Consider the following 57,671-nt stretch of genomic DNA (forward strand, 5'->3'; position numbering starts at 1 on the left):
GGACCTCCATTATTTGGAAAACTTCATGACTTGGATATTTCCTGGAACAGCTCATTTTATTTGTTAAGTTTCGCGGTAATGCTGATGTTGTATTTTGGACTGAAGGCTGCAAGAAATAAATGTGTAGAGGATTAAAAGTGATTATTCATACAATAAAAAGGATAGAATTCTGATTCTATCCTTTTTATATTTTGAGTGTCTTTAATTTTTACAGTATCAAAGTAAAAGACCTGTATATAAGTTAAAAATGAAGCTCCACTTCTTCTCCATTATCAGGAACAAAACATCTTTTGTCTAATCCATTTTCATTGATCTTTTCCCGGATGAATTTCCGGTCTTCTTTACAATGGCTTACTGCTTCCAGGTGAGTAACCCAAACAGTGGATTCCGGAGCGTATTCACAGACTTTCATAATATCTTCACTAGTCATAATAATAGAATCTCCCACTGAAAAAGTGGCTGCTCCTCCTGCAACAATAATATGTTGTGGCTGATGCTTATCAATTTCCTGTGCAATTTCGTCATACCAGATGCTGTCACCTGTAATATAAACGGATTTATTTTCTGTTTTAAAAACAAAACCATTCACGAGTCCCATTTTTTCTCCAATTTCTCCGGTTCCATGCTGGCCTTTGGTCGTAGATATTTCAATATTTTTCCATTGAATCCTGTCATTAACAGCAATAATTTTTGTAAAACCCTGTTCTGTAATCTGTTCCGAAATAACATCTGAACAGATGATCGGAATATTTTTGTCAAGAAGTTCGATAGCTGCGGTGTCCCAATGATCGGGATGAAGATGGGTAACCACTACAGCATCTACTGTTTCCAGTTTTAGCTTTAATTCTTCCTTGCTAAAAGGCAGGTCTACCAGAGGATTCAGTAATTCGTTGTCTACCATTGGGAATTTTCCAAGAGACCCTTTTTCGCCAAGCATTGGATCTACGAGGATGGAAAATCCATCAATATTCAATAGCAATGTTGCATTGCGCCATAATTGTAATTTCATTTTGACTAAGTTTGTACAGCAAAGCTATTGCCGGATTGAAGTAAAACAATCGAAGGTTACCAAAAGGTTAACCATAAATATTCATTGACTTATGAATTTTGAAGAATTTAAAAACTGTGGATTGAGACGGAGTCTGAATATCCTTTCAGGGAAATGGAAACCGTTGATTCTGCACAATCTTTTTGAAGAAGATAAAGTACGTTTTGTGGAACTTTGGCGAAGCATGCCCCGGGTTTCCAAAAAAGTACTCGCAGAGCAATTGAAACAGCTTGAAGATGACCTTATTATTGAACGGATTGAAGTCTACAATTTTCCGCCCGAAGTATACTACAAGTTAACCGGAAAAGGAAAAAAACTTGGTCCTATTCTTTCTGAGTTACATTTATGGGGAAATGGACTTGGGTAAAGATATGTCTTGTAAAGCAAAAATCTGAGCATCTTTTTACTTTTATAAAATTTTATCATACATTTGAAAACACAACCTAAAAATTATAAACTTACAGGTTACATTATAACCTCAAAAATTTTTATTAAAAAAACCAAACAATGAAAAAACAATTATTATTTGTGTTTACTCTCGTGGCACAAGCTTCCTTTGCACAAATTATTTCTAAAGATCCTACGTTTGCTTCAAACGGAATTCATACTCTTCCAGCAGGAAGCTCATATTTAGGAACGGGAAGCACTTATGCAGGAGAATTAACTGCAGCAACAACTTCAGTATTTTATAAATCCTACAATAACAGCACCAACCAATTAATTATTTCTAAAGCGACAACTTACAGTGGCCCTTTAGATTTGACTTTTGGCACGAATGGTAAAATTGCCTTGAACTACAATGACGGTTCTCTTGTTGGATTTCTAAGACATACCGATGATAAATTAACTTTACTACTCAAGCGATATGACTCTACAAACAGTACATATTATTTGGATGTAGTTCAATTACTTTCCAATGGGCAATTAGACCCTTCATTTGGAAATGGAGGAATAAAGGCATTGGCCAATTTATCCGTTTCTTTTGAATTAACTAATCTTATACAGCAGGGAAATAAAATTCTTGTTTCAGGAATTAGTATGGATTCTTTTGGACAGACTGATTCGAAAACTCATACATTGAGATTAAATTCTGATGGTACATTAGACAATAGCTTTGGGAATAACGGAGAAATACTGACTTATCAACAAAATCCTTTTCAAAGCTCTTATCTTCCTCGTATCATTTTAGATAATCAGTTTAATCTTCTTTTTTTCGGAAATGGCACAATAAAAAAATACACCGTTGACGGACAGCCTATGACTGGTTTTGGTAGCAATGGAGAAGTTTTGTTTAGTGGAGAAGCCAGTATTGTAAAAGTAGATTCTGCTGATAAAATTGTATATGCAAAAAATGACTTATCGTGGCAGACACCACCTGTTTTAGGAAGACTTAATGCCGATGGTACACCAGATACTACATTCAATTATAATGGTATTGTTGGTCTTGAATTTCGGGATATCTATGAAAAAAACGGTTCTTATTATATTGCGGGCTATGCTGAACTCAATAACAGCGGATACACTTATTACTATATTTCTAAGCTTAATCAAAATGGAGCTATTGATCCTGTATTTGGAGAATATATAGAAAATGATCCTAATTTAATTTATCACAGCATTAATTCAATAAAGGTTTTTGATGATAATATCATGGTGAGCACCGATGGAGAAACATTTAATATTGTTAAATATCTTATAAATGGTACTGCCACATTAGCAACAAAAGGAATTATAAAAAATAATCCTGAAATTACTTTTGAAAGTCCTGTAGAACATCATTTAAAGTTTAAATCAAAAGAAAAAATTGATAAAATAGAGATCTATTCTGCTGGTGGAAAATTAATAAAAACCGTAATAGAAAATAAGTCTGATGTTTCTGAACTGTCTGAAGGGGTTTATTTTGCAAAAGCTATTTTTGAAAATGGAAGATTTTCTACAAAAAAACTAATTAAGAAGTAGAAAATATATATATTTAAAAAACTAATAACAATTCTATTAATGAAAAGAATCATCATTGTGATTTCCTTTGTATCAAGTGCATGGGCAGCTGCTCAAATCACACCTCCTCCTATTCAAAGATCTACACTAACATCTCGCGGGCTTACCATCAATTCAAGGAAAGGGACATTAATTGAGAAGAAAATTATTAATGTAGGTAAGTTTAAAAACCTAAATATTCAAAAAATTGTATCGAAAGATACTTCGGATAATTCATCAGAAACTTTTCTGGGGATGATGTATGAATATGAAACTTTTGATGAAATATCGAAAAGGACTCTTAGGATAGATAAGAATGAACTAGGAAAGCTCATTCAGGCTCTTCAGACTGTAGAACAGAAAGAAAATGAAAAATCAAATCAGGAAACCAAATATAAGTTTGTCACCATGAGCGCTATTGAATTCGGAAGTGTTTATCGGGAGAAACTTTCATCCTGGGTCAACTATATAAAAATTCCGTCAAGCCATTATAATCAGAATTTACTTGAATTCAGTAAAGAAGAATTGAAGGAATTGATTGGTATTTTAAAGAAAGCGGAGCAAGAGCTTTAAATGTTTGGTTTAAGACAAGCTGATTAAGCGCTTTAATATTGGGTACATTAAAAAAACCTTATAGATTTTAGAAATCTATAAGGTTTAAAAAATTAAAAAAAATTATTACCTGAAGGGATCTGTTTAATCTCTAAACTGATCCAGAACTTCCATAATATTCTGATATACAAAATCCAATTCTTCGGATGTAATACAATATGGCGGAACCAGATAGATTACATTTCCCAACGGCCTCATAATAATTCCTCTCTGCAAGAATTCATTGTATAACTTCTTCCCTATTTCATTGAAATAAGAAGTACCATTCCCGGTTTTAAAATCGAAAGCGAGGATAGTTCCGATCTGACGAACCTTTTCTACATGAGGATGAAAAGCAAGTGCTTTTGCAAACTCTGAATGTTGATGAGTGATGCGGTTGATATTCATTTGAGTTTCATTTGTCAATAGTATTTCCATACTGGCCAAAGCCGCTGTACAGGCTAAAGGATTGGCTGTAAACGAATGCCCATGAAATAATGTTTTATGACGGTCATCTGAAAGAAAAGCATTGTAAATTTCATCAGAACAGGTGGTGATTCCCATTGGCATGGTTCCTCCTGTTAACCCTTTTGAAAAACACATAATGTCCGGCTTTTCTGTAAGATAATCAGCGGCAAAAAGTTTACCCGTTCTTCCGAATCCTGTAAAAACTTCGTCCTGTACCATAATAACACCTTCTTCTCTGCAGAATTTCATCAGTTGGCTAAGATCTTCTGCTTTGTACATCAGCATTCCAGCTGCACCCTGAACCAATGGTTCATAGATAAAACACGCTGTTTCATCAGCCAGTTCTTTAATTTGTGACTGAAGGCTTTCCATGTTTTCAGCATTGGGTGTATCAATGAAAACGACTTCAAACAGCATGCTTTCAAAAGGTCTTGTCCAAAAGCTTTTTTCACTTACAGACATCGCCCCGAAAGTATCTCCGTGATATGCATTTTTAAAAGCCAGAATTTTCGTTTTCTTCTTTTCCTGATTGTATGCATATTGAATACACATTTTTAAAGCTACTTCAACTGCCGTGGAACCATTATCAGAATAAAAAACCTTCTTCTGGTTGGTTGGCAGAAGCTGTAATAAGTTTTCCGAAAGCTGTACAGCCGGTTCGTGAGTAAATCCTGCGAAAATAACCTGTTCCAGTGTATTTAACTGCTCAAAAACACGTTGTGCAATGTAAGGGTGAGAATGTCCATGCAAAGTAACCCACCATGAAGAAACGACATCCATGTATTTTTTTCCTTCGCTATCATAAAGATAAATTCCTTTTCCTTTTACAATAGGAATAGCATCGTCTGCCGTTTTCATCTGCGTATAGGGATGCCAGTTGACCTTTTTATCTCTTTGCTGGAGGCTGGTTTCTTTTGTTATTGTATTCATGTAATGATGTAAAATGGGGTAATGAGTAATAAGATAATTTGGTTTAATGTTGGATAATTAGGGCGCAAAGTTTTATCATGATTATGATGAATTAAGGCGCAAGAAAATCGAAGATTTTCAGCAAGTGTATGAAGATCGTTTTGGTGTTTCATATAGACCCGTATTCAATTTTATCGGAGATAAAATCTTTGCGTCTTAAAACATTACTTATTACATTTTTTTGCGTCTTTGCGTTTTCCAACCTATATCAGATTAATACAGGTTATAAAAATTCAAAAACCAATTTTGCAATAAACCCTATAATACCTGTAATCCAACTCATCACTCATTATTTATAATTAGCAGCATGTTTCTTTTTTCATCATAGGTTTCAGCCCTAAAGTCTGCAGCATCTGCATATCTTCGGAAACTCCCGGATTAGGCGTCACCAATAATGTTTCTCTTTCTCCTGTGAAAATGGAATTGGCACCTGCCATAAAGCACCATGCCTGCTCTGTTTCTGACATTTCTATACGTCCGGCACTTAGTCTTACCATAGATGAAGGCATTACAATTCTTGCAGTAGCGATCATTCTCACCATTTCCCAGGTATCTACTTTTTCATTATCTTCTAATGGAGTTCCTGCTACTCTTGCTAATGCATTGATGGGAACAGATTCCGGATGTTTTGGCATTGTTGCCAACGTCAGAATCATTGAAATTCTGTCTCTGTGCGTTTCACCAAGCCCGATAATTCCTCCGGAACATACGGTGATTCCTGCCTTTCTTACATTGTTGATGGTATTGATTCTATTGTCAAATGTTCTGGTAGAAATGATTTCTTCATAATACTGCTCAGAAGTGTCAAGATTGTGATTGTAAGCATATAATCCCGCTTCCTGCAGTCTTAAAGCCTGTTCTTCTGTAAGCATTCCTAAAGTACAGCAAACTTCCAGTCCAAGTTCATTTACTCCTTTTACCATATCAATCACCCTGTCAAAATCACGGTTATTACGAACTTCACGCCATGCTGCAGCCATACAGAATCTTGATGATCCGGAATCTTTTGCTTTCTGAGCGTGTGCAATTACTGTTTCTGTAGGTAATAAAGCCTGTACTTTGATATTGGTGTGGTAACGGGCAGCCTGTCCGCAGTAGGAGCAGTCTTCCGGACAGCCTCCCGTTTTGATGGATAGTAAAGTAGAAATCTGTACTTCGGAAGGATCATGCCATTCACGGTGCACAGTCGCAGCTTTATAGATAAGTTCCATTAGAGGTAAATGATAAATTTCTTCAATTTCCTCTTTGGTCCATGTGTTTCTCAATGTTGTTTTAGTATCCATTATCATATTTTTGTTATTGTTAATTGCTTTGCAGCATTTTGTAATGATTCCTTGTCGGTATGATCGATCTCTGGAATCCTTATAATTTTTGTTTCTTTTTCAATAAAATTGCAGATTACTCTTTCTGTATCAGCAGGAAAATCTCCGTTAAGGATCAGGTATTCCAGTTTTATTTTCCTTTGTTGTAAAGCCATGATCGAAAGCAAACTGTGATTGATGCAGCCTAGATAGTTTCTTACAACCAATGCTGTGGGAAGGTTTAATTTTTCTATCAGATCAATCATAAAAGTAGTATCCGAAATGGGGACCATCAGGCCGCCTGCACCTTCTACAATTAGTGGGTTTTCTGTTTCAGGTAATTGAAAATCATTCAGATCTATTGTTATATTTTCTTCTCTTGCAGACTGATGTGGTGATGCGGCCAGCTGTAAACGATGAGTTTCCGGATGACAGGTTGTATGATCTGTCCATGCTTCAATCTTATGACTGTCTGTATGATGCAGATCACCGGATTGTATGGGTTTCCAGTATTCTGCCTTAAAATATTGAACCAAAACGGCTGAACAAACTGTTTTTCCTATTTCGGTTCCTATTCCTGTTATAAATAATTTCATGGGTTTGGGTTCGGGATTCGTGTTGCGTGGTTTGAAAAATTATACTTTAAATAGATTCTTTAATAATCCCTGTCATTTTAATAATTTCTTCTTCTGTATTAAAGCTGTGGAGGCATATTCTAAGGCGTTCACTTCCTGGCTTTACCGTCGGACTGTATATGGCATAGGTTAAAAATCCTTCCTCAGATAAAGTATTCTGTAATGCTTTCAATTTTTGGTTATCCGGGATTAAAATGGCTTGAATCGGGCTTATTTCTGATGACGGGGACTGTAAATTTCTACTTCGGAAAATTTTGATATTATCCTGAAGCTTTTTTGCCAGTTCCTGATGCTGATCCAGAAATTCATACCCTGTTTTTATACTCACCCACTGGAAATCCTGCGCTGAAGTGGTATAAATAAAAGGACTTGCAAAATTCACCAGATAAGATTTCACCGTTTCATTGCAAAGTATTGCTGCTCCATGAGCTCCAAGGGCTTTTCCATAAGTTACAACGGTTGCTAAAACTTTCTTCTGCAATTCATATTTTTCAATCAATCCATATCCAAAAACTCCAAAAGCATGGGCTTCATCAACAATCAAAGAAGCTTTATACTGATCGGCAATCGCCGCAATTTCCTGAACGGGAGCAAAGTCGCCTTCCATCGAATAAAGACTTTCTATGGCGATATAACAATGTCCTCGCTGTCTTTTTAAAATATTCTCAAGATCTTCAAGATCATTATGTTTGAACTTCAGCTTTTTAGCATTTGACAGCTGGCTGGCATCATGCACAGACCGATGAATCTGTTCGTCCACAATAACGGTATCGTGACGACTAGGAAGCGTAGAAAACAAAGCCAGATTAGCATTATATCCAGACGGAAAAAGTAATGCTGATTCAAACTGATGTTTTTGAGCAATAAGACGTTCCACCGAATTGGCAACATCGCTGTTTCCACTGATCAGTCTGGAACCAGTACTTCCTGAAAGCAGTTGAGGATTCTCTGTAATCTTCTGTAACAATATATTTTGAAGCTCTTTACTTTTGGCAAGCCCCAGATAATCATTGGAATAAAAATCAATTCCATCAGATTGAAACCGCAAACACCTTAATGTTCCTTCCTCTTCCCTTTTATCAAGGGACTCCTGAAAACGACAGCTATTGTTAAGCATAGTGAAGCTGAGTAACGTCTTCAGTTATCGCATTGATCCATTCTTCGTGAAGTTCTTTTTCTATGGCCAGGATATGATCTGCATGGTGTTTCCAATCTGGAGCAAATTCATTAAGCTGATTGATCATTTCTTCCAAATGTCCTTCTTCTTCAAGGATAATAGATTTTACCATAATTTTAGAAGAAGCTTCGGTAAGAGCCTCCTGATATACAGGATAAAGCTCATCAGCACGAACTTCAATTGCATATGTTACGAAAAGATAAGCGGCATATCTCAGGTCTACTTTATTGAGTTTGAAAGCCTCCTGAAGATATCTGCAGGCTTTAATATCCAACGAATGAAGATACTGGCTTGTTGCGATAGGAGCCAGAAGCTCGGTGCTTTCATAAGTTTTGCATAATTCAGGATCTATTTTTCCAATCTGTTTTTTAAGGTAGTAAGCATGGCGATGCTCTTCAGCAGCGTGTTTCAACTGGATCTGAGAAACCAAAGTGGGATGTTCACATTTTGATATTTTTCTTGCCCCGGCATTTTCCATAAAAGAAAGGGTGTTCAGCCATTTGGCGTGGATACTTCCTTGCTGCACAATTTTTTTTAACAGATTCTGAAATTCCATAGATTTTTATTTTGATGTCAAAAGTAGTATATTGCCGGATGGTTACATGGTGCCAGTTTTTATATTATGGATAGTCCGGTTAAGATTCCTTATGAAAGTTTTATAAAGATTGATAGAAAATCAGAGACTTCTATTTATCTGCAGATCGCCAATCAGCTGATCAACGCTATTCAGCGAGGTTTTCTACCTTTCGGAACAAAGCTTCCGGGGACAAGAACCTTCAGTGAAATGCTGGAAATCCATAGAAATACAGCGGTTGCGGTGTACGATGAACTGTCGGCTCAGGGCTGGACAGAGAGTTTTCCGAATAAAGGAACATTTGTCATCGGAAAAGATCAGGAAAAACCTGTAAAAGTGAACGATTTTGAGCATAATAACCTTCAAAATTATCCAATAACGACTGGTTTTTCATTCAAAACATCCAATATATTAGATAATCCTTTTGAACATTCTGACTGTGAGTATGTCTTTAATGATGGGGTGCCGGATATCCGTTTAACACAAATCGGGCAGCATTCCCGGTTTTACAGTTCTATTCTGAAACGTAAATCCAACCAAAAAGCTTTAGGACATTATAATCATGACGGAAGTGAATTTTTTAAGGAACATTTATCTCAATACCTGAATCTTTCCCGAGGACTTCCTATTTCTAAGAATAACCTCTTGATCACCCGAAGTACGGAAATGAGTATCTATATTGTTTCCGAAATTCTTCTTTCTGCTGGTGACACTGTATTGGTGGGTGCTTTGAGCTATTTCTCTGTCAATATGATCTTTATGAAAGCCGGGGTTGATATTGCTTCTATTCCCATTGATGAGGAAGGAATTATAGTGGAAAGTGTAAGGGAAGCCTGCAAAAAACAGAAAATACGGATGCTTTATCTTACTCCGCATCACCACTATCCTACCACCGTTGCATTGAGCGCTCAGAGAAGATTTGAATTACTGGAATTGGCCAATGAGTACGGATTTATTATCCTGGAAGACGACTATGATTATGAATTTCATTATGATAAAAGTCCTATTCTTCCTTTAGCTAGTGCTGATACGAACGGAATGGTAATATATATTGGATCTTTCGGGAAATCTTTGGCTCCCGGATTCAGGACAGGGTTTATTGTGGCTCCGGAAAATCTGATGACAGAAATGCGTAAATATCTGGGAATTATTGACCGTCAGGGCGATATTCTGATGGAAAGAGCACTTGGAGAAATGATCGCCGAAGGAGAAATCAACCGTTATCTGAAGAAATCTTTAAAAGTATATCAGGAAAGGCGTGATCATTTTTCCGGACTGCTGGAAGAAAATCTGGGTGAGCTTATTACCTTTCAAAAACCCTCCGGAGGGTTGGCGGTTTGGATGGAATGGAATATTCCACTAAATCTGATGCAGCTTAGCCGAAATTGTGCGAAAGACAATCTTTTCATTCCTAAAACATTATTGTACCAGAATAAAGGGCTTACTGCAATGCGTTTGGGTTTTGGAGATCTTAATTTTGAAGAAATGAATAAAGGGATTGAAGTCTTTTCAAAAAACGTGAAGGGATTAGTTGGTTGATGAATAGTTTGCTTATTTTTTAGTTTTAGAACGCAAAGGTGCAAAAGAGATGAAGAGAACTTGTTTTAAGGCGCGAGGATTTTATCTCCGATAAAATTGATTGAGGATATTTAAAAATAGAAATTGTACAATCTTTTACATTAATTATTTTTAACCACAACAGGCACAAAAGTCTTGAACAGGTAAGTTTTAAGAGCCTGATTTACGTTAAACAAGTACACATGAGTTTATAGAAAATATTTGATTTTCATCTTATGCGAACTTTTCTGCGCACCTTTTTAAACTTATTTAAACGGTTAAAATAAAATCTTTTGTGACTTTTGTGGTTAAAAAAAAGCCCCTTTCCAGAGGCTTTTATTAATGATGAGAAGGAAAAACTACTTTGTTTTTCTTATGTTTTGGTTTCTTCTTTTTCTTATTTAAATAAATAATAAAACCGGTAATCGGGAGTGATGCTGCAATGATAGCAGCGAGAAAATAAATAATTCTGCTGGCCAATCCTAAGATACTTCCGGTGTGAAGATCATAATTTCTTTCTCTTAATGCGGTTCCATATCCGATATTTTTGTTTTTATAAGACTGAGATTTTAAAACGTCTCCTGAATATTGATCAAAATTAAATTGTTCGTTGCGATATTGTCTGCCGTCATAAGTCAGCTCTGCATAATAAGTCCCTTCTTCTGATCTCGGGAAATTGATAAGCGCTGATTTTTTACCAGGAAGACCTTTTTCCATAGTATTTCCAATCAGATTGAGGATATTTCCCTGGTTGGAAAATTCTTCGGAAGGAACAGTACTTTTGGCTTTCTTTTCTATAGGAGTATTTCCGTTTAATGTATTCTTTACCCATTTGTCTACATCTTCAAAGCTCCATATCAATGCGGAATAAGAGATTAAGAGTAAAGGAATTACGGCATAGAATCCCAATACATTATGAGCGTCATAGTTGATTCTCTTCCAATTGGCGGATGTTTTAATGAAAAACATTCCTTTCAGCATGGCTTTACTCATTTTGCGGGGATACCATATCACAAGCCCCGATAAAAGGATTACAGCTAATATCAATGTGGAATATCCTGTAATGGTTTTTCCTATTTTTTCACCCAGCAAAAGCCTTCTGTGAAGATCCAGCACAATTTCAAAAAAATCCTTTTTGGCATCTTCCACTTCCTGTACTTTTCCGGTGTAAGGATCTACATAAATCCTATAATAATAAAGATAAGTTCCCCAATAGGTCAATGCTTCGTCGTCCATTTTAAGAGTTCGGAAGATATAGGTTCGTGAGGGATCGGAAGAGATCACTACTCTTTTGATCTTCAATCCTTCTGGAAGTGCTTTTTCTGCTTTTTCCGTAAGTTGAGACAATTCAAGTTTTTTTCTTCCAATGTTTTCAACGTAATATCTGTTGGGGTGAATAATATGTTTTAATTCTTCTTCAAAAGCCAGGATACATCCAGTAGCGGCCATGATAACAACTATAAGCCCGGACGTTAGTCCGAGCCATAGATGTAACTGATATGCAATTTTTCTAAACTTTAACTTCATTCTTAAAATTTAAAGCTTACCTCAGCAACAAAATTACGAGGCATCTGAGCTACTACAACTCCCTGTCCTGCAAAATATTGTACATTACCCAGATTATTCATTTTAAATCCTAATCTGTATCTTTCTTTTTCAAGGGAAATGGAAGCATTCACTAAAGTATAGGCAGGGAATGCAAACTGTCCCGTAACGACTTTATTTCCGGTAATCTGCTTTCCTACACGGTTTACTCCAAAACCTACTCCCAGTCCCTGAAGACCTCTGATAGGAAGAATATAGCTGATCCATGAATTGAACACATTCGCAGGACCTGCAGATTCTGGACGACGTCCTTCTACAGCCGGATCTGCTTTTTCATATCGGCTGTGGTTATAGGCATATCCCGCCATAATATTTAATCCCTGAATAGGATTCATGATGGTTTCGATTTCAATACCTTTACTTCTCTGCGTCCCATCCTGGACCACAATATTATATTCCTTTCCATCACGGATAACCCCGCTTCCTCTCTGTATATTATCTACTAAAATATCATAGTAGCTCACCGTGAAATTAACTTTGTTTCTCCAAAGATTCCCTTTGATTCCTACTTCCCACTGGTTAGCCATCTGTGGTTTCATATCTCCGCTAATGTCAGGAAGCTGCTGTACAACAGGTGCTGTATAGCTGAACCCATTCATATAGTTACCATAAGCAGACAGCTGATCTTTAAGGATTTGATAGACAACACCTACCTTTGGAGACCATGCGGTCTGTTTGAATTCTCCTGCACGTTTGTTATCATTCAGATTAAGCTGTCCTTTACTTTCATAATGGTCCATACGCAAACTGATCAATGTAGTCAAACGGTCGGTAATATGGGTTACATTTGAAATATAAGCTCCATAAAGATTGGATGCTGTGGTATTTCTCACCAAAGGTGTTTTACCTGCTGAAATTGCTGCCTGAGTAACTGCCTGGATTTTCTGAAGGGCAAGATCTTTAGAAATGCTTCCATAACTTCCTGTCAGGTTTTGTCCGTCCACATTATCAAATACCACAATCGGAGAATGGTTATTGTTGATCGTCTGATTCAAATAATCTAATCCGATCAACACTTTATTTTTAACCTTTCCAATGTTGAATTCTCCATTAAAGTTCTGCTGAACACTTGTAGAAGAAGCTTCAGAATTCTGCCACTGTACATTACGCTCAAGTGTGGCATCATTTAAAGTTCCTCTGATAAACTGATATTGGTACAAGCCTTCTGTTTTTCTGAAGTTTCTTGAAAGTAAGGTTTGTGAAGTCCATTTATCTGCAATTTTGTAGACAGCTTCAGCTTTTACATTGATAGACGGAGCTTTTAAGGTCATATCATTATTGGAGTAAGATCTTTTCCAATCGAAGCCTAGTTCATCCGGATTGTGAGCGAAATACGCTCTTGTTCTTGGAAGGAAAATAATTGGAGTATTGGTTCCTTCATAATTGTAAATCTGAGCTCCTAAATTAAATTTAAGCCTTTCGTTAACCTGATAACTAATTGTAGGGGCTACAAAGAATGATTTTCTGAATTCAGAATCTCTGAAACCATTCTGATATTGGTAAGCAGCATTCAAACGGAATAACATATTTCTGGATTCTGTAATCGGGCCGTAAACATCAGCTGTTACACGGTTCAGGTTGTAGCTTCCCATCAAATAAGACGCTTCTCCTCCGAAATAGTCTTTCGGTTTTTTGGTTACAGAATTGATCAGACCTCCAAACGAAGTTACTGCACCTCCGTACAATGTTCCTGAAGGTCCTTTGATCACTTCCAGACGTTCAAGATCAGCAGGATCTATTTCTCCGTTGGTAGTTGCCGGAACACCGTCTACCATAGATACCTTGGTAGGAAAACCTCTAAGGCTGTAGTAGAAACTTCCGTCTCCGGAACCTCTTCCCGGACTTCCCTGCATTTTTACCATACCCGGAACGTTTTTCAATACTTCCGAAATATCGTAAGTAAGCTGTTCTTTCATGATCTGCTGGTTGATGCTTGTGTAAGCCTGTGGATTTTCAAGAACTTTCAAAGGCATTTTAGCCACTGAAGTACTGTCTCTATCCAAAAATTTATTTCTGCTCACTGCGTATACAGTAATTCCCTCAATCACATTATTGTGTAATGGAGCGTAAATCGCAGGAATTTCGTTGACATCTTTCTGAATGTGAATAGATTCCCTCATCAGTTCGATATCATTTAAAACCACCTGAAGCGTATATTCTCCAGGTGGTACATTTTCAAAGTAATATTCTCCTAAATTATTGGTTTTTGCCTGATAAGACGTGTTGACAAGTCTCAAAATAGCATTTTTTACTGGTGCCTGTTCAGTCAGCATGATCTTACCATGAATTCTGTCGCCCTGTTGTGCAGAAAGCGAGTTTGAAGATAAAGCAAGACCAAGAAGTAATATAAGGGTTTTAGATGTTTTCATGCTGTAAGTTTTGTAACAGGGGATAGTTTATTTTACCGTTTTGTGATAATGGGAATGATTCTATAAGTTCGGTGCGTACATATTGTGGGTTGATACGCAGTTTGTTTTTAATGATTTCGGTGATGTTCTGAGGATCAATATCCTGATTGTCATACAATACCACGATTTTTTTATCATTGGCATTCAGACATACGAAGGTATTGCCCTGCATTTCATTTTTAAGAATAAATTCTACCTCATCCAGATTCAGACGTATTCCGAAAAGCTTCATGATACGTTTTATTCTTCCTGTGATGTAATAAATTCCGTTTTCTCCTTTTCTGGCGGTATCTCCGGTATGCAGTACAGAAGGCTGTTCATACGTCGTCAAATCTTCTAGTTTATTGGCATAACCTCCGAAAATACTGGAATGTGAGAATAGAAGTTCATCGGTTTCAGAATCAATTCTGAAGCTTCCATTGTGTACGGGAGTTCCGATAGAAGTTTCTCCCTCCAGCAATCCTTCTGTTGTAAGATAAGCCATTCTTCCTCCTGCTTCGGTCTGGCCATATTGGGCAAAGAAATCTTTCTTAAATTCATGACAGTAAGAGAAAATAGTTTTTCTCAATTCAGCGTTAATTACTCCTCCGGTATGGGTAAAATATCTGAGACTTGGAGAATCTTTTCTGAAAAATCCTATTCTGTTCAGGTTTTCATAGAGAAAAGGAACTCCGCCCAAAGTACTGTAACTGTATTCTTCCATTTCATCCCAGAATGCTTTCTGCATAATGTCCTTATCTGTACAGACAATTCTTGCAGCACGCATACAGTTGGTGGTGAAAATAGAGAATCCGTATACAAAGTTGATAGGAACGTTTAAAGGAACCACATCGGATTCCTGAACGGGCATGTACTGAAGGATGCTCAAAGCATTTTGATAAAGACTTTCATCAGATAATTTAACCAGCTTCGGAACACCAGTAGTTCCTGAAGTACTCAAAAGGATTTTGATGTCAGGATGAATCGTAACTTCACTCTTATAATCATCCTTTGCAAAAATTCTGATATGGTCTGAGAATTCTTTCAGGCTGTATCCTTCAATTTTTTCTCTTTGCTGATCAAAGATGTATTTCGGACGGTACTCCGCCTCAATACGTTCTTTGAATTCCTCATGCAGTTTCTGTCCCAGTACTGCAATCGTGTGGGCTGTTCCGTAAAAATTGAGAAGTACCTCAATGCCGGGCAGCTGATTGTCATTGTACAAAAAGAGCAGGCCTTTTTCTACGGGGTTTAAGCCTAAAGACCGGTACAGTGTTCCCACCGGTATTGTTTTACCGGTGGAAGCATCTGTAAACTCCAAGTTCTTATTGGCAATTACATTTTCTAAAATTTTCATATGCTTAGTTTTCTACGAATACTTCGTATTTTTTCATTTTTTCGCGGATCTTTCCGACGGTTCCCATCTCAAGAATATCATTAAAATCAAATTTGATCTGATAAAACTGTTCAAGCGCTTCTACGATAAGAAGATGAGACATAGAATCCCATTCCGGGATTTCCTGATACGTTAGTTTTTCATCTACCAGTTCTTTTTTTATAGCGATGGCAGAGGCGATAATTTCATAAAATTCTTTTGTAGTGTTCATTTTAAATTTTTATAGTTTTCCATTTTCCATTTCTAAAAATCATTAGGAATAACACAGCTAAAACAATCTCCGAAGAAACGATAGCGGTAAATATCCCTCTCAGTTCCCACTGAAATCTTACTCCTAAGAGATAAGCCAGAGGAAGCTGAATCACATAAAACATCACCAGGTACAATAGTGTAACCTGCAGAATGTTTCCGGCAGCATTCAGAGCACGGCTGATCACCATCGTGAATCCTAACAGCAGGTAAGCCATAGAAACCACATGGATGTATTGAACCGCGTATCTAGCAACTTCAGGTTCGGTAGTGAAAAATTTCACCACATATTCAGCAGCAATCTGCCAGAATAAGGCTACAATTACCAGATAAGTCATGTTGATGGTTCCTGCTCTCCAGACTGTTTTTTCCGCACGCTCCGGTTCTCCGGCACCCAGATTCTGTCCTGTAAGCACTCCTGCTGCATTCCCTATTCCCCAGGCAGGCATCGTAGCTACCGAAGCAATACGCTGGGCAATAATATATCCTGCCAGAGCTGTTGTTCCGAAAGTAGAGATGATCTTCACCATAATCAGCCAGCTAGATGTTGGAATGATATACTGAACCAATCCTCCAAAGGCTATTTTCAGAATCTTCTGCAACAATGGGATATCAAGATGAAAAGGAACTCTGATGCTGATGCTGGTTTTTCCTGTGACTAATATGAAAGCCTGGTATAAAACTCCTAATGTTCTTGATAAAACCGTAGCATATGCCAATCCCATCAATCCGAAAGCAGGAATAAATCCTAATCCGAAAACAAGGATTACTGCAAAGATGATATTGGAGATATGGCAGATCCAAAGTGATTTCATAGCAATATCGGCATCACCAGCTCCTCTGAAAAGTCCATTTACCGAAAGTCTTAGAATCACAAGTCCTATGCTCAGGAAGACCAATTTTGAAAATGATATTCCATCAACTACTGCACTGGCGTTCACTCCCAGGAAATCGACAATTTCTGATGCGAAAATACATGAGATCCCACCAATAAATAAAGCAAAGAATAAAGCCAGCAGGATAATGTATTGAGCCGTTCTCCCCATTCCTTCTTTATCCTTTTCACCCGCTCTTCTTGCAATAAGTGTAGCTGCTGCAATACCAAGTCCTACTGCGATGGCATAAGCAAAATTGATGTAGTTGTCTGTGATCCCTACAAGTCCCAGAACTTTGTCTCCTAATCTGGCAATAATCAATAAATTGACGCTTACAAAGACAGACTCCATCACAAGCTCCATCACCATAGGAATGGCAAGGCTAAAGATGGAACGGTTGATGCTTCCGGAAGTCAGCTCGACTTTTTTTCCGGCGATAGCTCCATAGGCAAAAACCGCTCCTTCTTTTAGTATATGCAGGAATTTCCTCATACTGCTGCTACTGAATTTTTATTGGCAATCTGATACAGTGGATTAGGCAGTGCTCCGTCCTTTCTCGGGATGGCAAAAGCTTTATTTTCACTGTAACCATTATTTTTCAGACGCAGACTGTTGATATAAAATCTTTTGAATGTCGGCACGTACAGATCATACTTTTCGTAACGTTCCTGAAGGTGGGTATTTTCAGCTTTATAGTTTTCTACACAGTTGTGAACCAGTTCCCAGAATTTTTCTTCCTTAAAGTCTGAATAGGTGTGTAATGCATTTGACAGATATCTGAAGAAAGCATCAAAAACACCCAGCAAAATAAACAACGGGATATTTTCTTTGTTGGAAGACTGAATCAGACCATCTGCAAGGTGTGCAGGAAGCTTTTCTCTGGCTTCAGTGGTCAAAACAATATCATCTACAAAGTCTTTAATCACAATTCTTTGCGGAACTCCGTTTTTCAAAACAACCATAATATTTTCTCCGTGTGGAGTTACACATAATGAATGCGTGTAATAGATATGCAGCAAAGGCGTAAGATATGCATCGAGATAGCTTTCAATCCATTCTTTGATACTCACACCTGCTTTTTCTGCAAATGCCTGAACTAATGGAACTCCGTTTTCGTCTACATACAGTAAAGAGGCCATCGTTACCATTTGCTCATCTTCTTTCAGATAATTTTCAGCACTTTCTCTCCATAATGCTCCAAGGAATTCATTATATTGATAGGGAACGCTGGCAATAGCTCCGTATTGTGGGTGCAAATAAGTAATGGCTGCTTCTTCTCCTAAGAAAATAGTTTCTTTATTTTCAAGGTATGCATCACCTTTGATTAAGCCTTTTACCCAATCCGTAATGGCTGGAGCAATTTTCATCTGCTTAGGCGATAATCCTCTGATATTTCCTGTACTCAGAATAGAAACAGCCGTTTTCAAATATCTTTTCTTCGGATGATCTACATTGAATAAAGTACGGATACTCTGCTGCGGGCTATAGGTATCACTTCCCTCTCCCAATTGGATTAAAAGTCCGGAAGCAATATCTCCTGCAAAATGGATCTGAAGCTTGTGCTCCCATTGCCAAGGGTGCACAGGAATAAAGTGATAATCTTCAATATTTTTGCCTTTGCTGATCAGTTGCTGCTGAAAATCATTATACAGTATATCTCCTATTTCGGAACGATAAAACTGCTCTCTGTCAATATGTTCCAAAGATTGGAATGAAGATCTGCTTTTATGGGATGCCAGCCAGATTACTTTTAAATTCTCATCTGCTTCAGGGGCAAATGTTTTCAAATCTCTTGGAGAAAAACCTAATCGGCTTTTATTTACAATTACCCACGGATGTCCGGTCATATTGTGTTCTACCGTCTGATAATCTGCATCAGCAAGGTCTTTTGAAGACATTACTCCTTTTGATAAAATCAAAGAATCACAATACAGCGTATGCAGTAACTCTTCTGTATATCTTGCAATGGTATAAGGATCTAAATCAAAAACAGACTGCATTTCCAGGAAGAAAGCCGCTACATCTACTGAAGACAAATCTTCACCGTTTTCGGTTTTTGTAATACTGTTTTTATCAATATACCAGTAATCCATCATTCTTTCCTGTCCGCGGAAGCTGTAGGTAATATTTTCAAATCCTGTTTCAAGTTTGAAAACGGTATATCCGTCCTGATCTTCAAAAGTTACCACAGGTTTCAGAAGCTCTTCATGCATCAGTTCTGCGATGGTTTTGGCCATTAGATTTCTGTTAGCCTGATTCCAGTTGTCCTGGCTTATTGTATTTTTTAAGTTGGTGTTCATTTTTTGATTAAATTTTGGCAGTTGGTAAATCAGCATATTTTTCCACATCAAAGTCCTGGAAAGCAATTTTCTTTTCAATTTTATAATGTTCTCTTCCCAGAATATCATTGATGATGTAGGAATTACGGTAAGCCGCCATTCCCAGATCGGTAGAAATATAACTGTGGGTGTGTACTTCAGCGTGAAGCACATAGATTTCCCCTCCGTTATGGTCTATTGAATAATTCCTGTTGACATCAAACAATCCACTTGAATCTCTTTTGATTCTGGACTGAATATTCTTCAGGAATCCAGGTTCATGATATCGATATCCTGTTCCAAGAATCAGATAATCCGCTTCCTGATCATAAGGAACTTCCTGCTCAAGTTGGGTGAATTCCAGATTAATGAAATCAGGGTTGCTATTGTCTACTTTATTTAACTGGCTGTTAGGAATGATTGTAAGATTAGGATCTGCATTGTCTATATTCAGATCGTAGATAAAATCATAGATATCATTGATAAGATCGTAGTTGATTCCTTTAAACTGAGCTTGCTGTTTGCTTAAAATAGTTTTTCTTGCAGACTCACTTCTGTTGTAGAAATATTCTACGTAATCAGGTGAAGTAAGCTCCAGTGTCAATTTAGAATATTCCATAGGGAAAAATCTGTCCGGACGGGAATACCAGCCCAGTTGTGTTTCTTCATTTCTGTTTTGAAGAAGGTCATAAAATACCTCTGCTGAACTCTGGCCAGAACCGATAATCGCAATTTTTTTACCCTGAGATAAAAGTTCTTCTTTTCTGTACAGATAAGAACTGGTATGAATAACACGGGAATCATCTTTCGGAATGAAAGCAGGAATATAGGGTTGTGTCCCTGTTCCTAAAATCAGTCTTTCTGTTTTGAAAACTGTCGTTTCTTTTGTTTTTGTATGAACAGTAGTCACGTGATATAAACCTTCTTCATAAGTGATATCAACTACCTGCGTTGAAAAACGGCACTGTGGAAGCTGTTCTATAACCCATTGGCAGTAACGGTTGTACTCTTTTCTTGGGATAAAAAAGCTTTCACGAATAAAGAATTTGTATAGCCTTCCGGTTTCCTTCAGGTAATTCAAAAGACTTAAAGGATTCGTAGGATCAGCCATGGATACGCAGTCACATAAAAATGGAGTCTGCAGGGTTACATGGTCAATCATCAATCCCGGATGCCAGTCGAAACCATCTCTTTGGTCAAGAAAAAGAGTCTTCAGTTCCGGAATTGGGTTAGATAATGCGGCAAGTCCCAGATTAAAAGGGCCTATACCTATGCCTATTACATTGTATACGGCTTCGTTAGTCATTTTTTGTGATGTTTGTGGTGATTTGTACCCCTTTATTCTGTGGAAATTTTTCCCAGTACCATTCTCTGTAACAGAAGTTCAGATTGGCTTTTTTATGAGGCATTTCAATTACTTTATCTACTTTGAAGCCTACATGGGCTTTATTCATCATAGAAGCAAGAGAGTCTACAGATCCTTCTCCTACCATTTTTCCTACCTGTGGCTGTGCAAAAACATAATCAACCATAGATTGTGTAGATGGAGATACAAATTTTTTCTTAGGATCAGTAGGTGCTATGAACTGGTGCGTTCCGTAATCTGTAGGCAATACTTCGTAATAATCGCCTACAATATCTCTGCATGCCCAATAGATCTCAATATTACATGAAGGCTCATCATTGCCGACAACGATATAGCTATGAGCTTCATCACTTGGAAGCATCAGTCTGTAATAGGTTTCCAGTTCGTCAATAGGCCAGTTCATCTGCCAGATTTTTACGGCATGTTCGCGGTTGAACCATTCATGAAGCATTTCAAGGTCATTTTCAAGATCTATAGGACGCATACTCATGGTTACATCTTCTTTCTGGAAATACCTTTTAAAGAAAACTTCTGTTCCTTGAGGATGAATCAGCTGATCTGAGAAGAAATGTTTGTGAAGAAGATTCGGAACTTTAGCATAAGAAATTGATGAAGCATTCACCCCGCCGTCTACATCAGCAACTGCCGACTGAAGATTTGATTTTACTGCCCAATATCTTTGATTTAATGCATATTCTGTTAAAGATGATGGTTCAGATTTATGAAGGGTTTCAAATTCTCTGTACAAAATGTTAATCAGTCTTCGTTCTTTTACCAGACCTGTTTTACCTAGTGATGAGATCAATGCACTTAGGTTACTTACCAAAAGATGGTGAGAAATAATATCCAGAAGACGCTCATCTCTAATGAAAAGATCTTCAATTTCAGGATAATCTTTGATCAGATTCTGGTATTTTTCCTTGGAACTTTCTTTTATCAAATACCCTTGTCCGTCTCTCACATAGATAGATTGAGGAAGAAGTTGATTATCCAGTTGAATAAGAAGATTTTGCTGATGAACTTCCGGAGCCATGCCTAACTGATTATACAATCTGTTTAACGGAGAAAGCAATAGACTTACATATTTTTCAAACCAGATAATAGCAGCCTTTTCCGGTTCCATTCCTAGTTGATTCGCAACATTTTTAAAGAAATGTGTTGTGAAGTTGAAGCCATCCATAGATTCATCCTGACAAAGCCTAGCCAATAAAATAACTTTATCTTCAGCGGAAAAAGGATTTTCACGGATCAGTACGTTCAGACTCTCCATATTCTTCCCTTCGTAATGAACACTTAAAGAAGAAGGTTCCAACAACAATTTAAAATCAGGGAAATTGTTTTCAAACGAAGCCTTTTCATGCTGCCACCATACTGCGGAAGCATACCCCCGGTTAAGGTCTTTTAAGCTGTTTGTTCTCACAGAACCTGTCATCAAAACATGCAAAGAAAACTTTAGCATCCAGCTGAAATCAGGATTGTATACCGTTCTTATAGAAGATGTTGCATAGAAATCTTCCCCCAATGGCCCGATGTGAATGATTTTCCCGGACCCAAGCATTTCCGGATATTCTTCTGTTGACAAAAGATACTGTGCCTCCCATGGATGGCATGGAACAATGTAAAAATCATTGATGTTTTCAAAATCGTAACTTTCTGGTATGAATGCCCATTTTTCAAAAATTTCTTTTGCTGAAATCCCCGGAAGAGATTTTTCTGTGATACAGTCTTTATGAATCAGGAAGTAATCTAATTGGAATCCTTTCCCGAATTCAGGACCATATAAAAATTGTTCTTCCTCGGAAAATCCCATTCTTGATTTGGTGAAAGGATGCAGATTATGTCCTGCAGGAAGCATTTGTTCAGATTCCAGAAAAGAATAGGTTAAAAGCTGGTCGTCCTGAAGACATGCTTCAGTTGTCAATTCCAGATTTCTTAAACTGCTGTGAATTCTTTTAGCAAACCGTTCCAGCCCTATTTCACTTGATGTTTCTGAAAATTCCAGATAGATCAGTTCAATCAGTTTTTCATTATTCACTTCAAAAACAGTCTGATTGTGATGATCAACAGCCCACAAAGCAGATCCGTATTCATGAAAAGCACTTTCCGAACGATAAGAAACCGGAGCAAATAAAAACAGTCCGCTTTTCTTCATCTCAAATCTTATATGCAGCGGATAATCACTGTTCTGAAGAGCTTTTGCCGTAAGAAAATCATATTTTGGAACTCCCTGGTAAAATTTTCCATTTCCAAGTTCTCTCAACATTCCGTTAAGCAGGATCCTGAAGGTAATTTCACGGGCTTTTTCTCCTGTTTTATTTTTCTGTATTAAAGTCTTTTCCATGGTTTTTGATTGTAGTAAGAATTTGATGAACGTCTTCAGTTGTTGTGATTGGGTTCAGGAAAGTGAACTTCAGATAGAAATTTCCATCCACCTTTGTACTCGCTACAAGGATTTCTCCGCTGTAGAAAAGTTTCATCTTAATATATTGATTAAGAGCATTCAGATCATTAATATCTGATCTTAGATATCTGAAAACAAGAACACTTAAGTCCGAATCTGAAAGCAGTTCAAAATCTGCATCTTCAGTAATCATGGCTGCCACATCTTTGGTAAGATCTATAACGGTATCTGTATATTCTGCCAGCTGTTCTCTACCCATCATTCTCAGGGTAAACCATAGCTTTAAGGCATCAAACCTACGGGTACTCTGGGTAATCGATTTATTGATCTGGGCTGGAATTTCTTCTTCATCCATCTCTTTAGGGTTCAGATAATCAGCATGATGTTTAAGGATCAGCAGTTCTTTTTTATTTTTAACAATAAAAGCACTGCTGCTGATAGGCTGGAAGAATGATTTGTGATAATCAATTGTAACTGAATCTGCTCTTTCAATACCATTAATCAGATCACGGTATTTATCACTTAGCAGTAAAGCACAGCCATAAGCCGCATCTACGTGCATCCAGATATTATAATGTTCGGCGATATTGGCGATATCTTCCATTGGATCAACATTTCCAAAGTCAGTAGTTCCTGCTGTGGCTACAATTCCAATAGGAATATTTCCTAATTGTTCTTCTCTCTTGATGTATTTTTTCAAAAGAGAGATGTCCATACGGAATCTTTCATCGGTAGGAACTTTAACAATGCTTTTCTCACCCAGTCCCATAATGGAAGCATTTTTCAGATTGCTGAAGTGAGATTTATCTGAAACAAATATTCTGAAACGGCTTGCCTCTGCCGGCAGACCATCCATTTTAATATTGTGATTATATCTTTTCTGAGAAAAACAGTCACGCATCATAACCAATCCCATTAAGTTGCTCTGTGAGCCTCCTGCCGTGAAAACTCCATCGCTTTCCTCGGTATTATATCCGATCTGATCAGCGGTCCAGTCGATCAGTTTTCTTTCCATGAAAGTTCCTCCGGCACTCTGATCATAAGTATCCTGAGAAGAATTGATAGCACTTACAAGGATTTCTCCTGCCAATGCCGGAATTACAACCGGACAGTTAAGGTGTGCTACATATTGAGGAAGGTGAAAAGCCGTTGCATGTTTTACATAGATATCATCTACTTCAGCAAGAAGCTCATTATAATTGGACAGTTTATGATTAAGATCAATCTGCTGTACCATTCCTTTCATTTCTCTTGCTTCTATACCGCTGAAAGGTTTATTGTTTCTGTAAAGGAATTCCTGTACAAGGTCTAAAGTGCTGTTGACTGCATTACGGTAGTGATCGTAATTGTCAGGGTGAAAAATATTCCCAAAATTCCCCGAATTGTGAGGCAAGGTTGCATTTGAAAGTGCTTCCAGGGATATTATTTTGTTGTTCATATAAGTATTTGTAAGGTGATTTTTTAAATCAGTGAGTTGTTATTACTATTCAGATATACGTATTTATATGCCTGAATGTCAGGTTTTTAATTTTGTCATTTTTTTTAAGTTTTTGTTTGGTGGTTGTTTATTTATTACTAAATTTGAACCGGCTATTGTTATTTAGAATAATTAAAAACAAAGATAAAAATTATTAGTTAACACCAAATTTTTTTTAATGAATTCTACAGAAATTTTAGATAAAGACTGTTTAACAGCGGTAAAACTGCTTCCTACGGTCATAGAAGTCACTTCTCAGGAGAAAAAAATGATAAGAGATGCAGCGGAACATCTTCAGAAAAAATATGACAGTTATGAAAATCGTGATTTTATAAGACATGTGCATCAGCTGGCTTCTTATTTCTTACCTGAAAGAATTTTAAATATAGCGGCTGATTTTGCGAGTGATTTTTCAAAAAATCAGTATGGCGCATTGATCTTTACCGGATTAATGGATATAGATCAGGAGGATATTGGCTCTACTCCATCCAATTGGCAGTCGGCAGATTACTCAAAATTCAATTTATATGGTTTTGCATGTGCGCTTATTCATGGGGCACTTCCATCCAAGCCTGTACAATATTATTCGCAGCGTAAAGGTGGAGGATTAATTCATGCTATAATTCCTGATGAACGAATGAAAGAAACCCAAACGGGGTCAGGATCTTCCACAGATTTGTATGTACATACCGAAGATGCATTTCTGAAACATCAGGCAGACTTTTTAAGTTTTATGTATGTGAGAAATGAAGAACAGGTTCCTTCCACTCTTTATTCCATCCGTTCTCATAAATCTATTGGCGAAAATTACAGACCTCTTTTTCAGCGTATTTATAAAATTCCAAAAGATGCCAACCTGGAGACGGAAACCACTGAAGAAGAAGCATTAGATTCTGTTTTATATGGTAATTACAGTCTTCCGTTTATGAGATTTGATGCTGCTGAACAGCTGTTCAATTCCAGTATCAGGCAGTCGGATGAAGCGCAGAATTCTCTGCATGAGTTTTGGGAAGAGGCCAGACATTTGATCTATTCCGGGTTTACCCCTCAGGCAGGAGATGTTATTCTGGTTAATAATCATTTATGTGCTCATGGAAGATCGGCATTCCGTGCGGGAGTAAGAAATATTGACGGTATAGAAGAGCCGTGTGAGAGAAGAATCATGCTTCGTATGATGAGTAAAGTAAGCCTTATTGACATGAGAGCGCATACTCTTACAGAAGATCCGTTCTTTGTCATAGAGGAACATCTGGGGAAAAACTTTAAACATTTTTAATATGATGCTTAGTTAGCATTTTTGAACATCAATCAATCGTAAATCCTTTTTAAGCTGTGCTTAAAAAGGATTTTTATTTTACTTGTATTTTCTTATTTAAATTCAGGAGTCATTTTGACTTTCTTTCATAACCATATCAAGGTTTAAAATTTTGACATGGTTATATTGATACTAACCTAATTCAATAGGAACGGGCTTTAGCCCATTTTAATAATTAAATATAAATTTCAATGGCTTTAGCCGAAACTTAAAAAATATCTTTATTGTTTAAAAAACCTGTTAAATAAAGAGAGTTGTTCAGATAATGATCTGCTCCAGTATTCAGGAACATGTCCTCCCAAAGATTCTATATAGAGATGCTGGATTTTCATTTCTGTCAGTTTTTTATGAAAATTTCTGTTCATATTGATCATTTGGGTATCTTCTGTACCACAATCGAAAATATACTGCTGCCCTGCTCCGGACATCAATTTTATTTTGCTGTCTGTCAGGAAATTCGGGTTGATAAATTCCAGTGGTCCCAAGACGTTGTTCACCATGTATTTCTGATATCCTTCCCCGAACGAATTGAAATCCAGGGCACCACATGAGCTTCCCACGATACCGAATGTTTTGTTATACGTAACTCCGATATTGGTTGCGCCATAGCCGCCCATACTCCATCCCAAAATACCACGGGATTTCTTTTCAGCTTTCACCGGATAATTTTTATCAATAAATTCTACCAGTTCTTTCCCAATAAAAGTCTGATATTGTGAGTCTTTAACGATAGGACTGTCTACATACCATGAACTATAATTTCCATCAGGAAGTACATAGATTGTCTTGTATTCCTGAGCTTTCTGAACCAGATCAGGAATATCCTGCTTAATGATTCTATCCGGATTACCACTGAAACCATGAAGGATATAAACCGTTGGATAAGTCGTATTAGGTTGAAGATTAGGTGTAATGATGATCGTTTTTATTTTTTTATTCATTTTTGGACTGAATATTTCCTGATGAATAATTTTTTGTGCTGATACCTGTATAAAGGCAGTCAGTACAAATACAATGTTGATGAGCTTCTTCATGCTGAATAATGTTTAATTAATGATAATCAGAGGCTTTTAATTATAAAACATATAATGTACCAATGATCTTTTGATAGAGCAAAATTGCAGCAGAAAAAGAACAAAAGCTTCAACATATGTTGAAGCTTTTGTTAATGTATTTCATTCAGATTTTGGAATATCAGCTAAGTTCCTTCTTTATACGGCTAAGTTGCGTAGGCGTAATCCCGAGATAAGAAGCAATATGATGCTGTTTTAATCTATTGTAAAGAGATTTGTTTTCAAGCAATTGTAAATAACGTTTTTTTGCCGTTTCAAACTTTAGCGAGACTTCCAGAGGTTCTTTTTTTACCACCCAGTTTTTCTCCAGATAATACATATGGAAAAGTGCCAGATCATGATACTTTTTAAGCAGTTCGCGGTACGCTTTTGCAGGATATTGTATGACAGCGCAGTCTTCAAGCGCAATGATCGTAAAATCACTAGGCTCATTTTTAATAATGGCAGCTGTGGAAGCCACAAAACTGTTTTCTTCAAAGAAAATTTTATAAATATTATTTCCCTGTTCATCTACCGTATAATAGCCTATCATTCCGGATTTGATAAAATAATAATACCTTGCCATTGACCCGGATTCAAGCAATAAATCATTTTTGTGATAATGTTTTTCAGTACAGATATTGAGTAAAGCTTGTACCGTTTCATCAGATAACGGGTAATATTTGTTGATTTCTTGTATGAATTCTGAGTTGTTCATTTAAGGATATTTATTCTAAGACATAATCATTTGTGAAAACCTGTGCCGTTTGTGGGCAAAAAAATTAATCCAGAATTTTCTTCATCATCAAATCTGTCTGCTCCTCTTCCCCCAATCTGAAAATATGTTTGTCGAACTCAACAAATCCGTTTTTTCTGTAAAAATTCAGAGCTCTTACGTTTTCTTCCCAAACTCCAAGCCACAGGTATGATTTCTTGAGCTGTTGTGCTGTTTCCAAAGCCTGGTTATAAAGAAGCTGGCCTACTTTTTTTCCATGATGGCTTTTCTTTACATAGATTCTTTCAATTTCCAGGCTGGTTTCGTCCTGAAGTTCGGTCTGCGCTTTTCCGGAATTGACTTTAAGGTAACCTACAGGATTGTCTTCTTCCCAGGCAATATAGAAAAATGAGTCAGGATTATTCAGCTCTGATTTTATCTTTTCAGTATTAAAGCTTTCTTCCAGATATTTCTTCATTGCCTCTTCAGTATTGTCTTCTGCAAACGTTTCAGTGAAGGTTTGTATTCCTATATTTTGAAGTGTTTCCAGGTCTTTTTCTCCGGATATACTGATGATTATTGATGACATAGCAGGTATTTATTGTTCTAATGTATTAATAAGTTTTTTTATTTCGGGTATGGTTAATTCTGTTTTTGTTTCTGTAAGTATAATATTTTTTAAGCTTTTACTATGGGCGGCATTTAAAGCATCTCCACTTTTCATTTCCTGATCAGGAGTCACACCTACATGTTCCCAGTTTTTTTGTGTTATTAAAGGTGTTATTTTTCCTGCCGGAACAAGCAGTAAATATTGATCTTTGATAATAAAATGATCTACAGGATTGGCTGCACCGCCTGTTTTTTCACCTATTACTTCAGCAATTTTATACTGCTGTAAAAAGTAAGCCACAGCTTCTCCAGCTGAAAAAGTCTTTTTACTGGTAAGAATATAGATCTTTTTGTGAAGATATTTCTGTCCGGAAACTGTAGGCTGAGTACTGTTTACAACAGTCTTGTTATCATGTCTGAAATAGGTGGTATAAAGATCTTTTTTTTGATCAAAAAAGTAGCTTAAAAACAAAAGAACCATCCCGTTTTCTCCACCTCCGTTCTCCCGGAGATCAATAATCAGAGAATTCGTATTCGCAACAAAATTCATGGCAGCAGCTAATGTTTTTTCACTGGCTTCGGGAGAGGCAAAGCCTTTAAAATTGATGTAACCAATATTACCTGGAAGTCTTTCAACGGTCTCAAATCCAAAATTTTCAAGACTGTTATGATCATTATTCAATTTCTCTTTTTCTTTCTCACTCATCTGTTTCTCGGGGGTGTAGTTCTCGAGATATTTAACGAAAAAATGTCCGTCTTTAATAGTGGTTCTTAACTTTTGAGTGAGAAGTGCCGCAAAATCTTTATTATTAAGAGGATTATATGTTCCGTTTTTCAAATCACTACGGAATAATGAATCTACTTTTTTATAAGTCTCTTTATCAATATAATGACTCTTTACTTTTTCTGTAATATCAGCAAGTACCGTTGAAGTATCATTTCTCTGGGCATAAGAGAGCAAGGAGGCAAAAAAGAAAAGCCCAATACCTATTTTTTTCATTGAAATAAGGGTTTAATATTTCAACAAATGTATTTCAATGAGATCTGTGTAAATTGTAAAAATGGAAACTCAGATAAATAGCCAGATATTATTTTTCTCAGTATCTACATTCTCAAAGAATTTTCCAGGACTTATTCTGGTAAGTTCTTTAAAATTTTTAATAAGATGGGATTGGTCATAAAACAGATTTTCGTAAGAAAGTTCCGTGAGATTTCTGGACTTTTTATTTGATATTAAAACCTTTCGAAACCTCTGAATTTTTCTGAATTCTGAAGCGGGTTTAGCCAGATATCGTTGAGAAATTTTGTTTACATACTGCCTTGTGATTTTATTTTTTGCAGCAATTTCTTCAATGCTCAATTCAGTTTCAAAATCATCCAATATTGTATAAGCCAACTGTAAATCTCTTTTCTGGAATTTAGAAATACAGTAATTTTCCAGTATTTCAATTTGTATTCTCCTGTCAGACTCTTTTAAAATAGTTTTCATAATGTCTGTAAAGTCTGAAAGAAGAATTTCCTGTTCAAGATCCTTGATTTTATCAGCATTAAAAAAATGATAAATTCCTAATGGTTTAAAGTAAATTGTAAGTTCATTAATCGATTCCCGATAAAAAATTTCAGTAGGAACAGAACATCTGAATACAAAATCAACCTCGATATTTTCAGACGGAGATCTGGCAATTTCTACCCACCCTTTATCCTGCGTAACAGAGATATCCTCACATACTGAAACGATAAAGTAATTGTCTGGAAATGTAAGATATTTTACAGGTTTCTGATCATCATCTTTTTCTATAAAATAATATCCTTCAATATAATCTTTCAAAACCGAATGCACCGGTTGATAAAATGTAACTTTCATATGAGTGATAGGTTGAAATATAAATAGAAAACAAAATCCTGAAGCTTTGTTCAGGATGATAGTGTTTATGAAAACAGTATTTTTTTAAATGCTTCAGAGGCCAGGTGCACCTGTACGCTCCAATCGTCTGCAGCATCACTTCCTGCATCGTCAGAAATATATTTCAGACATAGAAACGGAATGTTTTCCTGCTGGGCAATCAATGCCAGTGGATAAGCTTCCATGTCTACAATATTGTAGTCTGTTTCAGAATGATTCATTTCAAAACTGTCGCCGCTACCACAGATTCCTTCTTGCAAAACATCCATTTTAAGGCCATATTCCAATACAGGTGGTACTCCGGAAAGCGGGGTTTCATAGAGTTTAAATCCAAGTCCTCTCACATCCATATCTCTCTGGATGAACTTTGTACAGCATACCACTTCTCCTTTGTGAAATCCTTTGCTTCCTGCAGAACCTAGGTTCACAATCAGTTTAGGTTTTCTTGTGTGAATTTCTTTAGTTAATTCTATCGCTGCATTTACCTTTCCGATGCCTGTAATTAATTTATTTTTATCATCAAATACAGTTCCTGCTTCAGAATCTAATGCAAAAACAAAAAGGGTATCGTCAATTGAATAGTGAGTTTCGTTGTTAATTTTTATCATTGAGAAATCAGATTTATACAGCTGTTGGTACTGTATGACAAAGATACAAGAGTTTCTTCTAATATATTAAATTAAAACCCCAAAACAATTGATTTGTTTTGGGGTTCTATTATCTTAAATACTACATCCGTCAGCATCACAGGAAGCTCCACTGCCACCGGAAAGATCCTTAAACGGACTTACAGTTTCTTTGTAAGTCTGCTGAAGTGCATTTTCAAACGTCTCTACAGGCTGAGCCCCGGAAAGAGCATATTTACCATTTAGCACAAAGAAAGGAACTCCGGAAACACCATTATTTCTTGCTTCAAGAATATCCTGGTTTACTTCATAATCCAGTTGATCCGTAGTAACGGCTTGTCTTGCTTCCTCTTTGTCAATCCCTAAGTTTTCAGCAAGAGTTACCAAAACTTCTGTATCTCCTACATTTTTACCGTCAATAAAATGAGCGATAAACAATGCCTCTTCCATTTCATTGGATTTATTGTTCTTTTTAGCTAAATGAAGCAATTTATGGGCACTGAAAGTATTGGTGATCAAAGTTTTTCCAAAATCAAAATCAATTCCTGCACCTTTTCCCATCTGAGTAACCTGACCCAGCATTTGTGTTGCCTGAGCTTCCCCGACTCCTTTCTTTTCTCTAAAATACTGAATGGTATCCTGAGTTTTATTGGGATCTAAAGTTGGGTCCAGCTGAAAACTCTTCCACTCCACTTCTACTTCCTCTTTGAAAGGCAGCTTGCTCAAAGCCTGTTCAAAATTATTTTTTCCGATATAGCAAAACGGACACATTACGTCCGACCAGATTTCTATTTTCATTGTATTTATTTTAAATCAAGAAACTGTTTAAACTTAAAAAATATTCTATATATATTAAAACCATTAAGAATTGATTTAAGAAATAAAGTATAGTTAAGATGAATCATTCTGATTTTTAAGCCTAAAGCGAAGCTTATCTTAATATTCTCAACAACTTAATCAATATTAATGTTTCAAAAATAAAAATTTAAACAAGTTTCAAATTAATAGTACAAAGTTACTACAATTTATTCAATGTAACAAAAATTGTTACAGTTTAATTCTGACAAGTGGAAAGTACCTGGCTGCGCTTCTCTACTATTACTTTTAAGATCATCATCAGAAATGCAAGAAGCCCGAAAACAAGACCTATCCACGGGATATACTCTACTCCTTTTGTAACGATCACCCATCCTCCGATTGTAGTTCCAACCGTTACTCCCAGGTTTCCGAATGAGGTAGCAAGACTGTTGGCAAATTCCAGTGAGTCCGGTGCTGAGGAAATCATATAAGTGGATGCATTTAAAAAGCTTGGGGAATACAAAAATCCCCAGATTCCAATGACTGCAATCGTTGCGAATAAATTTCCATCAGAAAAATATAAAAGTACAGGTACGAAAACAGTTCCTGAAAGAAAAATAGCTGTAGTACCAGCCACATTTTTATTAAGCATTTTTCCGGCTACTCCATTGGCTGCAACTCCTATAAATCCAAACAAGAGCAGCATATAGCTTATCATTGATGTATCCATTCCTTTGGCTTTATTCAAATAATCTGCAAAATAGCTGTAGGTAGAAAACCATGCCGTAATCATGAAAAAGTTAGTCAGAGTACTCAGAATAAATGGAGGCTGCTTCAGGATTCTGACCTGGTTTCCATAAGATTTCTTTTCTTTTACAGGCATTGAAGGAAGAACAAAATAAATGACAACTAAAGCAATCAAACTTACTGCAGTCTGTATCATAAATGAATATTCCCAGGACCAGAGCCCTGCAATCCATGTTGCAAAAGGAACTGTTGTGACCATAGCAATGGCTACTCCATTAAACACAATTCCCATCAGCTCATTCTTTTTTCGATCATCTGCCTGGGAGACTGCCACAGATAAGGCTGTTGCAATATACACAGGCTGCAAAAATGCCGGCAAAATCCTAACCAGCATCAACAGCCAGAAAGGAGGTGAAAAAGAAGACACAAATCCTGTAATCAGAAACATGAAAATGGCCGCAAGCATTATCTTTTTACGATCAAAACCTGAAGTAAATAAGGTCATAAAAGGTCCTGTAAGAGCAATAATTAATGCAAAAGCACTCAACAGATACCCTGCTTTATCTATGCTGATTTTATAATGTTCTGCAACTTGCGGGAGAATTCCTATGACTCCAAATTCTGTTGTAATAACGGCTATAAACCCCAGACATCCGATGTATGCATATTTTTTCATTATTCTTTTTCTATGGCAGAATTTAGATTTTGATGAGCAAAAGCAGCCATTTCACCTACTGCGGACTGTACCTCTTCCAGAATTTCTCCCATATGCATAAATCCGTGAACCATATCTTTATAAAGACTTGTTGTAAGTGTAACACCTGCATTTTTCATATTTTCAGAAAGCTGTTTTCCGTCATCAAGCAAGGGATCATGCTCTGCAAGAATCACTAAAGTGGGTGGAGTTTCTTTAAAATCTTTTATTAAGACAGGAATCGCCAAAGGATTATCTTTTTCATCTTTTGGAAGATACCCTTCCCATGCTTCAATACCGCCTTGCTTATTAAGAACAGGCCCGTTTTCGTAGGTTTCCCATGATTTTGAATTAAGCTGATTATCAGCCGCAGGATAGATTAATACCTGAAACTTCAGCTGTTTTCCTATTTGGGTAGACACAGCCGTAGCCAGTGCTCCGCCAGCGCTATCTCCTATAATTCCTATTTTATCTGGATCAATTCCTAAAGATTCTGCATTTGCTATGACCCATTTTATGCCGTTAAGAGAATCGTTTAAACCTGCCGGAAAAGGATATTCCGGTGCAAGACGATAATCTATAAAAATAACTACAGATCCTGTTTTATTAGCCAGTTTACGGACTACAGCATCATAGGTTTCATATCCTCCAGCGATAAACCATCCTCCATGAATATAAATAATAGCCGATGAATTCTGAACATTCTTTCCATTAGGACGATAAATCCGAATAGGAATCTGATGCTTTTCCCGTTGAATCTCCAATTCTTCAATCATTGCAACGGATTCTTTTTTACCGCTAAGCTGAAGGGACATTGTTTCAAGATATTTACGGGCTCCGTCTAAGGAACTCTGTGGATTGAAGGGTTGTATTTTTTCTAAGTGATTTAAAATCTGTATTATATTAGAGGTTAACTGCATTTTTATTTTGATTTAAGTTACTATTGTTTTGCAGGGAACGTAAGCGCTATGGTTCCTTACTGCTGCATATTTTCTGCTTTCTGTGTGTAAAATTAAATCTCAAACCTTACATTTGCACTGTATACAGCTAAATGTATGGTACTAACAAATTTGTAAGTAATGGGAAAGCTAAAAGAAAATTCAACGAATAATATCAACAGAAAGTACATACAAGGATGTGATCTGAGCTATGCTGTATGTAAAATTGGAGGCCGATGGAAACTGATTATTTTAAACAAACTAAAAGACGGAAAATTACGTTTCAGCGAACTTAGAAACTCTATTTCAGGAATAACAGAAAGAATGCTTACCCTACAGTTGAGAGAATTGGAAAAAGAAAGCTTAGTAAAAAGGACTGTTCATGCAGAAGTTCCTCCAAGAGTAGATTATGAACTTACAGATATTGCCCGGGAACTGATCCCTATATGGAAACAGCTTGACGAATGGGGAGGAAAACATAGGGAAATGATGCAGGCACAGGAAGAAATTGAAGGGTAAGAGATTCCCCAGATTTTGAAATTGAATAGATTTAAAAATAAAAGGAGCTGGATTTTATCTTTGATAAAATCCAGCTCCTTAAAAACATCAGAAATATAAAAATTTACAACTTTGCGTTTGCTTTATTTACTTTTTTGCAAAAAAGAACGTGTGCAATAAGTGCCAAAACACCAAATACAGTTCCTACAAAACATACTCCACTCCATTGAGCCTCCTGCCATGCAACGGAAGCCAGCCATGTTCCTAATGATCCCCCGATGAAATAAGATACCATATACACTGTATTCAGTCTGTTTACAGCATTTGATTTGATCAAGAAATAATTAGTCTGGTTCATAATATGGCTTGACTGTACTCCAAGATCTACAAGAATAACGCCTACAATAAGTCCCCAATAGGTTTCTCCGGCGAAATAAGTAAAGCCCCAGCTTCCTATAACGATCAGTAAAGAGTATAATATAATGCGGTTAATATCCAGGTATTTTTGAAGTTTCCCCACTTTTGCAGCTGCCAAAGCTCCTACAGCTCCTGCTAACCCAAAACTCCCTACTACAGATGATCCGGCATTAAAAGGAGGTTTCTCCATGTGAAAAACCAAAGTTGTAAACAGTGCACACATAGACCCGAATGCCATTGCTCCGCGGAAAGACGCCAGCTGAAGAACCGGTTGTGTTCTTGCTAGTTGCGCTACAGAACGCATCAGTTCTTTGTAAGTTCCTTTAAAGTTAGGAGACAATTCAGGAAGCATTTTATATACCGCCAACCAGACCAGAATCATGAGCCCTGCCGCAATACCAAACATGGCTCTCCAGCCCCAGACTTCACCTACTATTCCTCCTATAAAACGGGAAAGAAGAATTCCCAGCAACAATCCGGACATTACCAACCCTATATTAGCCGATTTTTCCTTATCTGAAGAAAGTTCTGCGGCAATAGGAACAAACAATTGCGGAATAACCGATGTAGCTCCAATCAATAGACTGGCAGCATACAACATCCACAGCTGGGTGGCAAAAGTCATCCATAAAAGAGATCCAAAAACGAGAAACAGATCTATTAGAATTAATTTCTTACGAAAAAATTTATCACCCAGAGGAACAATCAGCAATAATCCTAATGCATAACCGATCTGAGTAAGTACAGAAATCTTACTGGCTGCGCTCTCGGAAACCTGCAGTTCTTCTGAAATAAGTGCCAGTAAAGGCTGATTATAATAATTATTGGCGACGACCAGTCCGGAAATAACGGCCATAAGCCAGATAACAGTCCGGGAAATACCGTGGGAAGAACTCTCCTGCATTACGTATAAGTTTTTATTTGAATTGAAAAGTGATTGACAGGGATCATAAATGGTCCGTCAGATTTTTAAGAGTTCAAAGATAATCATTAAAAAAAGAAATTATTCGTCCCATATCTTTACATTTCTATGAATAGTATAGGATTCTGCGGTAAGTAGAATGATTTCAACACGCTGTCCGTATCATTGTTTTTATTGATGATATATATCGATGGAAAACCTTTTGAATGTTAGAAATATTAAAGAAATTTGCATCATGAAAATCATTCCGCTCAAAGAAGGTAATTTCTCAGCAAGCAAAACCAAAGACTTCACCCTTTTAACAGAAGAAAATTTTGATACAATTGGAGGAATCAAGATGTCTGTACAGCCTTTTCTTATCATCACTGATAATGATTATATCCTTTTGGATGCTGGAATTGGCTGGAAAAATGAGTCCAGGGAAACTGTTGTTTCGGAAATTCTGAAAAGAGAAAATATTCATCCTGATCAAATCACGAAGTTATTGCTATCCCATCTTCACAAAGATCATATTGAAGGCGCAGTAACTCTTACGGATAATGGCTTTGAAGCCACTTTTCCGAATGCTCAGATTTATATCCAGAAACGTGAACTTGATTTTGCGATGGAAAAGAAAGGCAACCCTTCTTTTGATTTTACTATTCTGGAACAGCTGATTCAACTGCCTAATATTACTTGGATGGATGATGATCAGGGACAGATTACAGATGAGATTTCCTATGAAGTAGTGGGCGGACATACTCCTTTTATGCAGGTTTTCTGGATCAGGGAAAATGGGGAAACAGCTTTCTATGGGGCTGATGATCTTCCACAGGCCTCTTATTTAAAATACCACGTGGCCTATAAAAGTGATTTCGATGGCAGAAAAGCAATGGAATTGAGACTTAAATGGGAAAAAGAGGCAAAGGAAAACTGTTGGAAAGTTCTTCTTTATCACGATCTGGAAAGAAATGTAATAGAAATTAAATAAAAAATGGTTTAAATTTCATTAAACCATTTATAAATATCAAATTCAGAAGGAATATTGAGTTTCTTTCTGATCCTGTTTTTCCTGTTTTGTATCGCCTTAGGTGTCACAAAAATACAAGTTGCAATTTCCTTCGTGGTCATATTGAGCTTAAGGTAAATACAAAAGATCAATTCAGAATTTTTAAGGGCAGGCTGTATAGCGGATAACTTTTTAAAAAAATCAGGATGAACCAGTCTGAATTTATTCAGCAGACGCGGGGAATTTGCCTTAGCTAAGGCCATAATTTCGTCTTGTACAAGAATTTTCTGCTTCAAATCCTCTAAGTTGGGTTCAGGTTTTCTATTTTTCATAATACTTTCTCATCTCTACTCATTTCAGATACCACATCTTTTGTGAATCTTTATAAAGTCTTTGTTTTCTCTGCTCAATCTGTGTTTTTGCTGATTTAATATCGGGAACAAAATAATTTTTATGTATTCAAAATTTCATTAGTTTTCATTAATATATTGCAATAATTCATAGCATATAGTTTGTATTTATTGAATGATTATGTTAAAAAAATCAGACCTATGAATTTTATTTCATTTTTATACTGGCAAAGAAAGAGAAAATGATTAAAATTTTATAAAAACCGTGTACCACATAGATACCACGTTATATTTTAAGCAAAAATATCTTAACTGCTTTTATCAGCCAGTTTCCCTTTATTTACACTTTAATTTTGAGTAGGATGTAAATGTAACGTCTTATTGCCTTTACTTTTTATGATCTCAGTCAATGTTTTTCAGCCTAAGCACGCATAAAAAAATGAATATATGTGGTATGTGAATGGTACCACATAGCAAGAAAAATCAATAAAATCGGTGTTTCTTTATTTTATAAATAAATCACAATCATGATTACTGAAAGTTTATTAATTTCTTTTGGGGCAGAAACAAGAACTTTTCATACAGGCGAAATGATCTTCCATGAAAAAGAGTTCCCAACCCATTATTACCAGATTGAAAAAGGGAAAATTAAACTCAATAATTATACAGAAGACGGGAAAGAATTTATTCAGAACATATTCTCAGATGGTCACAGCTTTGGAGAATCTCTATTGTTTGTTGACCGGCCTTATCCCATGAATGCTGTAGCGATAGAAGATTCCGTCATTTACAAAATGCCAAAGCAGAATTTTTTGGACCTGATCAAAAGTAATCCTGAAATTTCACTCAGTATTTACGAATGTCTTGCTGAAAGAATGTACTATAAATACATCATGTTTTATAATCTTTCTTTCCAGAGTCCAGTTGCTAAACTGAAACTGCTGATGGATTACCTGAAAAGTTATCATGAGGATAAAACGCCTTATTCTTTCCAGATTCCTCTTACCCGCCAGCAAATGGCTTCACTCACCGGATTATGTGTAGAAACGGTTATACGGACCATAAAGCAGATGGAAAAAGATCAAATTGTGAAAATAGAAAAACGAAAGATACATTATTAAAAAGTAAAAGCCGGATATGTCCGGCTTTTAAAATATTGTTGAAAGATCTGTTTCTCATTTCCCTCGAATTCCACAACCTTCTCTACTGATCAAGCTGTTTTTGAAATTCTTCCATATATTTAGCAAGGTGAAGACCATCAGCCAATCCGTGGTGTGCTTCAATAGAAACCGGAAGATATTTTCTGCCCTCTCGGATATTGAATCTTCCAAAAGCAATTTTAGGAACCGATTCTGTGGTATTAAAATCTGTAGGATGCAATATAGCACTGAAGGAATTCCATGGAATAGTCGTATGTCTTACGTGGTCTTTTCCCAGCCTTTCATTGCTTAATCTTAATCCTGAAGTCTGATGTACTCCTTTTATTTCTTCCTGCAGCGCTGCATTAAAGGTTTCAAAATCTTCTGAGAAAGGCGTAAATGAAAATCCGAAAGTACCGTCCGGTCTTCCGATCGTACTGCCGGCATGCACGGTATCAAACTGTATCACCTGCCCGTCAATGATTCTTAGTTTTAATTCATCAATGGTATTGATTGCTGCCATAGACTTGTGAAAATAATAGGCAAAAAATGAATATCCTTTTTCTTTAGCAGTATCATAGGCTTTTGTACAGTCTACCTCCGTTGTAAATCCAAAATAAGGGCTTGCCATGTTAGAAAAAAATTCAAAATGTTCTTTTCTGTTCCAGTTCTCTATATCTACAATCTTCATTACTTCTTATTTGCTGCAAATTTCGGGATTTTTTACCGGTTTTAGGGACTTACTATTCAAAAATGTTAGGAGAGTTAATACATTTTTTACCTAAAGTTTGACCAAAGCATAATTATTGTATGCATTACCTTTAAATCTTAGTATTATGGAGGTTCAAAATTATAAAGGAAATAATTGGTCCGCAAGAAAAGCAGGTTCAGTATATGTGATCAGTCTTGATAATCACTCTAATATTGTAGAAACTTTAACTGATTTTGTTCGGAATCAAAATATCCGGGCAGGAGAAGTTTCAGGGATAGGAGCTGTAAGTGAAGCGACACTTCGTTTTTTTAATCCTGCAACCAAAAAATATGTGGATAAGACCTTTAAAGAACAGATGGAAGTCACCAATATCTCCGGAAATGTCTCTGAAATAGAAGGAAAACTAACCCTTCATCTTCACATTACGCTGGGAAGAGAAGATTATACCGCTTTGGCGGGACATCTTTTGGAGGCGAAAATCCAGGGAGCAGCAGAATTTATTATATATCCGCTGGATACCAGAGTTGTAAAAATTAAAAATGAAAAAATAGGAATCAATCTTTATGATTTTGAAAAATAAAATTTCGGTTGCCATTGAAAGTGGTATTTTTGGTGAAATATTTATGTGATGTTTGAGGTTCTTCTTTCCCATATTGAGAATAAAGTTGATATTACCGACGACCAGAAAAGTCAGGTTCAGTCTTTCTTTACCCTTAAAAAACTTCGTAAAAAACAGTATCTGCTTCAGGAAGGAGATATTTGTAAATGTTTATCTTTTGTAAGCAAAGGGCTGCTGAAATCTTATTTCCCGGATGAAAAAGGAAATGAGCACATCAATATGTTTGCCTTTGAAGGCTGGTGGATCTCAGATTTCAATAGTTTTATCAATCAGGAAAAATCAGTCCTTAATATTGATGCTGTTGAAGAAACAGAAGTATTGATGATCACATTGGAAAATTATGAAAAAATGCTGTTGGAAATCCCTGTAATGGATCGTTATTTCAGAATTTTATATCAGAATAGTCTCGTTACCAAAGATTACAGGCTTATTGTTTCCAATGGATACACTGCAGAAGAAAAATATCTTCAACTGGCACAGAAGAATCCGGAAATGATAAAACGAGTACCCCACAATCTTATTGCCTCATATCTTGGCCTTGCTCCTGAGACCGTAAGCCGGATCCGTAAAAAAAATTCTCTGAATAACACTTGATCCAGATCAATCCAAATGCATGATCCAAATCAAGGATAAAAGCCTGTTACCAGCCATAATTTTGTACAAGAAATTTTACAATAATTATGGAAAATATTGCATTGGTAGTAGGTGCTACCGGAATTACAGGAAGTAACCTGGCAGAAGAATTAATCGCTCAAGGCTGGACAACATACGGATTGTCCAGAAATCCAAACACCAATATCCCAGGTCTCTACCCTATTAAAGCGGACCTGATGAATGAACAGAATCTTGATGAAGCCCTGGAAGGGATCTCTCCCACTCATATTTACTTTACCACCTGGATGCGTAATGATACCGAAGAGGAAAATATCCGTGTCAACAGTATGCTCGTGAGAAATCTGTTAACTGTTTTATCTTCTAAAAAATCAGTGAAGCATGTCGCTTTGGTTACAGGGCTTAAACATTACCTGGGACCATTTGAAGCTTATGCTAAAGAAGGCGTTTTACCTGAAACTCCTGTCAGAGAAGAACATCCAAGACTTCCGCTTCCTAACTTTTATTATGCCCAGGAAGATGAAGTGTACAAAGCTTCCGAAAGAGACGGTTTTACATGGAGTATTCACAGGCCTCACACCGTTGTTGGGTATGCAGTAGGAAACCTGATGAATATAGGGACAACACTAGCTGTATACGCCAGCATCTGTAAGGAAACGGGACGAAAATTCATTTGGCCGGGATCTGAAGCACAATGGAATGGTCTTTCAGATGTAACAGACGCAAGAGTCTTAGCTCAACAATTAGTTTGGGCTTCTACCACAGAATCAGCAAAGAATCAGGCATTCAATATTGCCAATGGAGATGTTTTCCGATGGAAATGGTTATGGAAAAGATTGGCAGATTGGTTTGCTATAGAAGCCGAAGGCTTCGATGGTACGATAAAACCTCTTGAAAAAGAACTGGAAAACGACCACGAAATCTGGGCTGCAATTGCAGAAAAATACAAGCTGAAAGAAAAAAATCTTGACCGCCTGTCATCAGCATGGCATACCGATCTGGATCTGGGAAGACCTCTGGAAGTAATGTGTGATATGTCAAAAAGCAGAAAACTAGGCTTCACAGCTTATGTAAGCACAGAAGATTCTTTTACAGATGTCTTTAAAAGGTTAAGAGCTGAAAATATGATTCCTTAATAGAAATTGTCGAAAATGCAAAGATGCAGAAAACGATAGCGATATCAAATTCTTACAACTCAGAGAGAATATGCAGGACCAAATTTTATCGAAGATAAAATCTTTGCGCCTTATAGCAACCTTTTTGATGTTATCTTGCGTCTTTGCGTTTTTCCAACAATGAAGTAACTCTTATAGTAAAAATTGTGTTTTTTTATTGATTTACATTAAACTTCTGTAGTCGTTACGCCAAATTTCTTTTTAAAAGAAGAATAAAAATGGGATAAATTCTCAAAACCCAGATCAAGATAAATATCTGAAGGCTTTTTATCCCTGTTTTTAATTAAATAATAGGCTTCCTTTAACCTTTTTTCTTTCAGCCATTGTTTCGGGGTCATTTGAAATGTCTTATTGAAGTCCCTTTTAAAACCTGATAAACTACGGCCTGTAAGTCTTGCAAAAGCATCTACTGAGACATTGAACATAAAATTTTTGTTCATAAACTCTGCAAGATCAATCTTATAGGGCTCAGAAAAATCAAAAAGGAGATTTTTAAGATCAGGATTACTCAACAAAAGGAGTTCTATGGCTTCTTTGACCTTTAACATAGCTAGTTTTGGCGGGATCTCCTGTGTTTTATTAATGTAAGGAATAAGAGATGTAAAATAGCTTTTAAAAAAATCATCGGGCTCAAAAAACAACCGCTGATTCCCTGAGAAATTATTATTTACAGTGATTTTGTTTTCATTGGCATATTGTCTCAGCGTTTCATCATCAAGTGTAATGGAGATAAACTGATACTTTTCATGTGCTGAAGGATATTTAATAGTCCTGATCAGTTGATTTTTTCTGACCAGAACTACTGTATTTTCTTTGATCACAGTCTTACCATGCTCATGAAAAGCATGTGTTTCTCCGGAGATCTGAAATCCCAGAAAATGGTCCGGAATAAACTCTTCATGACCTCTGTAAGACTCAAAAGCACATGAATAAACCAGTTTATCAAATATGATCTCAGAAGTGTTTTCCATGATACAAATATCTGAAATTTAAGCAATAGCATGAGCACCTGCTTCTGCAATTTGTTTATCCTGCTCGGGAGTTCCGCCTGAAGAGCCTATCGCCCCAATGATATCTCCATCTGCATTTTTAAGGATAATACCGCCTGCAATAGTCAGAAGCCCCTCATTTGAATTCAGCATTCCATAGCCGTGAATACCGGTTTCTGAGATAATTCCACCCATCAAATCACTGTTTACTCCAAACATGACGGCTGTTTTTGCTTTTTTAATGGCAAAATCAATCACTCCGTACACACTGTCCAGTCTTGCCAGTGCGACAAGATGTCCTCCGGTATCTACTACAGCAATGCTTACAGGAATATTCATAGATAATGCTTTTTCCTTCGCAGCGTACAGTGCTTTTTCTGCTGTTTTATAATTCAGTTTCATGATATTAGCTTTTTGCGGTCCAAGCATCTGCCTGAAGCTGTTTTACAAAATCTTCAGTTTCTTTTGGATGTACATTTCTGAAATGACTCTCATCATCTAAAGCAACATTCACAATCACCTCTGCCATAGACTGTGGATCCAGCTGATGCGCTAAAGATTCTGCAGCTCCCTCAAAAGCGGATTCCGGTGTGAAGTTAACTTTCGGATCATACCAATGGAAAATAGAATCTACTCCTCTGTCATTAAATCCTGTTCCAAATACACCCGGATTGCAGGTTGCAATTTTGATATTAAATGGAGCAAGTTCAGTTCTCAACCCTTCAGCGATAGATTCCAAAGCATGTTTTGATGCACAATAAGCGGCTACATAAGGAACCGTCCATAAACCTCCCATGGAAGAAGTGAAAACAATCTTACCATTTTTCTTTTCAACAAACTTTTTGATAAATCCCTGTGCAAGATTCAATGCACCAAATACATTCACATCAAACATAGAACGGATAATATCTACCGGCTGTTCAGCAATTGGGCCGCCTTCCATGATTCCGGCATTGCTGATTAAAACATCTATTTCATACTTTTTTAAGATATAATCAATATCTCTTTGGCTGGTTACATCCAGTTTATCCACCGTAAGGTCTATTCCCTGTTCATTAGCTTCACGGATTAAATCACTCATCTGAGGATAGACCTGTGCAGTAGCAATTACCTTATGTCCTTTTTTTGCAAGATCAAAAGCAGCAATCTTTCCGAATCCACTTGCTGCACCTGTAATTAAAATTGTTTTACTCATTGTATTCTTTTTTAATGATGATACAAATTTCTGAGATTTCGGAAAGTTCAATATTGCTGCAGCGTTCAATTTTATATTGCTGAAAAGTTCAGAGAATCCAGTAAAAATAGATCGTATTATTAAATAAATTCCCTTTTAAAATCATAAAAAAAGAGATTTATCGTTAGATTTACAGTTTTCAAACTAAAAACCAATGTATGCTCAAAATTAAGACACTCCTTTTAATTTTTTTATCCACTTCTTCTTTTAGCTTTGCTCAGACCTGTACTTGTGAAAGCAATTATCAGTGGGTAAAAAAAACGTTCGAGGAAAATGACGCAGGATTTCAATACTTAATTGATAAAAAAGGACTTCCGGCTTATCAGGCTCATAACAATGACTTTCTGACTAAGATCAAAAATGCAAAATCAGATACTGAATGCACACAGACTATTTATGAATGGCTTAAATTCTTCAGATCCGGTCATATTTCCATTAAAATGATCGAAAAAGAGAATCAGCAAACCCAGCCTCAGCCAGCAGTCGCAGCCATAAATAATAAAACAGAAACGGTAAAAGTAGATATTGAAAAGTTTAAAAAGGAAGTTTTATCTAAGAAAGATTCTGATATTGAAGGGATTTGGACAACAGATCCCTATACAATAGGAATTAAAAAATTTGGAGATGTTTATAAAGGTTTTATTATCCAGTCCGGAGCAGAAAACTGGAAACCTTATGATCTGAAACTGACTCTTAACGCTGATAAAACAAAAGGAACTTTCTACTTAAGAAACAAATCCGGCCAGGAAATAACCAATGTCAGGTTCATCGGGAAAAATTATCTTGAAATCAATGACTTTACCTTGAAAAGAGTTTCCCCGAAATTTGAAAGAGAAGAAGGTATTGAAACTTATTTTGAGGCAGCACAGGCAGAAATGCCTTTTCTAAAACAGATTAATAAAACTACCCTGCTTTTAAGAATCCCTTCCTTCAATGGAGCTTTAAAAAAGGATATAGACAGTGTCATTACAGCCAACCAATCTAAAATTGAAAGCACAGAAAACCTCATTATCGATATAAGAAATAATGGCGGTGGAAGTGACAACAGCTTTGCCAAAATTATCCCATATCTCTATACCAATCCTATCCGAAGTATCAGAACACAGTTCTATTCTACAAAACTGAATAATCAGAGAATGCTGGACCTGTATGAGAACTATCAAAAATATGGAATATCTGCGGAAGACAGAGAGTATCTAAAAAAGTCATATGATAAACTAAGCCAGCATCTTGGTAAGTTTGTAAGCCTTAAAGACGATGGAAATATGGTAGACATCAAAAAAATGGATAAAATTTCACCTTACCCAAAGAATGTTGGAATTATCATTAATGAAGGAAACGGCAGTACAGCAGAAGAATTTTTACTGGCAGCCAGACAAAGCAAAAAAGTAAAACTTTTTGGAACTACAACAGCTGGTGTTTTGGATATCTCTAATATGTATTTCGTGGCTTCTCCCTGTAACGAATTTAAACTTGGATATTCACTCTCTAAAAGCTTCCGTATTCCGGAGATGGCCATTGATGGAAAAGGGATTCAACCGGATTATTACATCGACAAAACAATTCCTGATTATCAATGGATTGATCATGTAAGCGATGTACTTAACGAAAAATAAAATAAGAGCTGTTTCTATTTGAAACAGCTTTTTTAATACTTTAATACCACGATTAATCTGTCAATGAATGAGCTTTAGCCAAAGCCTATTAATAAAATCATGCATTTAATAGAAATTTGGTTTGATCTTTCTGCTTTCAATCAATAAAAAATAAACTGGTTATTGTAAATTGGTTAAGTTTTTGAAGCTTATTCTATAAAACCAGTCACACCATTGAAATTAATCACATTTACAAAAAAAGGAATTTACTGTCCCCAGGGAAAATTTTATATTGATCCATGGAGACCTGTAGATATGGCGGTTATTACCCATGGCCACGCTGATCATGCCCGTTGGGGAATGAAAAAATACCTTTGTCACCATTTCACAAAACCTATTCTCCATCAAAGAATCGGAATGGATATCGAATGCCAGAGTGTAGAATACGGAGAAGTTATCAACATCAATGGAGTAAAACTCTCTCTACATCCTGCCGGACATATTATTGGCTCTGCACAGATCAAACTTGAATATAAAGGATATGTGACTGTCATTTCAGGGGATTACAAAGTTCAGGATGATGGATTGAGCACTCCTTTTGAGCTGGTAAAATGTAATGAATTTGTTACAGAAAGTACTTTTGGACTGCCTATTTATAATTGGCTTGAAGTTCCTGATTTAAATAAAAAACTTCAGAATTGGGTGCTGAAGAATAAGGAAAATAATAAAACATCAGTTTTTATCGGGTATTCTTTAGGAAAAGCCCAGCGCATTATGAAGGCGGTGGAAGATCTGGGAAAAATATACGTCCACTATTCCATCGGAAAGCTGAATGAAGCCTTTGAAACAGTAGGAATTGATCTTCCGGAGTATACCATTGCAGATTTCAGGGAGCGTCCGAAAGAGATGCAACATGAAATTATAATTGTTCCACCTGCTTTGCTCGACAGTAATATCATCAAAAAAATTCCTGATCCTGCTACTGCCATATGCTCCGGCTGGATGCAGGTTCGCGGTGCCAGAAGATGGCGCAGTGCAGATGCAGGCTTTGCCATGAGTGACCATGCAGACTGGAAAGGATTATTACAGACTGTAAAAGCCACAGAAGCAGAACTTGTACATGTTACGCACGGACAAACCGAAGTTTTTTCAAAATATTTGAATGAAATCGGTATCAAAGCAGATGTTGTGGAAACCTTATTTGGAGAAGACGAAGAAGAATCTGAAAAAGAAACCCCTGAAACCCCGGAATCATGAGACATTTTGCAGACCTTATCAACGCTTTGGAAACCACCAATAAGACCAATGCTAAAATTGATGCTATCATCGATTATCTGGAACGTGCTCCTGATGATGATAAAGTATGGTTTATCGCATTGTTTACCGGAAAAAGACCCAAAAGAAATGTGAATACCAATTACATGAAAGAATGGGCGCTTGAAATCACAAAGCTGCCTTATTGGCTGTTTCAGGAATCTTATTCTTCCGTAGGTGATCTTGGGGAAACATTATCATTGATTCTTCCGCCTCCGGAGGAAAATATAGAACGTACCTTATCAGAATGGATGAATGATATTGTTAGTTTAAAAGGCAAAACAGATACAGAAAAAAAAGAATTTGTATTGAACTCATGGAACGGCTTGGATTATACTGAACGATTGATTTTCAATAAATTAATTGGTGGAAGTTTCAGAATCGGGGTATCAGATAAAACCCTGATCAATGCTCTGACAAAGTTTTCCGGCCAGGAATCAAGTACACTGATGCACAGCTTAATGGGAAAATGGCTGCCGGATGAAGTCTCTTTTAAAGAGCTTATTGATGCTGAAAATGTGAATCCTGATAATTCAAAACCTTATCCTTTCTGTCTTGCCTATCCTTTGGAAAAAAAGCCTGAAGAACTGGGAAATCCTGATGAATGGCTGGTAGAATACAAGTGGGACGGAATACGCGGACAGATCATCCGGAGAAATGATGAAGTCTTCATCTGGTCAAGAGGTGAAGAACTTGTTACGGAACAATTTCCGGAAATCACCGAAGTCGTAAAAGCCATGAAAGGCAACTTTGTAATAGATGGAGAAATACTTGCGGTGAAAGATAATAAAGTTTTAAATTTCAATGAATTACAAAAAAGATTAAACAGGAAAACTTTAACTAAAAAAATGCTGTCAGAAATTCCGATAGAAGTCTTCGCTTATGATTTATTAGAGCTTGAAAATAATGATCTAAGGGAGAAACCTATCTCCGCAAGAAGAGCTTTGCTTGAAGAATTATTGTTAAATGAAAATCCTCAGAACATCAAAATTTCCAAAAGCCTTGACTTTGAAAATTGGGAAGAGCTGGACTCGCTTCGTGAAAATTCAAGAGAAGTAAACAGTGAAGGATTGATGCTAAAACAAAAAAATTCACCCTATCATTCCGGACGGAAAAAAGGCGATTGGTGGAAGTGGAAAATAAATCCGTTTACCATTGATGCAGTGCTTATTTATGCCCAGAAAGGGAGTGGTAGGCGAAGTGCTTACTATACGGATTATACTTTTGCAGTAAAAAACGGTGATGCTCTGGTTACTATAGCTAAAGCGTATTCTGGGCTCACAGATAAAGAAATCATGGAAGTGAGCCGATTTGTTACTAAAAATGCCATTGAGAAATTTGGGCCTGTGAGAACCGTAAAAGCAGAACTGGTGTTTGAAATTGCTTTTGAAGGAATCGGTTTCAGCAATCGTCATAAAAGTGGTGTTGCTCTCCGGTTTCCAAGGATCGTACGATGGCGGAAAGATAAAACCGTAGATGAAATTGATAATTTGGAAGAGATAAAAAAATTAATACAATAATAACGCAATGACGCAAGGTTCTTTAACTTATTAGTAATATTTCGTTCGCAAAGGCACTTCGTTCAGCTATAGTGAAATATTGACTTTGCCAAGTGAAACGCCTTCGCGATCGAAAAATTAAACAGTTTCCTATAAACTATTAGCGAACTTAGCGTTAAAATTTATATAAACACTTAGCATCTTTTGCGCTAAAACTAAATCAAAATAAAATTGGCAACTTTCGAACATACCGACGGATTTAAGATCATTCAACAATGGATGACCGATAAAGGCATTGCCCCTTTTAAATTCCAGTTAGAAACCTGGAAGAAATTTGGAACTGGCTACAGCGGAATGGTAGTCGCTCCTACTGGTTTCGGAAAAACTTTTTCGGTCTTTTTAGCCTTGATTTCAGACTTTTTAAATCATCCTGAACAATACAAGAAGGGCTTGAAAATGATTTGGATTACTCCATTGCGGTCTTTATCCAAAGATATTGCAAAAGCCATGCAGGAAGCCATTGATGAAATTGGGCTTGATTGGACTGTAGGCGTAAGAAACGGAGATACTGATCTGAAAGTAAAACAACAGCAGGTCAAGAAAATGCCTGAAATTCTTGTTGTAACCCCCGAAAGTCTCCATTTGCTTCTTGCTCAGAAGAATAATGACCGTTTTTTCACAGATATGAAATGTGTGGCTGTGGATGAATGGCATGAATTATTAGGTTCAAAACGCGGGGTCATGGTAGAGCTGGGAATCTCACAGCTTAAAAAATATGTTCCGAAGATAAAAATCTGGGGCATTACAGCAACCATTGGAAATCTGGATGAAGCCATGGATGTGCTTATTCCCTATGATTGTAAAAAGACAAAAATTACAGCCAGGGAACACAAAAAGATAGATATTCTCCCGGTTTTCCCGGACGAAATAGAAATATTACCCTGGGCAGGACATCTCGGAAACAAGCTTGCTGATAAAGTAGTCCCAATTATTCTGGAATCAAAATCTACTATTGTTTTTACAAATACCAGAAGCCAGAGTGAAATGTGGTATCAGCTTTTATTGGATGCTCACCCTGATTTTGCAGGCCAGATCGCCATTCATCACAGTTCTATTGATGCCCATTTGAGAATCTGGATTGAAGAAAATCTAAGTTCCGGCAAATTAAAAGCTGTAGTTTCCACATCATCGCTGGATCTTGGCATTGATTTTAAACCTGTAGATACAGTTATTCAGGTAGGATCTGCCAAAGGAGTTGCGCGGTTTCTGCAGAGGGCCGGACGTAGCGGGCACTCCCCTTTTGAAACCTCCAAGATCTATTGTGTTCCCACCCATTCTTTGGAACTGATTGAAGTTTCAGCTTTAAAAGAAGCCGTAAAACAAAAAGTAGTTGAGCCCAGAGAACCACAGGTCTTATGTTTTGATGTTTTGGTTCAGTTTCTGATGACATTGGCTGTTGGTGATGGCTTTTATCCTGATGAACTCTATGAAAGAATCAAAAAAGTATATGCCTTTCAGGAAATGCTCGATGAAGAATGGAAAGCTATTCTGGAATTTCTTACCATTGGCGGCAGTGTTTTAAAAAACTATGAAGAATTTCATAAGGTTGTCATTATGGAAGATGGACTTTATAAAGTGACTTCAAGAAAGATAGCCATGCTCCACAGAATGAATATGGGAGTGATCGTAAGTGATGCAATGCTGAAAGTGAAATTTATTTCCGGAGGGTACATCGGAATGATTGAAGAATATTTCATTTCAAAACTGAAAAAAGAGGAAAAATTTATTCTGGCCGGGCGCACGCTGGAGGTCGCAATGATCAAAGATATGACCGTGTATGTACGAGCTGCCAAAGGAAGAGCTCTTGTTCCGAGTTACCTTGGCGGAAGACTGCCTCTAAGTACCAATCTGGGACATTTTTTAAGAGAAAAGCTGTCCCATGCCTTAAATCCGAAGGCTTCAGAAAAGGAACTGAAGTTTTTACATCCATTGCTCGTCAATCAGGAGAAGAATTCCCATATTCCCAAAGTAGATGAATTTCTGGTTGAAATGATTAAGAACCGTGAAGGATATCATTTGTTTATGTATCCTTTTGAGGGCCGTCTGGTACACGAAGTAATGGCTGCTTTGATTGCTTACCGTATTTCAAAACTGGCTCCTATTTCCTTTTCAATGGCGATGAATGATTATGGATTTGAGCTGTTCAGTGATAAAGAAATTCCGTTGAATGAAGAAAATCTGCAGCAGATTTTAAGCAGAGATAACTTGATGAATGATGTGATTGCAAGTATCAATTCTGCCGAAATGGCAAGAAGGAAATTCAGGGATATTGCCGTGATTTCAGGAATGGTGATTCAAAACTATGCCGGGCAACAACGCTCCAATAAATCATTACAGAGTTCAGCCGGACTTATTTTTAAAGTGCTGGAAGACCATGATTCCAATCATTTTTTAATAAAACAGGCCTATACGGAAGTCTTTAATATGCAGCTTCAGGAGCAGCGGCTTGTAGAAGCTTTTAAAAGGATAGAAAAATCTGAAATTATTCTAAAACATTCCCGTTCCTTTACTCCACTAAGTTTCCCGATCAAAGTAGACAGTCTGAGACAAACCCTTTCCAGCGAAGGACTTGATGCAAGGATTAAAAGAATGCTGAAGCTCTCCAATATAAATGATATCTGATAAACCCTGCTTAGAAAAACCACAAAAGTCACAAAAACTTTGATTTTAAAATACTTTAGCCTACTTAAGTAAGTTGAAAATAATGCAGTAAAAAGTTCACATAAAATGAAAATCAAAGATTTTCTCAAAACTTAGTGCACTTTTTATGAATAAAGTCTAGCTCTAAAAAAACTTAAGTATTTAAAACCTTTTGTGACTTTTGTGGTTGAAATCTCAATATAAAAACCTATCGTTTTAATCTTATTCTTAGCCTAATATTCTAAGTTAATTTTCTTGATAAATTTAAATAATCACCGTAACTTAGAGTATACCTTCTAAGAAGGTGTAAATAAAATTTAAAATGGAAAAATTGTTCTTGGTCCGTCATGGACAGTCACTCTGGAATCTGGAAAACAGATTTACAGGTTGGAAGGATATTGATATAACCGAAGCCGGTATTGAAGAAGCAAAAAAAGCAGGTCTTGCCTTAAAAGGAGAAAGAATAGATATCGCGTTTACTTCAGCACTCATCAGAGCACAGCATACCCTATCCATCATTCTGAATGAAATAGGAAATCCTGATATACCGATTGTTAAAGATAAAGCTCTAAACGAGCGTTCTTACGGAAATCTGGAAGGATTAAATAAAGCTGAAACTGCTTTGAAATATGGTGATGAACAGGTTCATACCTGGCGCAGATCCTATGATGTGGTTCCTCCCGGAGGGGAAAGCCTTAAAGACACATACAATAGGGTAATTCCCTATTTTGAAAGTCAGATAAGACCGTTATTAAAAAAAGGTGAAAATGTATTGATTGTCGCTCATGGAAACAGTCTCCGTGCACTGATCATGTACCTTGAGCATCTGTCTCCTGAAGAAATTTTAGAAAGAGAAATTGCTACAGGTTTTCCTCTGACTTATGTTTTTGATGAAAAGTTTCATGTAAGCCGGAAGGTAGGCTGATTCAATTAATATAACGTAACTTTAAACATTAAATATTCAATTATAAAGCGTGTTTATAGCAACCAAAAGCATTTCTGTACAAAATGAAACTTTCATTCTGACCAATCAGCGTGCTGCATTCTGGGAACGAGAAAAAGCCCTTATCCTTTCTGATCTTCACATCGGAAAAACGGCTCATTTCCGCAAAAATGGTATTGCAGTCGCTAATCATATTATGAAAAGTGATCTGGAAAGATTATCAGCTTTGATTGAATTTTTTAACCCTGAAAAATTTATTGTAGTTGGCGATTTACTGCATGCAGGAGATAATTCTGATGTGGATGAATTTTGTACATGGAAAAACCAATATCCCAATATACAGTTTTATCTTATTGAAGGTAATCATGACCGGATTTCAAAAGCTCTGGAGAAAAAGTTATGTTTTAATCATAAAGCGGAGTGGCTGGAAATAGATGATATTACTTTTATTCATGATTTTGATCTGTCCAGATCCGGATTTCAGGTTACCGGACACATTCATCCCGGAATTGTCCTGAATTCTGCTGTAAAAAATATCAGACTTCCCTGTTTTGCTCTCAGCAGCAACCAATTATTGCTTCCGGCTTTCAGTGAATTTACAGGATTGGATACCAAAAATCTGCCTAAGAAAAGTACTTTTTTTGTATTTACAGATGCGGATATTTATGAGATTTAAAACATATTAATCCTTGTCAAGGATAGGAAATTAATACAAAATAAAGGCAGATAAAAACCTGCCTTTATAACACCATCCACTTCATGTCATTAACCTGTTGATGACTCCTTCATTTACTTAAATCTAACATTTGATGTTTACTCTGTGCGTTGAACACATGGTATGAAATCAATATAAAAATCACTTAATTGTGCTTATTTTTTCTTGCTTAGACGGATACTGTATAAAGTAATGAATACTGTAACTACCAGAAATAAAGCTCCTATCCATGGTGTGCTTCCCAATCCTAAAGAGGATGTCACAATCATTCCTCCCACATAAGACCCGATCGCAATACCCATATTAAAAGCAGCAATATTAATCCCTGAAGCCACATCCTCAGTTCCCGGAAGTTCTTTTTCTGCAATTTGTACCACCAATAACTGAAGTCCTGGAACGGAAGCAAATGATAATGCACCTAAAAAGAAAAGTGTAATAATACTTAGCACCGGACTGCTTACGGTAAAATAAAACGCAAGCAACACCAATCCTTGAGCAGCAAACATCCATAGAAGTGCTTTCAAAGGATTTTTATTTGCAACTTTTCCTCCAATCAGATTTCCAAGTGCAATGGCAATTCCATAAATAAGAAGGATAAAAGTGACTGTAGACTCCTGAAATCCAGTGATTTTCTGTAAAATGGGTGACAGATAGGTAAAAACTACAAATGTACCTCCATATCCCATGGCTGTCATTAGAAAAGCGAAAATCAGACGCTTGTTTCCCAATACTTTAAACTGACTTTTTAAAGAAGCAGTCTTTCCGTTTTTCAGATTATTAGGAACCAATAATAAGCTGGCTGCTAACCCGATGATTCCAAGGATTGAAACGCCTATAAAAGTTGCTCTCCATCCGAAATGCTGACCAATAAAAGTTCCTAGTGGTACTCCAGTTACAATGGCAAGCGTAAGTCCGGCAAACATAATGGATATCGCTGTAGCTCTTTTTTCTTCAGGAACCAATGAGGCCGCAATGGTAGAGCCAATGGAAAAATAAACCCCATGGGCAAACCCCGTAAGGATTCTTGCCAGCACTAAAGTAATAAAACCGGGAGCAATAGATGCCAGGCCGTTTCCAATAACAAATAAAAGCATGATGGAAACCAAAAGCATTTTACGCGGAATTTTTCCTGTTAACGCCGTTAAGATCGGAGCTCCAATAGCTACTCCTATTGCATACAGGCTTACCAGCAATCCCGCTGAAGGAATCGTGATCGCAAGATCAGAAGCAACGGTTGGAAGAAGCCCAACAATCACAAACTCTGTAGTTCCTATCCCGAAGGCACTTATTGTAAGAGCCCATAATGCTGCAGGAAGACCTTTTTTCACAGTGTCTGATGCAGTGTTTATCTGTATTTCTTTTTGATAATTCATTGTCTTGTATTTTGTTGATATTGACAAGGCAAATTTCCGACGAATAATTGTATTATAAAAATTATTTAAATTGTATCAATATATCAGAATAATGATAGTTTATTTTTAAATTTAAAATTTGTTCCTTTGTATAATAATCATCATTTTTAATGAAAAAATCAGAAGCAACCCGTCTTACTATTCTCCAAAAAGCGTTTGAACTGATCTATGTGAAAGGTTTTCAGACCACAAGCATTGATGAAATTATCGCAACGACTCAGGTAACTAAGGGTGCTTTTTATTATCATTTTAAAACCAAAGACGAAATGGGACTTGCTATTATCAACGAACTGATGAAGCCCAACTTCAGACGTAATTTTATTGAATCTCTTCAGAGTAACACAAATCCATTGGACAATATTTATGAGATTATCTACAACCTCCTGATGGAAACAGACTTTTTAAAAGTTGAATACGGCTGCCCTACTTCTAATTTTATACAGCAAATGGCACCATGGCATACCGCCTTTACCCATGCTTTACATGAACTTTCAAAAGAGTGGGAAAATGCTTTCACAGAAAGTATTGAAAAAGGCAAAGAAGCTGGAATCATTAAGCAAGAAGTAAGTGCCAGAGAAGTAAGTGTTTTTGTAATTTCCGGATATTGGGGCATCAGAAATCTTGGAAAAGTTGAAAATTCAAAAGAGGTGTATCTTGTTTATTTAAAAGGACTTAAATCATATTTGAAAACCCTGCAATAATTTTTTTAACCAAAAACATACTAATTAGTATTTTTTTATTATACCTTTGCTCTGTTCTAAAAAATAAACAATGTATCAAACCCTTACTTTTTTACATTCTCAAACCCGCTGGCTGGTTTTAATAAGTTTAATTTATGCGATTTACCGTTCTTTTAAAGGATATTATTCAGGTAGAAAATTTACCGGAACAGACAATTCTGTAAGACATTGGACAGCTACCATAGCTCATGTTCAATTGATTATCGGGATGATATTTTATTTCAAAAGTCCAGTCATCCAATATTTCTGGAAAAATTTTAATGCAGCCAAAGAATCTTTTGAACACCTGTTTTTTGGGTTGATTCATATTTCATTGATGATTACTGCTGTTGTTGTCATCACAATTGGTTCCGCTTTAGCCAAAAGAAAACTTTCAGATAAAGACAAATTCAAAACTATGGGCCTCTGGTTTTCTCTTGCACTGATCATTATTTTCATTGCCATTCCATGGCCTTTTTCTCCTTTAGCAAACAGACCTTATTTCAGATAATTATGATAGATTTATTGAAAACAAAAATCGGCCGGCTAAGAATTCTGGCTATTCTGGAAGGCATTTCATTGCTCAGTTTAGTATGCATTGCCGTTCCTATGAAATACTGGATGGGAAATCCTTTATTTGTACGATTAATAGGCCCCGTTCATGGAACGTTATTCCTGCTCTTTCTGTTCAATACACTGAGCATTGGTGTTGAACAGAAATGGAAATTTAAAGAGATAACATGGAAGGTGATTCTTGCCTGTTTTATTCCTTTTGGAACATTTTATATTGACTGGAAAATTTTAAGCAAGCTATGAGAAACGTTTTGATAGTCTGCGGAATAGCTATTTTGATGTATGTTGTCTATAGAGTTTACCGTTTTCAGACCTTAGATAACGGATTACCTGAACTGATCAAAAAAGGAGCAGTAATTCTTGATGTAAGAACTGAAAAGGAATATGAAACGGGACATATAGAAGGTTCGGTTAATATTTCATTAGGAACAATCAGAGAACGGTATGTGGAATTGGATCCCGATAAAACATATATCACAGTATGTTCACACGGACTCCGAAGTGTAAAAGCAGAAAATATTCTTAAAGAAAGAGGTTTCAAACATATTTACAATGGCGGTGCCTGGAGTGATCTTCAAAAAACAATCAATCCATAAGATAATAAACCCTCCCCAGACAGTGTCGCGGGAGGGTTTTATATTTTTAAACAGTTTTATCATCAAGCCATACTACTTTTTGTTCAGATGAATGCTCCTGCCCTATGATATCTCTGTATAATTCAGGTCTTCTTGCTTTAATATACCGACTTCCTCCTGACTGGTTAAGCTTTTCAGAAGTAATAACTGCAGATTCAAAACTGTCTTCCCATGACCTGCATTCTGCTATAACATCTCCGAAAGGATCTATAATCATAGAACATCCGTTTTTCAACTGGTCATCATCCATCCCAACAGGATTTGAAAAAACAATATACGCTCCGTTATCATAAGCTCTTGATGGAAGCCATTTCATCAACCAGTCTCTGCCTTTCATGCCATTAAATTCTAAACGCAAAGATGTAGGATCTGATTCTCTGTTTTCCCAAAGCTGAGGATCTACAAAACCCGCTCCCGGTCTTGTGGAAGGGGTACACATTGTAACATGGGGCATAAAAATAATTTCTGCACCAAGAAGCCTTGTAGCTCTAACATTTTCAATAATATTATTGTCATAGCAGATGAGAATGCCGCACTTCCAGCCCATGATATCAAATACACAATACTCATTACCTGGTGTAAGATGAGGATTGATAAAAGGATGTAATTTTCTGTACTTAGCTTTCAGCCCCGTTTTATCAACACATACATAGGCTTTGAAAAGATTATCATGTTCATCTTTTTCAAATAATCCGGCCAATATGGTGATGTTATGCTGAGTTGCAATCTCCTGCAGTTTTTGAATGCTCTCTCCTTCCGGAATGCGTTCTGCAATATCAAGAAGCTGTTCTCTAGAAAGTTCCCGGGCAAAAGTATACCCTGTAATGGAACATTCATGAAAAGCAATGACATGAGATCCCTGAGAAGCAGCCTGGCTGGCCAGTTTTTCTATGACAGACAAATTGTAAGCCTTATCACCGCTTTTGTTTTCAAATTGTGCCGTTGAAATTTTAATATTCATTGATTTTTTAAGCAAAACTAGATGACTCTGCTTATAAAAAATTGTATAAAACCGACATGCTTATTTACAACTGAATGAAATTGACAGCCATTTTATTTTCTGTCTTCAAATACTGTTTGGGAGTAAGCCCGATATTGTTTTTAAATTCCCTGATCAAATGGGACTGGTCAGAATAACCTGCTTCATAAGAAAGTATCGTCATACTTTTATGATCAATACCTCTGTTTATAAGGCTTAAAAAGTAATGAAGACGGATAATATTTCCATATTTTTTAGGAGATATTCCCATATGAAATTCAAACTTTCTTTCCAGGTGACGTTCAGAATATCCTGTGAATTTTTCCAGGTCTTTGGATGCTACAACCCCTTTATTTTGAAGAATATATTGCTGTGTGGCCGCAATAATATGATGATCCGTATCTATTTTTTCAGATAAAAATTCAGTAAAAAAAACATTCAGATCATTGATAACAGTCAAAGGATCAGCTTTATTAAAAAGTTTTTCCTGAAATACTTCCAGTTGATCTTTTAAAACATCTTCCACAGAAACGATCTGATTTCTAACTTCTTTGGCGGATGTTTTTAAAAGAATATTTAAAAAATAGGGTTGAAATACAATGGCAATCAAGGAAAATTTCCCTTTTGAGGAGAAATCTTTATAGCTATTTAACGTTCCATAAAAAAAAGAAAGAGGCATCCGGTCTTCCAAAATACCTGAATACAGATTCATATCTCCGGATAGAATAAGTCCGGAACTGCCATCAGTAAACAGTCTTAAACTCCTTATATCCTTTTCAGAATTTTCCAAAAAGATATAATGCCTGATAAAAGGAGCCAAATATTTAGGAGGCGAAATCTGCATGCATCAAATGTACATAAACTTTTTGGCAGAAAAAGAAACTGTTTTACTATTCAAATCCTCTTACTTATCAGATAGATTACACGGAGGATTCTGAAAAGAAATCTACTCCAGATACCACACTTTATTGCCATTTGGTCAGGTATTTGAATGATTTAGCCTACATCAATCACTTAAAATATTATATTATGTCAACACAGAATCTCAGCCATCTTGAGGCGATCAAAAAAATCAAAGAACTCTCGGAAAGTGCAAGAATATGTATGTTCTGTACAGAATTGGAAACCGTTCCTGTCAACTCAAGGCCAATGACCCTGCAGGAA

Annotated in this window: 56 protein-coding genes (2 of these 56 cut by a window edge); 23 read left to right on the plus strand and 33 right to left on the minus strand. The window is 36.6% G+C overall.

The features are described 5' to 3' along the window. Nucleotides 1-135: the end of an MFS transporter gene (locus GFU89_RS03465; protein ID WP_318845817.1), read on the plus strand. 1,071 nt of this gene lie to the left of the window's left edge; only the last 135 of its 1,206 coding nucleotides appear in the window; the start codon falls outside the window, past its left edge; its stop codon occupies nt 133-135. Nucleotides 136-241: 106 nt separating this feature from the next. Here the strand turns inward: GFU89_RS03465 and GFU89_RS03470 are convergent, their stop codons facing one another. Continuing rightward, nucleotides 242-1,009, minus strand: a complete 768-nt coding sequence (locus GFU89_RS03470) for an MBL fold metallo-hydrolase (RefSeq protein ID WP_318845818.1) — start codon at nt 1,007-1,009, stop codon at nt 242-244. A 91-nt stretch (nt 1,010-1,100) separates the two neighbouring features. On the opposite strand from GFU89_RS03470, the gene GFU89_RS03475 reads away from it, so the two are divergent. The 3 genes from GFU89_RS03475 (at nt 1,101) to GFU89_RS03485 (ending at nt 3,598) form a co-directional block, all read left to right on the plus strand. Further along, complete coding sequence (locus GFU89_RS03475) at nt 1,101-1,415, plus strand: helix-turn-helix domain-containing protein (RefSeq protein WP_318845819.1); 315 nt, start codon at nt 1,101-1,103, stop codon at nt 1,413-1,415. A 140-nt stretch (nt 1,416-1,555) separates the two neighbouring features. Next, nucleotides 1,556-3,007: a T9SS type A sorting domain-containing protein gene (locus tag GFU89_RS03480; RefSeq protein WP_318845820.1), complete on the plus strand. Its 1,452-nt coding sequence runs from the start codon at nt 1,556-1,558 to the stop codon at nt 3,005-3,007. 39 nt (nt 3,008-3,046) lie between these two features. Then, complete coding sequence (locus GFU89_RS03485) at nt 3,047-3,598, plus strand: hypothetical protein (protein WP_318845821.1); 552 nt, start codon at nt 3,047-3,049, stop codon at nt 3,596-3,598. A gap of 123 nt (nt 3,599-3,721) precedes the next feature. Here the strand turns inward: GFU89_RS03485 and bioA are convergent, their stop codons facing one another. From bioA to GFU89_RS03510, 5 genes are all read right to left on the minus strand, one after another. Continuing rightward, nucleotides 3,722-5,014 (minus strand): adenosylmethionine--8-amino-7-oxononanoate transaminase, encoded by a 1,293-nt coding sequence (bioA, locus tag GFU89_RS03490; protein WP_318845822.1) that lies wholly within the window; start codon nt 5,012-5,014, stop codon nt 3,722-3,724. A gap of 338 nt (nt 5,015-5,352) precedes the next feature. Continuing rightward, a complete protein-coding gene (gene bioB / locus GFU89_RS03495; protein WP_318845823.1) occupies nt 5,353-6,336 on the minus strand; it encodes a biotin synthase BioB in 984 nt (327 codons plus the stop codon). Between the two features lie 2 nt (nt 6,337-6,338). Then, nucleotides 6,339-6,950: a dethiobiotin synthase gene (bioD, locus tag GFU89_RS03500; protein ID WP_318845824.1), complete on the minus strand. Its 612-nt coding sequence runs from the start codon at nt 6,948-6,950 to the stop codon at nt 6,339-6,341. Between the two features lie 46 nt (nt 6,951-6,996). Next, the gene (locus GFU89_RS03505; RefSeq protein WP_318845825.1) at nt 6,997-8,037 is read right to left on the minus strand and encodes a pyridoxal phosphate-dependent aminotransferase family protein; all 1,041 of its coding nucleotides are present in this window, start codon (nt 8,035-8,037) and stop codon (nt 6,997-6,999) included. 61 nt (nt 8,038-8,098) lie between these two features. Next, entirely contained in the window at nt 8,099-8,722 is a 624-nt protein-coding gene (locus GFU89_RS03510; protein WP_318845826.1) for a hypothetical protein, read from the minus strand. Nucleotides 8,723-8,788: 66 nt separating this feature from the next. On the opposite strand from GFU89_RS03510, the gene GFU89_RS03515 reads away from it, so the two are divergent. Further along, nucleotides 8,789-10,279 (plus strand): PLP-dependent aminotransferase family protein, encoded by a 1,491-nt coding sequence (locus tag GFU89_RS03515; protein WP_318845827.1) that lies wholly within the window; start codon nt 8,789-8,791, stop codon nt 10,277-10,279. Nucleotides 10,280-10,636: 357 nt separating this feature from the next. Here GFU89_RS03515 and GFU89_RS03520 read toward each other — a convergent pair whose 3' ends face one another. From GFU89_RS03520 to GFU89_RS03560, 9 genes are read right to left on the minus strand one after another with little or no spacing between them, the layout of a single operon-like run. Beyond that, nucleotides 10,637-11,824: a PepSY-associated TM helix domain-containing protein gene (locus GFU89_RS03520; protein ID WP_318845828.1), complete on the minus strand. Its 1,188-nt coding sequence runs from the start codon at nt 11,822-11,824 to the stop codon at nt 10,637-10,639. A gap of 2 nt (nt 11,825-11,826) precedes the next feature. After that, nucleotides 11,827-14,271, minus strand: a complete 2,445-nt coding sequence (locus tag GFU89_RS03525) for a TonB-dependent receptor (RefSeq protein ID WP_318845829.1) — start codon at nt 14,269-14,271, stop codon at nt 11,827-11,829. Continuing rightward, complete coding sequence (locus GFU89_RS03530) at nt 14,258-15,646, minus strand: AMP-binding protein (protein ID WP_318845830.1); 1,389 nt, start codon at nt 15,644-15,646, stop codon at nt 14,258-14,260. The genes GFU89_RS03525 and GFU89_RS03530 overlap by 14 nt, the downstream gene beginning before the upstream one ends. Before the next feature lie 4 nt (nt 15,647-15,650). After that, the gene (locus GFU89_RS03535) at nt 15,651-15,896 is read right to left on the minus strand and encodes an acyl carrier protein (protein WP_318845831.1); all 246 of its coding nucleotides are present in this window, start codon (nt 15,894-15,896) and stop codon (nt 15,651-15,653) included. Between the two features lies 1 nt (nt 15,897). Then, on the minus strand, nt 15,898-17,301 hold the full coding sequence (locus GFU89_RS03540) for an MATE family efflux transporter (RefSeq protein WP_318845832.1): 1,404 nt from the start codon (nt 17,299-17,301) through the stop codon (nt 15,898-15,900). Beyond that, complete coding sequence (locus GFU89_RS03545; RefSeq protein WP_318845833.1) at nt 17,298-19,109, minus strand: IucA/IucC family siderophore biosynthesis protein; 1,812 nt, start codon at nt 19,107-19,109, stop codon at nt 17,298-17,300. Before GFU89_RS03545 ends, GFU89_RS03540 begins: the two co-directional genes overlap by 4 nt. Before the next feature lie 7 nt (nt 19,110-19,116). Next, nucleotides 19,117-20,433 carry a lysine N(6)-hydroxylase/L-ornithine N(5)-oxygenase family protein gene (locus GFU89_RS03550; RefSeq protein ID WP_318845834.1) on the minus strand — a complete coding sequence of 439 codons (1,317 nt, stop codon included), beginning with the start codon at nt 20,431-20,433 and terminating at the stop codon, nt 19,117-19,119. After that, the gene (locus GFU89_RS03555; RefSeq protein ID WP_318845835.1) at nt 20,426-22,834 is read right to left on the minus strand and encodes a GNAT family N-acetyltransferase; all 2,409 of its coding nucleotides are present in this window, start codon (nt 22,832-22,834) and stop codon (nt 20,426-20,428) included. Before GFU89_RS03555 ends, GFU89_RS03550 begins: the two co-directional genes overlap by 8 nt. Further along, nucleotides 22,806-24,332: an aspartate aminotransferase family protein gene (locus GFU89_RS03560; protein ID WP_318845836.1), complete on the minus strand. Its 1,527-nt coding sequence runs from the start codon at nt 24,330-24,332 to the stop codon at nt 22,806-22,808. The genes GFU89_RS03555 and GFU89_RS03560 overlap by 29 nt, the downstream gene beginning before the upstream one ends. A 217-nt stretch (nt 24,333-24,549) precedes the next feature. Here GFU89_RS03560 and GFU89_RS03565 point away from each other — a divergent pair, with 217 nt between their 5' ends. After that, complete coding sequence (locus GFU89_RS03565) at nt 24,550-25,647, plus strand: TauD/TfdA family dioxygenase (protein ID WP_318845837.1); 1,098 nt, start codon at nt 24,550-24,552, stop codon at nt 25,645-25,647. A 260-nt stretch (nt 25,648-25,907) separates the two neighbouring features. Here the strand turns inward: GFU89_RS03565 and GFU89_RS03570 are convergent, their stop codons facing one another. From GFU89_RS03570 to GFU89_RS03610, 9 genes are all read right to left on the minus strand, one after another. After that, nucleotides 25,908-26,720 carry an alpha/beta hydrolase gene (locus tag GFU89_RS03570; RefSeq protein WP_318845838.1) on the minus strand — a complete coding sequence of 271 codons (813 nt, stop codon included), beginning with the start codon at nt 26,718-26,720 and terminating at the stop codon, nt 25,908-25,910. 160 nt (nt 26,721-26,880) lie between these two features. Further along, nucleotides 26,881-27,456 carry a Crp/Fnr family transcriptional regulator gene (locus GFU89_RS03575; RefSeq protein WP_318845839.1) on the minus strand — a complete coding sequence of 192 codons (576 nt, stop codon included), beginning with the start codon at nt 27,454-27,456 and terminating at the stop codon, nt 26,881-26,883. A gap of 64 nt (nt 27,457-27,520) precedes the next feature. Beyond that, nucleotides 27,521-28,042 carry a GNAT family N-acetyltransferase gene (locus tag GFU89_RS03580; RefSeq protein ID WP_318845840.1) on the minus strand — a complete coding sequence of 174 codons (522 nt, stop codon included), beginning with the start codon at nt 28,040-28,042 and terminating at the stop codon, nt 27,521-27,523. A 9-nt stretch (nt 28,043-28,051) separates the two neighbouring features. Continuing rightward, a complete protein-coding gene (locus GFU89_RS03585) occupies nt 28,052-29,062 on the minus strand; it encodes a S41 family peptidase (protein ID WP_318845841.1) in 1,011 nt (336 codons plus the stop codon). Nucleotides 29,063-29,131: 69 nt separating this feature from the next. Continuing rightward, nucleotides 29,132-29,926, minus strand: a complete 795-nt coding sequence (locus GFU89_RS03590; protein ID WP_318845842.1) for a helix-turn-helix domain-containing protein — start codon at nt 29,924-29,926, stop codon at nt 29,132-29,134. 65 nt (nt 29,927-29,991) lie between these two features. Further along, nucleotides 29,992-30,573, minus strand: a complete 582-nt coding sequence (locus GFU89_RS03595) for a nucleosidase (RefSeq protein ID WP_318845843.1) — start codon at nt 30,571-30,573, stop codon at nt 29,992-29,994. Between the two features lie 114 nt (nt 30,574-30,687). Further along, complete coding sequence (locus GFU89_RS03600) at nt 30,688-31,389, minus strand: DsbA family oxidoreductase (protein ID WP_318845844.1); 702 nt, start codon at nt 31,387-31,389, stop codon at nt 30,688-30,690. A 256-nt stretch (nt 31,390-31,645) separates the two neighbouring features. Beyond that, entirely contained in the window at nt 31,646-32,812 is a 1,167-nt protein-coding gene (locus GFU89_RS03605) for an MFS transporter (RefSeq protein ID WP_318845845.1), read from the minus strand. Further along, complete coding sequence (locus GFU89_RS03610) at nt 32,812-33,750, minus strand: alpha/beta hydrolase (RefSeq protein ID WP_318845846.1); 939 nt, start codon at nt 33,748-33,750, stop codon at nt 32,812-32,814. The genes GFU89_RS03605 and GFU89_RS03610 overlap by 1 nt, the downstream gene beginning before the upstream one ends. Before the next feature lie 159 nt (nt 33,751-33,909). Between GFU89_RS03610 and GFU89_RS03615 the strand changes: the two genes are divergently transcribed. Beyond that, complete coding sequence (locus GFU89_RS03615; RefSeq protein WP_318845847.1) at nt 33,910-34,287, plus strand: helix-turn-helix domain-containing protein; 378 nt, start codon at nt 33,910-33,912, stop codon at nt 34,285-34,287. Nucleotides 34,288-34,390: 103 nt separating this feature from the next. Here GFU89_RS03615 and GFU89_RS03620 read toward each other — a convergent pair whose 3' ends face one another. After that, nucleotides 34,391-35,587 (minus strand): MFS transporter, encoded by a 1,197-nt coding sequence (locus tag GFU89_RS03620; protein ID WP_318845848.1) that lies wholly within the window; start codon nt 35,585-35,587, stop codon nt 34,391-34,393. Between the two features lie 253 nt (nt 35,588-35,840). Here GFU89_RS03620 and GFU89_RS03625 point away from each other — a divergent pair, with 253 nt between their 5' ends. Next, nucleotides 35,841-36,575: an MBL fold metallo-hydrolase gene (locus tag GFU89_RS03625; RefSeq protein ID WP_318845849.1), complete on the plus strand. Its 735-nt coding sequence runs from the start codon at nt 35,841-35,843 to the stop codon at nt 36,573-36,575. Between the two features lie 8 nt (nt 36,576-36,583). Here GFU89_RS03625 and GFU89_RS03630 read toward each other — a convergent pair whose 3' ends face one another. Further along, entirely contained in the window at nt 36,584-36,925 is a 342-nt protein-coding gene (locus GFU89_RS03630) for a helix-turn-helix transcriptional regulator (protein ID WP_223600592.1), read from the minus strand. Between the two features lie 545 nt (nt 36,926-37,470). Here GFU89_RS03630 and GFU89_RS03635 point away from each other — a divergent pair. Beyond that, nucleotides 37,471-38,064: a Crp/Fnr family transcriptional regulator gene (locus GFU89_RS03635; protein WP_318845850.1), complete on the plus strand. Its 594-nt coding sequence runs from the start codon at nt 37,471-37,473 to the stop codon at nt 38,062-38,064. Between the two features lie 82 nt (nt 38,065-38,146). On the opposite strand, the gene GFU89_RS03640 is transcribed toward GFU89_RS03635, so the two are convergent. After that, on the minus strand, nt 38,147-38,773 hold the full coding sequence (locus tag GFU89_RS03640; protein WP_318845851.1) for a chloramphenicol acetyltransferase: 627 nt from the start codon (nt 38,771-38,773) through the stop codon (nt 38,147-38,149). 145 nt (nt 38,774-38,918) lie between these two features. On the opposite strand from GFU89_RS03640, the gene GFU89_RS03645 reads away from it, so the two are divergent. The 3 genes from GFU89_RS03645 to GFU89_RS03655 all read left to right on the plus strand — a co-directional run bounded on the left by GFU89_RS03645 (nt 38,919) and on the right by GFU89_RS03655 (nt 41,161). Further along, nucleotides 38,919-39,374, plus strand: coding sequence for a PPC domain-containing DNA-binding protein (locus GFU89_RS03645; RefSeq protein ID WP_318845852.1), 456 nt, complete (start codon nt 38,919-38,921; stop codon nt 39,372-39,374). A gap of 48 nt (nt 39,375-39,422) precedes the next feature. Further along, the gene (locus GFU89_RS03650; protein WP_318845853.1) at nt 39,423-40,007 is read left to right on the plus strand and encodes a Crp/Fnr family transcriptional regulator; all 585 of its coding nucleotides are present in this window, start codon (nt 39,423-39,425) and stop codon (nt 40,005-40,007) included. 86 nt (nt 40,008-40,093) lie between these two features. Next, nucleotides 40,094-41,161, plus strand: a complete 1,068-nt coding sequence (locus GFU89_RS03655; protein WP_318845854.1) for an SDR family oxidoreductase — start codon at nt 40,094-40,096, stop codon at nt 41,159-41,161. Nucleotides 41,162-41,367: 206 nt separating this feature from the next. Here the strand turns inward: GFU89_RS03655 and GFU89_RS03660 are convergent, their stop codons facing one another. Genes GFU89_RS03660 through GFU89_RS03670 form a run of 3 tightly spaced genes read right to left on the minus strand, consistent with a single transcriptional unit; the run spans nt 41,368 to nt 43,384 of the window. Further along, nucleotides 41,368-42,171, minus strand: a complete 804-nt coding sequence (locus GFU89_RS03660; protein WP_318845855.1) for an AraC family transcriptional regulator — start codon at nt 42,169-42,171, stop codon at nt 41,368-41,370. An 18-nt stretch (nt 42,172-42,189) separates the two neighbouring features. Next, nucleotides 42,190-42,591: a heme-binding protein gene (locus GFU89_RS03665; protein ID WP_318845856.1), complete on the minus strand. Its 402-nt coding sequence runs from the start codon at nt 42,589-42,591 to the stop codon at nt 42,190-42,192. A gap of 4 nt (nt 42,592-42,595) precedes the next feature. Continuing rightward, nucleotides 42,596-43,384 (minus strand): SDR family oxidoreductase, encoded by a 789-nt coding sequence (locus GFU89_RS03670; protein ID WP_318845857.1) that lies wholly within the window; start codon nt 43,382-43,384, stop codon nt 42,596-42,598. Nucleotides 43,385-43,581: 197 nt separating this feature from the next. On the opposite strand from GFU89_RS03670, the gene GFU89_RS03675 reads away from it, so the two are divergent. The 6 genes from GFU89_RS03675 (at nt 43,582) to pdeM (ending at nt 52,150) form a co-directional block, all read left to right on the plus strand. Then, the gene (locus GFU89_RS03675; RefSeq protein WP_318845858.1) at nt 43,582-45,039 is read left to right on the plus strand and encodes a S41 family peptidase; all 1,458 of its coding nucleotides are present in this window, start codon (nt 43,582-43,584) and stop codon (nt 45,037-45,039) included. A gap of 213 nt (nt 45,040-45,252) precedes the next feature. Next, complete coding sequence (locus GFU89_RS03680; protein WP_318845859.1) at nt 45,253-46,275, plus strand: ligase-associated DNA damage response exonuclease; 1,023 nt, start codon at nt 45,253-45,255, stop codon at nt 46,273-46,275. Continuing rightward, the gene (locus tag GFU89_RS03685; protein WP_318845860.1) at nt 46,272-47,852 is read left to right on the plus strand and encodes an ATP-dependent DNA ligase; all 1,581 of its coding nucleotides are present in this window, start codon (nt 46,272-46,274) and stop codon (nt 47,850-47,852) included. The genes GFU89_RS03680 and GFU89_RS03685 overlap by 4 nt, the downstream gene beginning before the upstream one ends. 210 nt (nt 47,853-48,062) lie before the next feature. Further along, nucleotides 48,063-50,513 (plus strand): ligase-associated DNA damage response DEXH box helicase, encoded by a 2,451-nt coding sequence (locus GFU89_RS03690; protein WP_318845861.1) that lies wholly within the window; start codon nt 48,063-48,065, stop codon nt 50,511-50,513. Nucleotides 50,514-50,853: 340 nt separating this feature from the next. Continuing rightward, nucleotides 50,854-51,456 (plus strand): 2,3-bisphosphoglycerate-dependent phosphoglycerate mutase, encoded by a 603-nt coding sequence (locus GFU89_RS03695; protein WP_318845862.1) that lies wholly within the window; start codon nt 50,854-50,856, stop codon nt 51,454-51,456. Nucleotides 51,457-51,505: 49 nt separating this feature from the next. After that, nucleotides 51,506-52,150: a ligase-associated DNA damage response endonuclease PdeM gene (gene pdeM / locus GFU89_RS03700; protein ID WP_318845863.1), complete on the plus strand. Its 645-nt coding sequence runs from the start codon at nt 51,506-51,508 to the stop codon at nt 52,148-52,150. Between the two features lie 194 nt (nt 52,151-52,344). Here the strand turns inward: pdeM and GFU89_RS03705 are convergent, their stop codons facing one another. Then, nucleotides 52,345-53,562: an MFS transporter gene (locus tag GFU89_RS03705; RefSeq protein ID WP_318845864.1), complete on the minus strand. Its 1,218-nt coding sequence runs from the start codon at nt 53,560-53,562 to the stop codon at nt 52,345-52,347. 149 nt (nt 53,563-53,711) lie between these two features. Between GFU89_RS03705 and GFU89_RS03710 the strand changes: the two genes are divergently transcribed. The 4 genes from GFU89_RS03710 (at nt 53,712) to GFU89_RS03725 (ending at nt 55,489) form a co-directional block, all read left to right on the plus strand. Next, a complete protein-coding gene (locus GFU89_RS03710; RefSeq protein WP_318845865.1) occupies nt 53,712-54,302 on the plus strand; it encodes a TetR/AcrR family transcriptional regulator in 591 nt (196 codons plus the stop codon). A 70-nt stretch (nt 54,303-54,372) separates the two neighbouring features. Beyond that, complete coding sequence (locus GFU89_RS03715) at nt 54,373-54,831, plus strand: hypothetical protein (RefSeq protein ID WP_318845866.1); 459 nt, start codon at nt 54,373-54,375, stop codon at nt 54,829-54,831. 2 nt (nt 54,832-54,833) lie between these two features. Beyond that, nucleotides 54,834-55,136 carry a DUF3817 domain-containing protein gene (locus GFU89_RS03720; protein WP_318845867.1) on the plus strand — a complete coding sequence of 101 codons (303 nt, stop codon included), beginning with the start codon at nt 54,834-54,836 and terminating at the stop codon, nt 55,134-55,136. Next, entirely contained in the window at nt 55,133-55,489 is a 357-nt protein-coding gene (locus GFU89_RS03725; protein WP_318845868.1) for a rhodanese-like domain-containing protein, read from the plus strand. Before GFU89_RS03720 ends, GFU89_RS03725 begins: the two co-directional genes overlap by 4 nt. 46 nt (nt 55,490-55,535) lie before the next feature. Here the strand turns inward: GFU89_RS03725 and GFU89_RS03730 are convergent, their stop codons facing one another. Further along, nucleotides 55,536-56,489 carry a nitrilase family protein gene (locus tag GFU89_RS03730; RefSeq protein WP_318845869.1) on the minus strand — a complete coding sequence of 318 codons (954 nt, stop codon included), beginning with the start codon at nt 56,487-56,489 and terminating at the stop codon, nt 55,536-55,538. A 64-nt stretch (nt 56,490-56,553) separates the two neighbouring features. After that, a complete protein-coding gene (locus tag GFU89_RS03735; protein ID WP_318845870.1) occupies nt 56,554-57,351 on the minus strand; it encodes a helix-turn-helix transcriptional regulator in 798 nt (265 codons plus the stop codon). Nucleotides 57,352-57,536: 185 nt separating this feature from the next. On the opposite strand from GFU89_RS03735, the gene GFU89_RS03740 reads away from it, so the two are divergent. After that, on the plus strand, nt 57,537-57,671 hold the start of the coding sequence (locus GFU89_RS03740; RefSeq protein ID WP_318845871.1) for a pyridoxamine 5'-phosphate oxidase family protein. Its footprint extends 372 nt past the window's final position; the window shows 135 of its 507 coding nt (coding positions 1-135); it begins with the start codon at nt 57,537-57,539; the stop codon falls past the right edge of the window.

This window comes from Chryseobacterium sp. JV558, assembly GCF_033712365.1.
GTDB lineage: Bacteria > Bacteroidota > Bacteroidia > Flavobacteriales > Weeksellaceae > Chryseobacterium.

Bases quoted from the DNA above. Each gene is read 5' to 3' on its own strand.
- GFU89_RS03470 (WP_318845818.1), bottom strand. From the start codon at position 1,009: ATGAAATTACAATTATGGCGCAATGCAACATTGCTATTGAATATTGAT.
- GFU89_RS03475 (WP_318845819.1), top strand. From the start codon at position 1,101: ATGAATTTTGAAGAATTTAAAAACTGTGGATTGAGACGGAGTCTGAAT.
- GFU89_RS03480 (WP_318845820.1), top strand. From the start codon at position 1,556: ATGAAAAAACAATTATTATTTGTGTTTACTCTCGTGGCACAAGCTTCC.
- GFU89_RS03485 (WP_318845821.1), top strand. From the start codon at position 3,047: ATGAAAAGAATCATCATTGTGATTTCCTTTGTATCAAGTGCATGGGCA.
- bioA (WP_318845822.1), bottom strand. From the start codon at position 5,014: ATGAATACAATAACAAAAGAAACCAGCCTCCAGCAAAGAGATAAAAAG.
- bioB (WP_318845823.1), bottom strand. From the start codon at position 6,336: ATGGATACTAAAACAACATTGAGAAACACATGGACCAAAGAGGAAATT.
- bioD (WP_318845824.1), bottom strand. From the start codon at position 6,950: ATGAAATTATTTATAACAGGAATAGGAACCGAAATAGGAAAAACAGTT.
- GFU89_RS03510 (WP_318845826.1), bottom strand. From the start codon at position 8,722: ATGGAATTTCAGAATCTGTTAAAAAAAATTGTGCAGCAAGGAAGTATC.
- GFU89_RS03515 (WP_318845827.1), top strand. From the start codon at position 8,789: ATGGATAGTCCGGTTAAGATTCCTTATGAAAGTTTTATAAAGATTGAT.
- GFU89_RS03520 (WP_318845828.1), bottom strand. From the start codon at position 11,824: ATGAAGTTAAAGTTTAGAAAAATTGCATATCAGTTACATCTATGGCTC.
- GFU89_RS03525 (WP_318845829.1), bottom strand. From the start codon at position 14,271: ATGAAAACATCTAAAACCCTTATATTACTTCTTGGTCTTGCTTTATCT.
- GFU89_RS03530 (WP_318845830.1), bottom strand. From the start codon at position 15,646: ATGAAAATTTTAGAAAATGTAATTGCCAATAAGAACTTGGAGTTTACA.
- GFU89_RS03535 (WP_318845831.1), bottom strand. From the start codon at position 15,896: ATGAACACTACAAAAGAATTTTATGAAATTATCGCCTCTGCCATCGCT.
- GFU89_RS03540 (WP_318845832.1), bottom strand. From the start codon at position 17,301: ATGAGGAAATTCCTGCATATACTAAAAGAAGGAGCGGTTTTTGCCTAT.
- GFU89_RS03545 (WP_318845833.1), bottom strand. From the start codon at position 19,109: ATGAACACCAACTTAAAAAATACAATAAGCCAGGACAACTGGAATCAG.
- GFU89_RS03550 (WP_318845834.1), bottom strand. From the start codon at position 20,433: ATGACTAACGAAGCCGTATACAATGTAATAGGCATAGGTATAGGCCCT.
- GFU89_RS03555 (WP_318845835.1), bottom strand. From the start codon at position 22,834: ATGGAAAAGACTTTAATACAGAAAAATAAAACAGGAGAAAAAGCCCGT.
- GFU89_RS03560 (WP_318845836.1), bottom strand. From the start codon at position 24,332: ATGAACAACAAAATAATATCCCTGGAAGCACTTTCAAATGCAACCTTG.
- GFU89_RS03565 (WP_318845837.1), top strand. From the start codon at position 24,550: ATGAATTCTACAGAAATTTTAGATAAAGACTGTTTAACAGCGGTAAAA.
- GFU89_RS03570 (WP_318845838.1), bottom strand. From the start codon at position 26,720: ATGAAGAAGCTCATCAACATTGTATTTGTACTGACTGCCTTTATACAG.
- GFU89_RS03575 (WP_318845839.1), bottom strand. From the start codon at position 27,456: ATGAACAACTCAGAATTCATACAAGAAATCAACAAATATTACCCGTTA.
- GFU89_RS03580 (WP_318845840.1), bottom strand. From the start codon at position 28,042: ATGTCATCAATAATCATCAGTATATCCGGAGAAAAAGACCTGGAAACA.
- GFU89_RS03585 (WP_318845841.1), bottom strand. From the start codon at position 29,062: ATGAAAAAAATAGGTATTGGGCTTTTCTTTTTTGCCTCCTTGCTCTCT.
- GFU89_RS03590 (WP_318845842.1), bottom strand. From the start codon at position 29,926: ATGAAAGTTACATTTTATCAACCGGTGCATTCGGTTTTGAAAGATTAT.
- GFU89_RS03595 (WP_318845843.1), bottom strand. From the start codon at position 30,573: ATGATAAAAATTAACAACGAAACTCACTATTCAATTGACGATACCCTT.
- GFU89_RS03600 (WP_318845844.1), bottom strand. From the start codon at position 31,389: ATGAAAATAGAAATCTGGTCGGACGTAATGTGTCCGTTTTGCTATATC.
- GFU89_RS03605 (WP_318845845.1), bottom strand. From the start codon at position 32,812: ATGAAAAAATATGCATACATCGGATGTCTGGGGTTTATAGCCGTTATT.
- GFU89_RS03610 (WP_318845846.1), bottom strand. From the start codon at position 33,750: ATGCAGTTAACCTCTAATATAATACAGATTTTAAATCACTTAGAAAAA.
- GFU89_RS03615 (WP_318845847.1), top strand. From the start codon at position 33,910: ATGGGAAAGCTAAAAGAAAATTCAACGAATAATATCAACAGAAAGTAC.
- GFU89_RS03620 (WP_318845848.1), bottom strand. From the start codon at position 35,587: ATGCAGGAGAGTTCTTCCCACGGTATTTCCCGGACTGTTATCTGGCTT.
- GFU89_RS03625 (WP_318845849.1), top strand. From the start codon at position 35,841: ATGAAAATCATTCCGCTCAAAGAAGGTAATTTCTCAGCAAGCAAAACC.
- GFU89_RS03630 (WP_223600592.1), bottom strand. From the start codon at position 36,925: ATGAAAAATAGAAAACCTGAACCCAACTTAGAGGATTTGAAGCAGAAA.
- GFU89_RS03635 (WP_318845850.1), top strand. From the start codon at position 37,471: ATGATTACTGAAAGTTTATTAATTTCTTTTGGGGCAGAAACAAGAACT.
- GFU89_RS03640 (WP_318845851.1), bottom strand. From the start codon at position 38,773: ATGAAGATTGTAGATATAGAGAACTGGAACAGAAAAGAACATTTTGAA.
- GFU89_RS03645 (WP_318845852.1), top strand. From the start codon at position 38,919: ATGGAGGTTCAAAATTATAAAGGAAATAATTGGTCCGCAAGAAAAGCA.
- GFU89_RS03650 (WP_318845853.1), top strand. From the start codon at position 39,423: ATGTTTGAGGTTCTTCTTTCCCATATTGAGAATAAAGTTGATATTACC.
- GFU89_RS03655 (WP_318845854.1), top strand. From the start codon at position 40,094: ATGGAAAATATTGCATTGGTAGTAGGTGCTACCGGAATTACAGGAAGT.
- GFU89_RS03660 (WP_318845855.1), bottom strand. From the start codon at position 42,171: ATGGAAAACACTTCTGAGATCATATTTGATAAACTGGTTTATTCATGT.
- GFU89_RS03665 (WP_318845856.1), bottom strand. From the start codon at position 42,591: ATGAAACTGAATTATAAAACAGCAGAAAAAGCACTGTACGCTGCGAAG.
- GFU89_RS03670 (WP_318845857.1), bottom strand. From the start codon at position 43,384: ATGAGTAAAACAATTTTAATTACAGGTGCAGCAAGTGGATTCGGAAAG.
- GFU89_RS03675 (WP_318845858.1), top strand. From the start codon at position 43,582: ATGCTCAAAATTAAGACACTCCTTTTAATTTTTTTATCCACTTCTTCT.
- GFU89_RS03685 (WP_318845860.1), top strand. From the start codon at position 46,272: ATGAGACATTTTGCAGACCTTATCAACGCTTTGGAAACCACCAATAAG.
- GFU89_RS03695 (WP_318845862.1), top strand. From the start codon at position 50,854: ATGGAAAAATTGTTCTTGGTCCGTCATGGACAGTCACTCTGGAATCTG.
- GFU89_RS03705 (WP_318845864.1), bottom strand. From the start codon at position 53,562: ATGAATTATCAAAAAGAAATACAGATAAACACTGCATCAGACACTGTG.
- GFU89_RS03710 (WP_318845865.1), top strand. From the start codon at position 53,712: ATGAAAAAATCAGAAGCAACCCGTCTTACTATTCTCCAAAAAGCGTTT.
- GFU89_RS03715 (WP_318845866.1), top strand. From the start codon at position 54,373: ATGTATCAAACCCTTACTTTTTTACATTCTCAAACCCGCTGGCTGGTT.
- GFU89_RS03720 (WP_318845867.1), top strand. From the start codon at position 54,834: ATGATAGATTTATTGAAAACAAAAATCGGCCGGCTAAGAATTCTGGCT.
- GFU89_RS03725 (WP_318845868.1), top strand. From the start codon at position 55,133: ATGAGAAACGTTTTGATAGTCTGCGGAATAGCTATTTTGATGTATGTT.
- GFU89_RS03730 (WP_318845869.1), bottom strand. From the start codon at position 56,489: ATGAATATTAAAATTTCAACGGCACAATTTGAAAACAAAAGCGGTGAT.
- GFU89_RS03735 (WP_318845870.1), bottom strand. From the start codon at position 57,351: ATGCAGATTTCGCCTCCTAAATATTTGGCTCCTTTTATCAGGCATTAT.